This window comes from Celeribacter halophilus, from assembly GCF_018860305.1.
In the GTDB taxonomy this organism is placed as follows: Bacteria; Pseudomonadota; Alphaproteobacteria; order Rhodobacterales; family Rhodobacteraceae; genus Celeribacter; species Celeribacter halophilus_A.
In genome coordinates this window covers 789,559-844,448 of record NZ_JAHKPE010000031.1, presented here as the reverse complement: position 1 = coordinate 844,448, position 54,890 = coordinate 789,559, and the positions used below count along the sequence as shown (strand labels likewise).

At 59.0% G+C, this 54,890-nt stretch carries 55 protein-coding genes and 2 tRNA genes (2 of these 57 only partly in view); 37 read left to right on the top strand and 20 right to left on the bottom strand.

Going from position 1 to position 54,890, the window contains the following annotated elements:
- Both KO492_RS15980 and KO492_RS15975 read left to right on the top strand, forming a co-directional pair.
- A protein-coding gene (locus tag KO492_RS15980) for a DUF6455 family protein (RefSeq protein WP_216045837.1) crosses the window boundary here: on the top strand, positions 1–121 show its 3' portion. The gene continues 158 nt to the left of window position 1, outside the view; the window shows 121 of its 279 coding nt (coding positions 159–279); the start codon falls outside the window, past its left edge; the stop codon is at positions 119–121.
- Between the two features lie 115 nt (positions 122–236).
- Complete coding sequence (locus KO492_RS15975; RefSeq protein WP_216045836.1) at positions 237–587, top strand: YigZ family protein; 351 nt, start codon at positions 237–239, stop codon at positions 585–587.
- Here KO492_RS15975 and KO492_RS15970 read toward each other — a convergent pair.
- Genes KO492_RS15970 through rimO form a run of 4 tightly spaced genes read right to left on the bottom strand, consistent with a single transcriptional unit; the run spans position 584 to position 3,601 of the window.
- Positions 584–973 (bottom strand): thiol-disulfide oxidoreductase DCC family protein, encoded by a 390-nt coding sequence (locus tag KO492_RS15970; protein ID WP_216045835.1) that lies wholly within the window; start codon positions 971–973, stop codon positions 584–586. The genes KO492_RS15975 and KO492_RS15970 overlap by 4 nt on opposite strands.
- Positions 974–982: 9 nt before the next feature.
- Positions 983–1,375 (bottom strand): rhodanese-like domain-containing protein, encoded by a 393-nt coding sequence (locus KO492_RS15965; RefSeq protein ID WP_216045834.1) that lies wholly within the window; start codon positions 1,373–1,375, stop codon positions 983–985.
- A 60-nt stretch (positions 1,376–1,435) separates the two neighbouring features.
- Complete coding sequence (locus tag KO492_RS15960) at positions 1,436–2,176, bottom strand: hypothetical protein (RefSeq protein ID WP_216045833.1); 741 nt, start codon at positions 2,174–2,176, stop codon at positions 1,436–1,438.
- An 18-nt stretch (positions 2,177–2,194) separates the two neighbouring features.
- A complete protein-coding gene (gene rimO / locus KO492_RS15955) occupies positions 2,195–3,601 on the bottom strand; it encodes a 30S ribosomal protein S12 methylthiotransferase RimO (protein WP_216045832.1) in 1,407 nt (468 codons plus the stop codon).
- Between the two features lie 139 nt (positions 3,602–3,740).
- Between rimO and KO492_RS15950 the strand changes: the two genes are divergently transcribed.
- Entirely contained in the window at positions 3,741–4,931 is a 1,191-nt protein-coding gene (locus KO492_RS15950) for a cytochrome b/b6 domain-containing protein (protein WP_216045831.1), read from the top strand.
- A gap of 71 nt (positions 4,932–5,002) precedes the next feature.
- Here KO492_RS15950 and KO492_RS15945 read toward each other — a convergent pair whose 3' ends face one another.
- Positions 5,003–5,575 carry a YceI family protein gene (locus KO492_RS15945; protein WP_216045830.1) on the bottom strand — a complete coding sequence of 191 codons (573 nt, stop codon included), beginning with the start codon at positions 5,573–5,575 and terminating at the stop codon, positions 5,003–5,005.
- A 252-nt stretch (positions 5,576–5,827) separates the two neighbouring features.
- Positions 5,828–6,409 (bottom strand): GcrA family cell cycle regulator, encoded by a 582-nt coding sequence (locus tag KO492_RS15940; protein WP_216045829.1) that lies wholly within the window; start codon positions 6,407–6,409, stop codon positions 5,828–5,830.
- Positions 6,410–6,628: 219 nt separating this feature from the next.
- Here KO492_RS15940 and KO492_RS15935 point away from each other — a divergent pair, with 219 nt between their 5' ends.
- The 6 genes from KO492_RS15935 to argF all read left to right on the top strand — a co-directional run bounded on the left by KO492_RS15935 (position 6,629) and on the right by argF (position 13,313).
- Complete coding sequence (locus KO492_RS15935; protein WP_216045962.1) at positions 6,629–7,435, top strand: ABC transporter permease; 807 nt, start codon at positions 6,629–6,631, stop codon at positions 7,433–7,435.
- 209 nt (positions 7,436–7,644) lie between these two features.
- Entirely contained in the window at positions 7,645–8,607 is a 963-nt protein-coding gene (locus KO492_RS15930; protein WP_216045828.1) for a Hint domain-containing protein, read from the top strand.
- A gap of 108 nt (positions 8,608–8,715) precedes the next feature.
- Complete coding sequence (locus tag KO492_RS15925) at positions 8,716–9,549, top strand: trypsin-like serine peptidase (protein ID WP_216045827.1); 834 nt, start codon at positions 8,716–8,718, stop codon at positions 9,547–9,549.
- A 78-nt stretch (positions 9,550–9,627) separates the two neighbouring features.
- The gene (locus tag KO492_RS15920; RefSeq protein ID WP_216045826.1) at positions 9,628–10,965 is read left to right on the top strand and encodes a mechanosensitive ion channel family protein; all 1,338 of its coding nucleotides are present in this window, start codon (positions 9,628–9,630) and stop codon (positions 10,963–10,965) included.
- Between the two features lie 240 nt (positions 10,966–11,205).
- Positions 11,206–12,378 (top strand): aspartate aminotransferase family protein, encoded by a 1,173-nt coding sequence (locus KO492_RS15915; protein ID WP_216045825.1) that lies wholly within the window; start codon positions 11,206–11,208, stop codon positions 12,376–12,378.
- 11 nt (positions 12,379–12,389) lie between these two features.
- Positions 12,390–13,313 carry an ornithine carbamoyltransferase gene (gene argF / locus KO492_RS15910; RefSeq protein ID WP_216045824.1) on the top strand — a complete coding sequence of 308 codons (924 nt, stop codon included), beginning with the start codon at positions 12,390–12,392 and terminating at the stop codon, positions 13,311–13,313.
- A 103-nt stretch (positions 13,314–13,416) separates the two neighbouring features.
- Here argF and KO492_RS15905 read toward each other — a convergent pair whose 3' ends face one another.
- Positions 13,417–14,898: an inorganic phosphate transporter gene (locus tag KO492_RS15905; protein WP_216045823.1), complete on the bottom strand. Its 1,482-nt coding sequence runs from the start codon at positions 14,896–14,898 to the stop codon at positions 13,417–13,419.
- Between the two features lie 102 nt (positions 14,899–15,000).
- Positions 15,001–15,459: an NUDIX hydrolase gene (locus tag KO492_RS15900; RefSeq protein ID WP_066599488.1), complete on the bottom strand. Its 459-nt coding sequence runs from the start codon at positions 15,457–15,459 to the stop codon at positions 15,001–15,003.
- Positions 15,460–15,658: 199 nt separating this feature from the next.
- On the opposite strand from KO492_RS15900, the gene gndA reads away from it, so the two are divergent.
- A complete protein-coding gene (gndA, locus tag KO492_RS15895; protein WP_216045822.1) occupies positions 15,659–17,086 on the top strand; it encodes an NADP-dependent phosphogluconate dehydrogenase in 1,428 nt (475 codons plus the stop codon).
- 66 nt (positions 17,087–17,152) lie between these two features.
- On the opposite strand, the gene hrpB is transcribed toward gndA, so the two are convergent.
- On the bottom strand, positions 17,153–19,567 hold the full coding sequence (gene hrpB, locus KO492_RS15890) for an ATP-dependent helicase HrpB (protein WP_216045821.1): 2,415 nt from the start codon (positions 19,565–19,567) through the stop codon (positions 17,153–17,155).
- Positions 19,568–19,730: 163 nt separating this feature from the next.
- Here hrpB and meaB point away from each other — a divergent pair, with 163 nt between their 5' ends.
- The 5 genes from meaB to KO492_RS15865 all read left to right on the top strand — a co-directional run bounded on the left by meaB (position 19,731) and on the right by KO492_RS15865 (position 22,972).
- Positions 19,731–20,708: a methylmalonyl Co-A mutase-associated GTPase MeaB gene (meaB, locus tag KO492_RS15885; protein ID WP_216045820.1), complete on the top strand. Its 978-nt coding sequence runs from the start codon at positions 19,731–19,733 to the stop codon at positions 20,706–20,708.
- Positions 20,709–20,951: 243 nt separating this feature from the next.
- On the top strand, positions 20,952–21,239 hold the full coding sequence (gene rpmB / locus KO492_RS15880) for a 50S ribosomal protein L28 (RefSeq protein ID WP_066599481.1): 288 nt from the start codon (positions 20,952–20,954) through the stop codon (positions 21,237–21,239).
- Positions 21,240–21,391: 152 nt separating this feature from the next.
- Positions 21,392–21,739: a DUF2946 family protein gene (locus KO492_RS15875; protein ID WP_216045819.1), complete on the top strand. Its 348-nt coding sequence runs from the start codon at positions 21,392–21,394 to the stop codon at positions 21,737–21,739.
- A gap of 43 nt (positions 21,740–21,782) precedes the next feature.
- Positions 21,783–22,271 carry a copper chaperone PCu(A)C gene (locus KO492_RS15870; protein WP_216045818.1) on the top strand — a complete coding sequence of 163 codons (489 nt, stop codon included), beginning with the start codon at positions 21,783–21,785 and terminating at the stop codon, positions 22,269–22,271.
- A 149-nt stretch (positions 22,272–22,420) separates the two neighbouring features.
- Positions 22,421–22,972 (top strand): 2OG-Fe(II) oxygenase, encoded by a 552-nt coding sequence (locus KO492_RS15865; protein WP_216045817.1) that lies wholly within the window; start codon positions 22,421–22,423, stop codon positions 22,970–22,972.
- Positions 22,973–23,017: 45 nt separating this feature from the next.
- Here KO492_RS15865 and KO492_RS15860 read toward each other — a convergent pair whose 3' ends face one another.
- Both KO492_RS15860 and KO492_RS15855 read right to left on the bottom strand, forming a co-directional pair.
- A complete protein-coding gene (locus tag KO492_RS15860; RefSeq protein WP_216045816.1) occupies positions 23,018–23,716 on the bottom strand; it encodes an NAD-dependent deacylase in 699 nt (232 codons plus the stop codon).
- A 184-nt stretch (positions 23,717–23,900) separates the two neighbouring features.
- Complete coding sequence (locus KO492_RS15855; protein WP_216045815.1) at positions 23,901–24,218, bottom strand: hypothetical protein; 318 nt, start codon at positions 24,216–24,218, stop codon at positions 23,901–23,903.
- Between the two features lie 204 nt (positions 24,219–24,422).
- Between KO492_RS15855 and KO492_RS15850 the strand changes: the two genes are divergently transcribed.
- The 5 genes from KO492_RS15850 (at position 24,423) to KO492_RS15830 (ending at position 28,537) form a co-directional block, all read left to right on the top strand.
- Entirely contained in the window at positions 24,423–25,253 is an 831-nt protein-coding gene (locus KO492_RS15850) for a DUF3800 domain-containing protein (RefSeq protein WP_216045814.1), read from the top strand.
- 93 nt (positions 25,254–25,346) lie between these two features.
- Positions 25,347–27,146 carry a translation elongation factor 4 gene (lepA, locus tag KO492_RS15845; protein WP_216045813.1) on the top strand — a complete coding sequence of 600 codons (1,800 nt, stop codon included), beginning with the start codon at positions 25,347–25,349 and terminating at the stop codon, positions 27,144–27,146.
- 249 nt (positions 27,147–27,395) lie between these two features.
- A tRNA-Asp gene (locus tag KO492_RS15840) sits at positions 27,396–27,472 on the top strand.
- Positions 27,473–27,521: 49 nt separating this feature from the next.
- Positions 27,522–27,598: transfer RNA gene (locus tag KO492_RS15835), tRNA-Asp, on the top strand.
- Between the two features lie 105 nt (positions 27,599–27,703).
- Positions 27,704–28,537 (top strand): DMT family transporter, encoded by an 834-nt coding sequence (locus KO492_RS15830; protein WP_252735551.1) that lies wholly within the window; start codon positions 27,704–27,706, stop codon positions 28,535–28,537.
- A gap of 10 nt (positions 28,538–28,547) precedes the next feature.
- On the opposite strand, the gene KO492_RS15825 is transcribed toward KO492_RS15830, so the two are convergent.
- Together KO492_RS15825 and KO492_RS15820 are read right to left on the bottom strand one after the other, a co-directional pair.
- A complete protein-coding gene (locus KO492_RS15825; RefSeq protein ID WP_216045812.1) occupies positions 28,548–29,945 on the bottom strand; it encodes a helix-turn-helix domain-containing protein in 1,398 nt (465 codons plus the stop codon).
- Positions 29,946–30,059: 114 nt separating this feature from the next.
- On the bottom strand, positions 30,060–31,277 hold the full coding sequence (locus KO492_RS15820; protein WP_216045811.1) for a multidrug effflux MFS transporter: 1,218 nt from the start codon (positions 31,275–31,277) through the stop codon (positions 30,060–30,062).
- A 261-nt stretch (positions 31,278–31,538) separates the two neighbouring features.
- Between KO492_RS15820 and KO492_RS15815 the strand changes: the two genes are divergently transcribed.
- The 7 genes from KO492_RS15815 to KO492_RS15785 all read left to right on the top strand — a co-directional run bounded on the left by KO492_RS15815 (position 31,539) and on the right by KO492_RS15785 (position 37,549).
- Positions 31,539–33,071: an acyl-CoA carboxylase subunit beta gene (locus KO492_RS15815; protein ID WP_066599447.1), complete on the top strand. Its 1,533-nt coding sequence runs from the start codon at positions 31,539–31,541 to the stop codon at positions 33,069–33,071.
- Between the two features lie 20 nt (positions 33,072–33,091).
- Positions 33,092–33,448 (top strand): hypothetical protein, encoded by a 357-nt coding sequence (locus KO492_RS15810; protein ID WP_216045810.1) that lies wholly within the window; start codon positions 33,092–33,094, stop codon positions 33,446–33,448.
- Positions 33,445–33,858, top strand: coding sequence for a DUF6497 family protein (locus KO492_RS15805; RefSeq protein WP_252735550.1), 414 nt, complete (start codon positions 33,445–33,447; stop codon positions 33,856–33,858). The genes KO492_RS15810 and KO492_RS15805 overlap by 4 nt, the downstream gene beginning before the upstream one ends.
- Entirely contained in the window at positions 33,843–34,265 is a 423-nt protein-coding gene (locus KO492_RS15800; RefSeq protein ID WP_252735549.1) for a RidA family protein, read from the top strand. Before KO492_RS15805 ends, KO492_RS15800 begins: the two co-directional genes overlap by 16 nt.
- A 30-nt stretch (positions 34,266–34,295) precedes the next feature.
- On the top strand, positions 34,296–34,703 hold the full coding sequence (locus KO492_RS15795; RefSeq protein WP_216045958.1) for a hypothetical protein: 408 nt from the start codon (positions 34,296–34,298) through the stop codon (positions 34,701–34,703).
- A 355-nt stretch (positions 34,704–35,058) separates the two neighbouring features.
- Complete coding sequence (locus KO492_RS15790; RefSeq protein ID WP_066599437.1) at positions 35,059–35,259, top strand: glycine zipper 2TM domain-containing protein; 201 nt, start codon at positions 35,059–35,061, stop codon at positions 35,257–35,259.
- A gap of 292 nt (positions 35,260–35,551) precedes the next feature.
- Positions 35,552–37,549 carry an acetyl-CoA carboxylase biotin carboxylase subunit gene (locus KO492_RS15785; protein WP_216045809.1) on the top strand — a complete coding sequence of 666 codons (1,998 nt, stop codon included), beginning with the start codon at positions 35,552–35,554 and terminating at the stop codon, positions 37,547–37,549.
- Positions 37,550–37,700: 151 nt separating this feature from the next.
- Here KO492_RS15785 and KO492_RS15780 read toward each other — a convergent pair whose 3' ends face one another.
- A complete protein-coding gene (locus tag KO492_RS15780; RefSeq protein WP_216045808.1) occupies positions 37,701–38,150 on the bottom strand; it encodes a DUF4174 domain-containing protein in 450 nt (149 codons plus the stop codon).
- Positions 38,151–38,253: 103 nt separating this feature from the next.
- On the opposite strand from KO492_RS15780, the gene scpA reads away from it, so the two are divergent.
- The gene (scpA, locus tag KO492_RS15775; protein WP_216045807.1) at positions 38,254–40,377 is read left to right on the top strand and encodes a methylmalonyl-CoA mutase; all 2,124 of its coding nucleotides are present in this window, start codon (positions 38,254–38,256) and stop codon (positions 40,375–40,377) included.
- A 79-nt stretch (positions 40,378–40,456) separates the two neighbouring features.
- Here the strand turns inward: scpA and nhaA are convergent, their stop codons facing one another.
- Entirely contained in the window at positions 40,457–41,683 is a 1,227-nt protein-coding gene (gene nhaA / locus KO492_RS15770; RefSeq protein ID WP_216045806.1) for a Na+/H+ antiporter NhaA, read from the bottom strand.
- Between the two features lie 91 nt (positions 41,684–41,774).
- Here nhaA and KO492_RS15765 point away from each other — a divergent pair, with 91 nt between their 5' ends.
- Genes KO492_RS15765 through KO492_RS15745 form a run of 5 tightly spaced genes read left to right on the top strand, consistent with a single transcriptional unit; the run spans position 41,775 to position 45,053 of the window.
- Positions 41,775–42,407 (top strand): VOC family protein, encoded by a 633-nt coding sequence (locus KO492_RS15765; RefSeq protein WP_216045805.1) that lies wholly within the window; start codon positions 41,775–41,777, stop codon positions 42,405–42,407.
- On the top strand, positions 42,404–42,907 hold the full coding sequence (locus KO492_RS15760; RefSeq protein WP_066599419.1) for a GNAT family N-acetyltransferase: 504 nt from the start codon (positions 42,404–42,406) through the stop codon (positions 42,905–42,907). The genes KO492_RS15765 and KO492_RS15760 overlap by 4 nt, the downstream gene beginning before the upstream one ends.
- Before the next feature lie 52 nt (positions 42,908–42,959).
- On the top strand, positions 42,960–43,643 hold the full coding sequence (locus KO492_RS15755; RefSeq protein ID WP_216045804.1) for a molecular chaperone DjiA: 684 nt from the start codon (positions 42,960–42,962) through the stop codon (positions 43,641–43,643).
- Positions 43,643–44,701 (top strand): endonuclease/exonuclease/phosphatase family protein, encoded by a 1,059-nt coding sequence (locus KO492_RS15750; protein WP_216045957.1) that lies wholly within the window; start codon positions 43,643–43,645, stop codon positions 44,699–44,701. Before KO492_RS15755 ends, KO492_RS15750 begins: the two co-directional genes overlap by 1 nt.
- Positions 44,702–44,732: 31 nt before the next feature.
- Positions 44,733–45,053, top strand: coding sequence for an AAA+ family ATPase (locus tag KO492_RS15745; protein ID WP_216045803.1), 321 nt, complete (start codon positions 44,733–44,735; stop codon positions 45,051–45,053).
- A gap of 3 nt (positions 45,054–45,056) precedes the next feature.
- Here KO492_RS15745 and KO492_RS15740 read toward each other — a convergent pair whose 3' ends face one another.
- The 5 genes from KO492_RS15740 to KO492_RS15720 all read right to left on the bottom strand — a co-directional run bounded on the left by KO492_RS15740 (position 45,057) and on the right by KO492_RS15720 (position 50,718).
- Positions 45,057–46,610, bottom strand: coding sequence for a Ppx/GppA family phosphatase (locus KO492_RS15740; RefSeq protein WP_216045802.1), 1,554 nt, complete (start codon positions 46,608–46,610; stop codon positions 45,057–45,059).
- Between the two features lie 209 nt (positions 46,611–46,819).
- Positions 46,820–47,503, bottom strand: coding sequence for a DnaA ATPase domain-containing protein (locus tag KO492_RS15735; protein ID WP_216045801.1), 684 nt, complete (start codon positions 47,501–47,503; stop codon positions 46,820–46,822).
- 3 nt (positions 47,504–47,506) lie between these two features.
- Positions 47,507–48,595: an AI-2E family transporter gene (locus KO492_RS15730; RefSeq protein ID WP_216045800.1), complete on the bottom strand. Its 1,089-nt coding sequence runs from the start codon at positions 48,593–48,595 to the stop codon at positions 47,507–47,509.
- Between the two features lie 97 nt (positions 48,596–48,692).
- On the bottom strand, positions 48,693–50,426 hold the full coding sequence (locus tag KO492_RS15725; protein ID WP_216045799.1) for a methyl-accepting chemotaxis protein: 1,734 nt from the start codon (positions 50,424–50,426) through the stop codon (positions 48,693–48,695).
- Positions 50,419–50,718, bottom strand: coding sequence for a hypothetical protein (locus KO492_RS15720; RefSeq protein WP_216045798.1), 300 nt, complete (start codon positions 50,716–50,718; stop codon positions 50,419–50,421). Before KO492_RS15720 ends, KO492_RS15725 begins: the two co-directional genes overlap by 8 nt.
- Positions 50,719–50,889: 171 nt before the next feature.
- On the opposite strand from KO492_RS15720, the gene proS reads away from it, so the two are divergent.
- From proS to KO492_RS15700, 4 genes are all read left to right on the top strand, one after another.
- Positions 50,890–52,227, top strand: a complete 1,338-nt coding sequence (proS, locus tag KO492_RS15715; RefSeq protein ID WP_216045797.1) for a proline--tRNA ligase — start codon at positions 50,890–50,892, stop codon at positions 52,225–52,227.
- Positions 52,228–52,365: 138 nt separating this feature from the next.
- Complete coding sequence (locus tag KO492_RS15710; RefSeq protein WP_216045796.1) at positions 52,366–52,872, top strand: DUF2937 family protein; 507 nt, start codon at positions 52,366–52,368, stop codon at positions 52,870–52,872.
- Between the two features lie 101 nt (positions 52,873–52,973).
- Positions 52,974–54,269: a lipoprotein-releasing ABC transporter permease subunit gene (locus tag KO492_RS15705; RefSeq protein ID WP_216045795.1), complete on the top strand. Its 1,296-nt coding sequence runs from the start codon at positions 52,974–52,976 to the stop codon at positions 54,267–54,269.
- Positions 54,262–54,890: the 5' portion of an ABC transporter ATP-binding protein gene (locus KO492_RS15700; RefSeq protein ID WP_216045794.1), read on the top strand. It continues 52 nt past the right edge of the window; the window shows 629 of its 681 coding nt (coding positions 1–629); its start codon is at positions 54,262–54,264; its stop codon lies off the right edge, out of view. The genes KO492_RS15705 and KO492_RS15700 overlap by 8 nt, the downstream gene beginning before the upstream one ends.

The window sequence follows — 54,890 nt, the reverse complement described above, 5'->3', positions numbered from 1 at the left end:
CGCCTGTATCCTCTGGATGCTCGACCATCAGGGGCCTCAGGAGCGGACGCCCGACTATTGCCTGAATACGCAAGAACTCAACTATGTGCGGGCCGTGCAAAACCAGTTGGCGGCGGAGTGACCCCGCGACAGGCATAGCTGAGAGAGCAGCGCGTGAGAGATGAACCGCGCCAGTCTTGTCTTGATGCCTGAGTTTTCGATTTTTCCGCGCCCTGCTTTGGGTCTATACACGGCCCATGCAAACCTATGACGGCATCATATCCGACCGCGGCTCGAAATATGCGGTCTCCGGCGGGCCTTGTAGCTCGGAGGCGGAGGCGAAAGCCTTTCTCAAAGAGCTTTGCCGCAAGAAGAAATTCGCCAAAGCCACCCACAACACATGGGGTGTTCTACTGCCTGACGGGACGCCGCTCAAGAATGACGATGGCGAAAGCGGCGCGGGGATGGTGATCTTGCGCATGCTGGAGCGCGCCTCTGTGACCGGCCAGATCGTTGTGGTGACACGCTGGTATGGGGGCAAACACTTGGGCGGCGACCGCTTCCGCCATGTGCAGGACGCGGTGCGCTATTATCTGGAGCGTTGCTAAGCGCTGACGCCTCGGGCCTGCCGTCGTTTGTGCCAGCGATAGATGAGCGGCGCCAGCACGCGGTCATAGGCAAATTCCGACAGAGGCCGCACAACGGGCCATCCCGCCACACGCGCCAATAAACGATAGCGCGGCATCTCGGTCCAAAGCGCCCGAAACGCGGGCATGCCCGACAAAAGCTGCCCGTCTTTTTCGACGTACAGCCGCCGCGCCGCCACATCCGCATCCATTCCCCAGTGCGCCGCTTCCGTGTTCAGATCGTCAAACCTGATCGGCAATTCGCAGCGTTCCGAATAGCCTTTGTAATGGGTGATCTCGTAGGAACACACCGGACATTGGTCGTTGTAGAGAACTTTGGTGTTTGGGGCGGGGTTTGCGTCGCTCATGACACAGAGTTAGTGCGATTTCACCTCTTCGACAGGTCCGCCGTGCATTTTCCACGCTGTAAACCCGCCCGCCACATGGGCCACATTCGCAAAGCCCATCTGCACACAGGTCTGGGTCGCAAGAGCCGACCGCCACGCCGAGGCGCAATAAAACACGAATTTCTTGTCCTCACCGAACACGGGTTTGTAATACGGGCTTTCAGGATCAATCCAGAACTCCAGCATCCCGCGCGGACAGTGGAACGCACCGGGAATGCGCCCCTCCCGCTCCAACTCGCGCCGGTCCCTGAGATCGACAAAGCGGATGCTGTCGTCTTGAAGTAGGGCAATGGCGCTTTCTGTCGGGATCGTCTCGATCACCTCATGGGCCGCCGCGAGCAGGTCTTTGTAATTTTTGAGCATGGAGTCCTCCCGTTTTGAGGGAGAGTTAACCTGTTTGCGGATTGGAGGGCAATGGGGCCTTTAAATAGACTTGTCTGCGATTTTCCTCTCCAGATCCCGGACTAGAATCTGATTATGTTTCATAATGTCAGCGTACAAAGGAGAGTCGGGCTTGTCGTACATAGGTATGTCCACATGACCTTCTCTTAGATGCTTTTCTGGTTTCGTGCCATTTCGGGCATAATCAAAAAGATGCCCGACTAGGGCATGAAACATGCACCATTCAGAGGCGTGTTGTGCTCTATAGCGATCATTCGCAAGAATGTGCCTGTCAGAAATCAAACTGGTTAGCCTAGCAAAATAGACCTGATGAGATGAGAGGAGACGCGCAAACCAAAGTTGTGTTTCAGGGTCATTTTCATTTTCGATGCAGTCTTTCAGAATGCCCATAACCTCACTAGGGATTAAAAGAGATTTTTCTACTTCACGGGCATTGGACGGATTGTTCAGAAATGCATTGTCGCGCAGAGAATAATCAATGCCACGCTTGGATAAATCAATCAAACTACTCAATGCCATGGGCAAAGAAGCACGAGAGGCAAAGAGGCGCTGTTCTCGTTGCTTTTCTCCATTCCAGACCACTGTCGCGAAAGCCACAGCAGAAGCCAAAAGCGATGCCAATGCGGTTAGAATGTAAGTACCGTATTTGGTGAGATCATCGCTTAAATCGGCCTCAAGAAACCAAAACAATCCCATTGCGGCAATGAAGCCGACAAAAATGCCAAAAGGAAAATTTTTAAGAAACTCAAACCACTTAAGCATATGAAATCTCGATGTTTCCTATTTCTGAATGACCCCCCACAAATCATACTCCCCAGCCTCATCCACTTCCACAGTCACCAGCTCTCCAACGGACAGCCCTTCGGTCCCCTCGTCGATAAACAGGTTCCCATCGATCTCCGGCGCATCCGCCTTGGTGCGGCAGGTGGCGATGCCGTCTTCGTCGATGTCGTCCACGATCACTTGCTGCACCGTGCTGACTTTGGCTTCCAGTTTGGCTTCGGAAATCGCCTGTGCTTTCTCCATGAACCGGTCCCAGCGCTCTTGTTTCAGTTCAGCGGGGACGTGATCGGGCAGGGCGTTCGAGCGCGCGCCGTCCACGTTTTCATATTGGAAGCAGCCGACGCGATCCAGTTGCGCTTCGTCCATCCAGTCGAGAAGATACTGGAATTCCTCTTCCGTTTCGCCGGGGTAGCCGACAATGAAGGTCGAGCGCAGCGTGATGTCGGGGCAGATGTCGCGCCATGCTTTGATCTCGTCGAGCACCTTGGCCGAGGCCGCCGGACGCGCCATGCGTTTGAGCGTGGCGGGGTGGGCGTGCTGGAACGGGATGTCAAGATAGGGCAGCACCGCGTTTGATGTGTCGGCCATGAGCGGGATGAGGTCACGCACATGGGGGTAGGGGTAGACGTAGTGCAGTCGCACCCAGAGATCATCAGCGGGGGCCAGCCGGCCCAACTCGCGCGACAGATCGGTGATGTGGCTGCGGATCTCCTCGCCCTTCCAGTCGTGGGTAGAGTAGCGCCGGTCCAGCCCGTAGGCGGAGGTGTCCTGCGAGATCACCAGCAATTCCTTGACGCCGGCTTGCACGAGTTTCTCGGCCTCGCGCAGCACCGCATGGGCGGGGCGGCTTGCCAGTTTCCCCCGCATGTCAGGGATGATGCAGAATTTGCAGGCGTGGTTGCAGCCCTCGGAAATCTTGAGGTAGCTGAAATGGCGCGGTGTGAGTTTGACGCCGGAGGCGGGCAGGAGGTCCACGAAAGGATCCGGCGCGGGCGGCACGGCCCCGTGCACGGCGTCGAGCACTTGTTCGTATTGATGCGGGCCGGTGACGGCCAGAACCTTGGGGTGGACGCCGGTGATGTAATCCGGCTCCGCGCCCAGACATCCGGTGACGATCACCTTGCCGTTTTCCTGCAAGGCTTCGCCAATGGCCTCAAGGCTCTCGGCCTTGGCTGAGTCCAGAAAGCCGCAGGTGTTCACCACCACCGCATCCGCGCCCGCGTAATCGGCGCTGATCTGGTAGCCCTCGGCGCGCAGGCGCGTCAGGATGCGTTCGCTGTCCACCAGAGCTTTGGGGCATCCGAGCGACACCATGCCGATGGTCGGCTGGTCGTTACGGGGATTGGCGTTGAAAACCGGCTGGGGCGCGAGGTCGGGGCGGAGGTTTGGCGGGTTCTGGCTCATTGGCGCGATATACTCCGAAAGACGGGTTCGGAAAAGACGCTTTCGTGTGGCTGCACAGTCTCTGTGCGTGGCTTTGTGATACGGAATGCGCGAAATTCGGGTAAGTTACAGAAGAATATTGCACAAATCAGGTTGCCCCATGCTCAAGAACACAGCCACCCGCTATGGCGCCATTGCGCGCTTTTTCCACTGGTCCGTCGCGGTTTTGATTCTCTTTAACATCGTATTGGGGTTGGTCGGGGAGAACACCGTCCGCACCGCCGACACGGCGGGATGGTTGCAAACGCTCTATTCCGTTCACAAAACCATCGGCATCACCGTGTTCGCGCTTGCCGTGCTGCGGGTGGTTTGGGCGGTGAGCCAGCCGAAGCCGGTGCCGGTTCATCCGGAGCGCAAGGCGGAGACCTTTCTGGCCGAGATGATCCACTGGATGCTCTACGGCGCGATTCTCGTCATGCCCCTGTCGGGCTGGGTGATGCATGCGGCGGAAAGCGGGTTCGCGCCGATCCTCTGGCCGTTCGGACAGGGGCTGCCCTTTGTGCCGAAGTCGGAGGGCGTGGCGCATATGGCCGGAGCAGTGCATGGTCTTGCGGCTCGGGTGATTTATGTCGCGGTTGCGCTGCATGTGGCGGGGGCGCTGAAACATGCGGTGATCGACAAGGATGGCGTGCTGGCGCGGATGCTCAAAGGCGTAGAGGCGGGCAGGCCGGACGCGGCACATGTCGCCTTGTGGCCTGCTTTGACCGGATTGGTGATCTGGGTCGCTGTCGTGGCGGTGCCTTTTGTTGCCCCTGTCCCCGAGAGGGCTGAGGGGGCCGCAGTGCCAGTTGAACAGGCGCAGCTTGCCTCTGATCTGCCTGTCTGGCGTGTGGAGGATGGCAGTCTCACGATTTCCGTGCAGCAGATGGGCGCGGCGGTCGAAGGGCGGTTTGACAACTGGTCGGCGGCCATCGCCTATGATGAGGTGAGTGGAACAGGCGAGGTGACGGTGACGATCGACACAACCTCTTTGACGCTGGGCGCAGTGACGGATCAGGCCAAGGGGCCGGAGTTCTTCGACACGGAGAATTTCAGCACGGCGCAGTTCAAGGGCGAGATTTCGCGTGTTGAGGACGCGGCGCATGAGTCGGTGGGGATGCTCACGCTGGTGGGACATGAGGTGCCGGTGACCCTCGCCTTTAATCTGGAGATAGAGGGGGAGGGCGCACGAATGACGGGCTCGACCGTTCTGGATCGTCGGGATTTCGACATGGGCGCAGGTTATGAGGATGAAAGCACCGTAGGCTTTGCGGTGGTGGTTGAAACAAGCCTGACCGCGACACGCCAATAATATTGCAAATTGTCAAAAAGAAAGGCCGCCGGAGGTGATCCGGCGGCCCTTTTGTTCGATTTGTGCAGGTTTTATTCGGCCACGGTGGCCTCGATCGAGATCTCGATCTCGACTTCATCGGAGACATAAGGCGCGAATTGCCCCATGTCGAAGTCGGAGCGTAACACTGACAACTCGCCCTCAAACCCGACCCAAGGCTTGTTCATCATCGGATGGTCGCCCTTCTGGTTCAACTCGGCTTCGATCACGACGGATTTGGTGATGCCGTTGATGGTCAGATCGCCGGTGATTTCGCCCTCGTCGTCATCGGTGACTTTGATGGCCGTGGATTTGAACGAGATCGTCGGGTTTTCTTCAGCGCCAAAGAAATCCGCGCCAAGGAAATGCGCGGTGCGCTCGGTCCAGCCTGTGTAGAGGCTGTCGGTCGGGAAGGAGACCTCGACAGAAGAGTTCGCAGGTTCGGCCTCGTCGAACATGATTGTGCCGTCAAAGCCGGAGAACATGCCGGTGGTGGTCGAGTAGCCGAGATGCTCATAGGTGAACACGATCTGGCTATGGGACGGGTCCAGCACATATTTGACCGGCTCGGCACTTGCAGCGGTTGCCCCCAGAACGAGAGCAGTGGAGAGCAGAAGATGTTTCATGATGTCAAAGCCTTCTTTGGCATGAATGTTGAAGATGGAGTGAGGCTAGCGACTGCTGGCGGGTGGGCATAGTCTACAAGGTTAAACAGATTTTGTGCGTGGGCAAACAGAGCCTTGCGGAAAACCGCCGGAACTGTGCGCAATCCTGTCCGTGTCGCGCTTGCTTAGGCCTGTGTCCTCTTGGGACAGAAAAAGCCGCCCATCTGCTTTTGAGGGGCGGCTTTTGTCATTTTGTGGTGCAGTTGTCGCGCCTTAGCGGCGGCGGTCGCGGCGGGACGACATCGGCTGGAAGGCCACGCCGACATGGGCCTCGCAATAGGGTTTGCCCGGTTGCGAGGGTAGACCGCAGAACCAGAAGTCATCGGTCGCAGGATCTCCGACAGGCCATTTGCAGGTCTTCTCGGTGAGTTCCATCACGGACAGTTTCTTCGCCTTTTTCTCGACTTCGCTCACCTTCGCCAGTGCTTCGGCGGGGATTTCATTGAGCGACGGCTGCGGAGGCAGGGGCTGACCGGCCGGAATGATCGCGCGACGGGCGGGGCTCATCGGGCGGGGAGCCGTCGGCACCGAGGCCTCGGCGGGCTTCGGAGCAGACTGGGCTGCGGGCTTGGGCTTGGCCTCGACCTTGGGTTTCGGCGCCGGTTTGGCCTTTGGCTGCGCAGCCGGTTTGGCGGCTCCGCCGGACCCCGCACGGTTCGACAGGCCCAGACGGTGGACCTTGCCGATCACCGCATTGCGCGTCACGCCGCCAAGTTCTTTGGCGATTTGCGAGGCGGATTGACCTTCGCCCCACATTTTCTTCAACAGTTCGACGCGCTCATCGGTCCAGGACATCGTGTTTCCTTCGGTTGTCTGTTGATCCGGGCTGGCCCCGGACCATGATCACCCTCGCACAGGCCATTTGCGGTCTGTTTTGCCAAGGCATGCTTGAGAATTTCCTCTAGCCCCTATTTTAAGCACTACGCTTGCGGTTACAAGCGGTGGTGCGGGAAAACAGAGAAGTTCTCCCACAAGAAGCAGAAGCCTTTATAGCAAGGCGAAGAGGGGATGAAAATGGCTCAATATGAAAACCGGCCCGGAGTGCGGCGCTTCGGTCGCGTCAACTGGCTCGGGCTATACACTCTCGTGATGCGTGAAATCTACCGGTTCCTGACCGTGTGGACACAGACTCTTCTGGCGCCTCTGGTGACGGCAGGTCTGTTCCTGACGATTTTCACCCTGGCCATCGGTCCCTCGCGCGGAGACATCATGGGCGTGCCCTTTGTGCATTTTCTGGCGCCGGGCATCCTGACTATGACGGTGATCCAGAACGCTTTTGCCAATACATCCTCGTCGATCATGATCTCGAAAGTGCAGGGCAATATCGTCGACACGCTGATGCCGCCCTTGTCGCCCGCCGAGCTTGTGATCGGTTATCTCTCAGGCGGTGTTGCGCGCGGGATGGTTGTGGCTGTGGCGATCTGGACCGTGATGGCGGTTTTCGTCGGCTTGCCGCTGCATCATCCGCTCTTTGCGATTGCCTTTGTGCTTCTGGGCGCGCTTTTCATCGGTGGACTTGGAGTTCTGGCCGGTATCGTCAGTCAGAAGTTCGACCATATGGCTGCGATCACGAATTTCATCATCACGCCTTTGTCCTTTCTGTCGGGAACATTCTATTCCGTCGAGACCCTGCCGCAGTGGTTCAAGGTGCTGACGCACATGAACCCCGTGTTCTATCTGATCGACGGTGTGCGCTACGGGGTTATCGGAACCTCGGACAGTTCGCCGTGGTTGGGCCTCGTGGTGATGGGGGCTGTGACCGCCGCTGTGGTTTTTGTCGACTGGGTGTTCTTCAAACGCGGCACGAAGCTGAAGTCCTGAGGCGTGAAACGTACATTTGATCTAGGGTAAGCGCGCGAAATATGTGGGTGTGATCCGGCCTACAATCATAAGTATTGTTGCATGGGGGTATTTTTTCTCTAAAGTTGTCTTATTGGTGGCCTTTGGAGACAGAAATGGTGCAGCGCACACTTGATGCCGTATATCGGTACAATGGCTCACTTCTGAATTCAGAAGGTCTCTTGGATACGATGTTGGTGAGTTCGTTTGCGGGGCCCTCATCTGGCACGCTTGATGTGGATGATAGTGATGGTGACAAGGATTGGGACGCATCCGAAACGGCGACATGGAATGACGAAGAGGCCACGTTAATCGGCAGCGGCGAGGCGAGCGTCAGCGTTTCGATTTTAGGAATACCATTGTCGTTTTCATCCTCTGTCCCGTTCAATGCGTGGGAGGTCAATGGCGCGACCTATATTGAATACACGGATGGAGAGCCGGCTGCGTTGCTGGACGGGCTCTTGTCCGAAGCCCTTGATATTCCTGCGTTGCGCTTTTGGGGAGTGGATCGCCTTGTCTCGATAATTGAGCGGAATGCGATTCTGGATTTCGATCTGACCAACCAAAACGAGATTGATTTGCCTGTCTGTTTTGCCAAAGGCACGAAAATCCGGACGCCCTTTGGGTGGGTGCCGATCGAAGACATCATGGCCGGAGATCTGGTGTCAACGCAAGATCACGGGGCGCAACCGGTGCGCTGGGTCGGTCATGCGAGTGTTGCGGCCGAAGGTGTGTTTGCTCCTGTAGAGATCGCTGCGGGGGTGTTGGGGAATGATCGTAAACTCATACTGTCACAACAGCATCGCGTGTTGCATCGCAGCCCCCAAGCCCAGCTTTTGTTCGGAACGCAAGAAATGCTTGTGGCAGCCAAATTCCTTGTGGATGGGACGTCGGTGTGTTTGAGAGAGGGCGGGTTCGTCACATATTATCACCTGCTGTTCAGTCAGCATGAGTTGGTATTTTCGGAAGGGATTGCAACAGAGAGTTTTCACCCCGGAGATATGGCGGATCGTGCTTTGACACGCGCGGAACGCAATGAAATTTATGCGATTTTTCCGGAACTGAAACAGAGTTTTTCGGGCTATGGGACTATGGCGCGCAGAGCGGTGAAAAGTTTTGAGGCGAAAGTTCTGAAAGAAAGCGCGGTTCTTTAGCGGCGCCCTTGCTGGCGAAAGGGGAGGCTGGTTCCCTGTCTTTTATGAGCCAAACTCTTGCCAGATTTAAGCGTTATACAGTGTGGAACTTTCTTTCATGGGTTTGTCATGCTGTTCAGATTTCTTGCAAATGTTGTGCTCGCGTGCTGTGCGTTTTCCCTGCCATCTCATGCCGCCGACAGCCTGCCGTCCGAACTGGACAGTGCGGATCGTCGCGCCGAGTTGATCGGTTGGGAGGGCGTCGGACGTCTGGATATGGCGGGCAAGGGCACTTGCACCGGCGCGCTTATTGCTTCCGATCTGGTGTTAACCGCGGCGCATTGTGTTGTGGGTGACGACAACACGCCGGTTGCGCCGGAGAATATCCTGTTTCGAGCCGGTCTGCGGCATGGCGACTATGTCGCGGCCTCGCGAGGCATCGCCGTGGCGGTCACGCCGGGATATGACATGACGGCAAAACGCGGGCCTGCGCAGATCCGTCGCGATGTGGCGCTGATCAAGCTGGCCTCGCCCATTGCCCGCGCCCAAGCCGCACCCTTTGCTGTGCATCGAAGCTCGAAACCCAATGGCGAGTTGATGGTGGCCTCTTACGGGAGAGGACGGAATTCCGTTCTGTCGATCCAGCGCACTTGTCATGTTCTGGACTTTGCCCAAGACATCTACACATTTGATTGCGACATCACCTATGGCTCCTCCGGCGCGCCGGTGTTTGCCTATGACGGTGTGCGCCCTGCAATCGTGTCTGTGGTGTCTTCGATTGGACAGCGTGAGGGAAAATCTCTGGGCTTCGGCATGGCTCTGACGGATCGGGTAGAGGCGCTCAAGAGACAAATCGCGCTCGGTGCGCCCCAGACGGTTGTAAAACCGGCGGTGGTCAAGCGCATTACCGTTGGAACATCGCGCGGGACTTCGGCGGGAAATTCCAAGTTTCTGCGTCCCTAGCCGCGCATTCTGCGTCTTCGGCTTTGCCCGGCGTGGTCAAGTTGATATGGGAAAGGCTCCGATAGCAAGTGAGCCGCCATGTTTGAATTTGATACTGCAGACCTCCCCCCCTTTGTGCAAACGCTTCTGGATTATGCCGAACAGGGCAAGGACCTCGCGCTCGGCTGGTTGCTCAGCCCCGCCGCATGGTCGCAATTCGCGCTTTTGGTGGTGGCTTATCTGGCCGCACGTTTCGTTGCCAAACGCTTTGTGCCAAAGCTGGAGGCGTTGTTGCTGCCTCCGAAAGAGGCCGGCGGGATCATTGCCGAGGCGCGGCGTTTTGTAACGATCTTCTTCCCGCTCTCACTGGCTCTTCTGGCCTATCTCTTCACCGGCATCGGGGAAAGCGTGACACGCTCGCTTTTCGGCTCCGGTGCGGTGATTGCCTTGGGCAAGCGGGTGTTCTTGTTGTTGGCGGCGCAGGCCTTGGTGAAAACCATCATCAAGGACAGCTTCCTCAAGCTGCTGGGCAAATATGTGCTTTTGCCTGCTATGGTCCTTTATGTGCTCGGCCTTTTGGGGCCAGTCGAGGCAAAACTTGCGGCGACGGAGATCGGTGCGGGGAATATCCGCTTTTCTCTGATGTCACTGGTGCGCGGGTTGATTGCGGGGGCTGTGCTGTTCTGGCTCGGGCGCTGGTCCACGGGACAGTCGCGCCAGTATATCGGCAAGCAGGAAGAGTTGCGCCCCGCCACCCGTGAACTGGCGATGAAGGCCGCCGAGATATTGATCTTCGGCGCGAGCTTTCTGTTGCTGATGAATATCATGGGGATCAACCTGTCCACCCTTGCGGTGCTCGGAGGGGCCATTGGCGTCGGGCTTGGCTTTGGTCTGCAAAAGATCGCCTCGAACTTTATCTCCGGTGTCATTTTGCTGCTCGAAGGTCAGGCCACCGTGGGCGATTATGTCGAGCTTGACGGAGGTGAGGCGGGGACCATTGTCAAGATGACGGCGCGGGCGGCCATTCTTGAGACTTATGACGGCAAATGGATCGTGGTGCCCAATGAGGATTTCATCACCACCCGCGTGGTGAATTATTCCGACAGCGGCTCCGCCAACCGCTACGAGGCGCCGTTCTCGGTGTCCTATGACACGGACATCAACAAGGTGCCCGAGATCATCGAAGAGGCCGTGGGCAAGCTCGACTTTGTGCTCACCGAGCCGGACGGGCCGGATTGTGAGTTGCGCGGGTTCGGCGACAGTGGCGTGGATTTCTGTGTCGAATTCTGGGTGAACGGCATTGATGACGGTAAGAACAAATTCACACCTCACGTGCTTTTTGCGATCTGGAATGCGCTCAAGGCCCATGACATCGAAATCCCCTATCCGCATCGGGTTATCGAGATCAAAGGGCAGGGGCGTTTGGAAAACCTTTGACATTGCGGGTCGTTTGCCCGTAAAGCGCGGGTATGAACAAGACCCGCGCATATGTCCCCGAGTCCCGACGTCTCCGATAAACCGGTTCCGACGTACGTTCGTCTGTGTCCAAGGCGTGTTGCCTGCGGCACAAAATGCGCCAAACCGGCGCAACCTTTAGAAAAATACCCCCCTAACCGTTGACAGGCCCACTGGCTTTCGCCACCCATGAGGCCTCTCGTTTCCTGAGGAACCAAACCGATGATTTCTTCCGTTCTGCCGACCTATAACCGGGCTCCACTGTCCTTCGTCAAAGGCGAAGGCTCCTGGCTGATCGAGGCGGGAGGTCGACGCTATCTCGATTTGGGCGCGGGCATCGCGGTGAACACGCTGGGACATGCCAATCCCGAACTGGCCGAGGTGTTGAAGGCGCAGGCCGACACGCTCTGGCATGTGTCCAACCTCTACAGGATTCCGGCCCAAGAGGCGCTCGCGGACAAGCTGACCGAACTGACCTTTGCGGACACCTGTTTCTTCACCAATTCCGGCACAGAGGCCGCTGAGCTGGCGATCAAGATGGCGCGTAAATACTGGTATGACAAAGGTCTGCCGGAGAAATACGAGATCATCACCTTCGAGGGCTGTTTCCACGGTCGCTCCACCGCAGCGATTGCGGCATCGGGCGCGGAGAAGATGGTCAAGGGGTTCGGCCCCGCTCTCGAAGGTTTCGTGCATTTGCCCTTTGGCGAATGGGAGGATCTGGCCGCGCATGTGACCGAAAACACTGCTGCGATCATGATCGAGCCGGTGCAGGGCGAGGGCGGTATCCGCGTCGTGCCTGACGAGGTGCTCAAAACCATGCGCCAGATCGCGGATGAAAAGGGCTGCCTGCTGATTTTTGACGAGGTGCAATGTGGCGTTGCGCGCACGGGCAAGCTGTTCGCCCATGAATATGCGGGTGTGACACCGGACATCATGATGATCGCCAAAGGGATAGGTGGGGGCTTCCCTCTCGGGGGTGTATTGGCCACGGAAGAGGCCGCCAGCGGCATGACCGCCGGCACCCACGGCTCCACCTATGGCGGCAACCCTCTGGGCTGTGCGATTGGTTTGAAGGTGCTGGAAATCGTCTCCGACCCTGCTTTCCTCGCCGAGGTGAACCGCAAGGCAGGGATGTTGCGCCAAAAGCTCGAAGGTCTTGTGGCCGATCATCCCGACCTGTTTGAAGGGGTGCGCGGCGAGGGGTTGATGCTTGGGCTGAAGTGCAAGACATCCCCTGCGGACCTCGTGGCCAACGGCTATGAGCAGGGCGTGCTCACCGTGCCGGCCCATGACAACGTGGTGCGGCTTTTGCCCGCGCTGAACATTTCTGACGAAGATATCACCGAAGCGGTTGCACGGATTGACGCCGCCGCAACTGCCCTTGAAAGCTAAGAGCCAGACATATGAAGCATTTTCTCGACATCCATACCACCGACGCCAAAGACCTGCACAGGATCATTGAAACCGCGAAGCTGACCAAGAACGCGCGCCATGACAAGCCGAAGGCCGCGCTGGATGCGGAATTGCCTTTGAAGGACAAGATGGTCGCGCTGATTTTTGAAAAACCGTCGACGCGGACCCGCGTGTCCTTTGATGTTGGCGTGCGCCAGATGGGCGGTCAGACCATGGTGCTTTCGGGCGCGGATATGCAGCTCGGGCACGGCGAGACCATTGCCGACACGGCCCGCGTGCTGTCGCGCTATGTCGATATGATCATGATCCGGACCTTCGAGGAGCAGACGCTTCTGGAGATGGCGGATTACGCCTCCGTGCCTGTGATCAACGGGCTGACCAACCGGACCCATCCCTGTCAGATCATGGCCGACATTCTCACCTTTGAGGAGCATCGCGGCCCGATCAAAGGCAAAAAGGTGGTGTGGCTGGGGGACGGCAACAATGTTTGCGCCTCTTTCATCCACGCCGCTGGCCAGTTCGGTTTTGACCTGACGTTTGCAGGGCCTGCACCTTTGGATCCCGAGATGGAGTTCGTGGAAGAGGCGCGCGCGAAGGGCTCGAATATCGAGATCACGCGTGATGCAGAGGAAGCGGTCAAAGGGGCGGATCTCGTCGTGACCGACACTTGGGTGTCGATGCATGATCCGGCCTCCGCGCGGGAACGTCGCCACAACCAACTGCGCCCTTACCGTGTGGATCGCAAGCTGATGGCGCAAGCCAATCCGGATGCTTTGTTCATGCACTGTCTTCCGGCGCATCGCGGTGACGAGGTGACAAACAATGTCATGGACGGGCCGCAATCGGTCATTTTCGACGAGGCGGAAAACCGTCTGCACGCGCAGAAAGCTATCATGCGCTGGTGTGTCGAGTAACCCATGTTTCGGGGCGCGCCGGTGGTGCGTTCCCATTCATGATTGCAATGAAAAAGGCGCCTTGAGGGGCGCCTTTCCTATATTCCGGAAAACAGGTTGGGCCTTAGCTGACCAAATGTGACAGGACCCAGAACACAGCCGCCGACAAGGTTGCGGCGGCGGGCACCGTGATCACCCAAGCGGCCACAATGGTCATGAAGTGGCTGCGGCGGACCAGTTTGCGGCGGTGGCGTTCTTCGGCGGCGATGCGGACATCCTTCTTTTTGCGCATGGTCTCGTCGAGGCGTTTCTCGTGATACCATTCGCGAAAGAACCCCACGCCAAAGACGCCGCCCACAGCGATATGGGTCGAGGAGACCGGCAGGCCGAGCCAGCTTGCCACGATCACCGTGATGGCGGCAGAGAGCGCCACGCAATAGGCACGCATCGGGTTGAGTTTGGTGATCTGGCTGCCGACCATGCGGATGAGCTTCGGGCCGAACAGGATCAGGCCAAAGGAAATCCCGAATGCGCCGATGATCATGACCCAGTGAGGAATGTTCACCTTGCCCGCGAATTCGCCGAAGGCATTGGCATGAACGATTGCGGCCAGCGGCCCGACCGCATTGGCAACATCATTGGCCCCGTGGGCAAAGGACAAAAGCGCGGCGGAAATCACCAGAGGCAGGCCGAAAAGCGTCTTGAGCGATTTGTTACGGTTCTCCAGCCCTTCGGATTGGCGGCGCACCAGCGGGGCGGAGATGACATAGGACAGCGCCCCGATAATCGTTCCGAGCACGAGCGCCGAGAGAATGTCGATCTGGATGATTTTCTTGAGGCCCTTGATCGCAAGATAGGCGGAGAAGGCCCCCATCATGATGCCGATCAGAACGGGAACCCAGCGGCGGGCGGCTTCGATCTTGTCGGCCTGATAGATGATCTTGGTCTTGATGAACCACAGAAAGCCCGCAGCGACCAGACCACCAAGCAGGGGCGAGATCACCCAGCTTGCGGCAATTGCGCTCATGGAGGCCCAGTTTACAGAGCCAAACCCTGCCGCGGCAATCCCTGCGCCCATAACGCCGCCCACGACTGAATGGGTGGTGGAGACCGGCGCACCGATCCATGTGGCGAGGTTGACCCACAGGGCCGAAGACAAAAGCGCGGCCATCATTGCCCAGATGAAGGTTTGGGTGTCGGCCATGGCTGTGGGGTCGATAATGCCCTTGGAAATGGTCGAAACCACATCCCCGCCTGCCAGAAGCGCACCGGCGCTTTCGCAGAGCGCGGCAATGACAATCGCACCGCCCATGGTCAGGGCGTTGGCACCGACGGCGGGGGCCATGTTGTTGGCCACGTCATTCGCGCCGATATTGATCGCCATATAGGCGCCTAGAGCGGCGGCGGCGATGACAAGGGCGGAACCGGGCTGGCCGCCAAAGATCAGGGCGACGAACAGACCTGTCACGATGATAAAGGCCAGCGCAACGCCAAGTCCGACCATAGGGCGCGCGACGTGGAATGTGGCCAGTTCGACCTGACTGATGCGGTTCAGGTCCTTGTCGAGCGTCTTCCAACGCTTCGTGTGCTCTTCCTTTTCCGACATCGTCGCTCTGGCCCGTCATGAATCTGTTAAAAACGGCGCAGCGCTACCGTGCCCGGCCTTGCAATGCAAGCCTTTCACAGTCGTCGGGTGCCAAGGTGTGGCTCAGAAGTCCAGAAGCAGATCCCGCAACTCCGGTTCGGCAACCAGTGCGGCGGCCTGTTTGGGAGACATCCAGCTCCGTTTGCGTTGGAGTTTTTCGGGGTAGTCGTCTTCGAGATGGTCCACCTCGATCGGGTAGACGGTCGCGGCCACCGGAGCGGGCAAGCCGTTGTCGAGCTTTTTCACATAGTGATACAGACCCAGCGGCTTGTCTTTCACCCGCGCAGGTTTCACGCCCGCCTCTTCCCAGGCTTCCTGAGCGGCTGTGCCCGCGCCATCGAGGCCCTTGATCGGCCAGCCTTTCGGGATGATCCAGCGTCCTGTGTCACGCGAGGTGATGAGTAGGACTTCCTTGCCCTTTTTGCCCAAGCGCCAACACAGCGCAGCCGTCTGAACGCGGTCCGGCCGGCGGAGTAGAGGGTCGAAAACGCCCTCCCAAGCGGATTTGAATAGGGTAACCATGAACCAGATATGTGCCTGTTTTTGTCTATATTGCGTATATACATAAGGCATCAGTGCCGAAATTGCAAGGTGTCGGGTGAAATGCGCCGGTTTGCATTTTTCACCCGCTCTTGCCTTGTGCGGCTTTTGCCATAGGTTTACCGGTAACATCCAATCGTTAAAATCGCGTTACCTTTGAGAGCAAGGAGCTTGTCAGCATATGTCTGGAGTCAATTCACAGGCCCGTATCGGGTTGGTCGGGCTTGGTGTGATGGGGGCCAACCTGTCGCTCAATATCGCGGAAAAGGGTTTTCCTGTTGCAGTGTTCAACCGCACAGGCTCCGTCACCGATGATTTCGTCGCCTCCGCCGGAGCGTTGCGCGACAAGCTCGTGCCTGCGAAAACCTACGAAGACCTCGTGGCTGCGCTCACAACGCCGCGTGCGGTGATTATTATGGTGCAAGCGGGCGGTCCCGTGGATGCGGTGATCGATGCGCTCACGCCTTTGCTGGACGAAGGCGACATGATCATTGACGCGGGCAATGCCGATTTTCACGACACGCGCCGACGGGAATCCGCCTTGCGGGCGAAGGGGCTGAATTTCATCGGCATGGGCGTGTCCGGCGGCGAAGAAGGGGCGCGGCATGGCCCTTCGATCATGGTGGGCGGCAATCCGGCCTCCTATGAGACGATCCGCGATATTATCGAAGCCATTTCCGCCAAACATGACGGAGACCCTTGTGCGGCGCATTTCGGGCCTGACGGGGCGGGGCATTTCGTCAAGACGGTGCACAACGGTATCGAATATGCCGATATGCAGATGATTGCCGAGATTTACGGCCTCTTGCGGGATGGAGCGCACAAGGCTCCTGCGGAGATCGGCGCTTTGTTCGAATGCTGGGACAAAGGACCGCTCAAGTCCTACCTTGTGGAGATTTCCGCAAAGGTGCTTCAGGCGATTGACCCTGGCACGGGCAAGCCGATGGTGGATGTGATCGTGGACAGGGCGGGGCAAAAGGGCACCGGACGCTGGACGGCAATCGAGGCGCTGACCTTGGGCCAGTCGCCTTCGACCATTGAGGCCGCTGTGGCTGCGCGTTCGTGGTCTTCGGCAAAGGATGCGCGTCTGGCCGGTGCCGATATTTTCGGTTCAGAGCCGGTGTCGGGGCTGACCCTGCCGACGGAGCCGGATTTCGAATCCGCGCTGTTGGTGGCAAAGCTGGTGGCTTACGATCAGGGGTTCAAACTGCTGAAAGCCGCGTCGGATCACTACGACTGGGGGCTTGATCTGGCCCGTGCGGCGGAGGTCTGGCGCGAGGGCTGTATCATCCGCTCGGCGCTTCTGGATGATATGGCCTCGGCGATCCGGTCGGGTCTTCCGCAAGAGCAACTGATCTTCAGTGCCGACTTCGTGGCGCTGGTCAAAAACGGGCTTCCGGCGCTTCGGCGTGTTGTCGGCTATGCGTCGGCTTCCGGTCTGCCCGTTCCGGCCCTGTCCAATGCGCTGGCCTATTTCGACACAATGCGGCAGGCGCGCGGCACCACCGATCTCATTCAGGCGCAGCGTGACTTCTTCGGCGCGCACGGGTTCGAGCGCACAGACGGCGGAGCGGGCCATCACGGACCGTGGGGCAGCGGCGCGCTGTAAGGTAAGAAGTGGCGCTCTCTTGGACCTCTTCTGGATCACAGGGAGCGCGGTCAGCCCGCCGACGCGCTACGTCCCCCGCCGTTTTGCGCGGAGTGTCGGATCGGCTTCGGTCGGGTCTTCGGGCCACGGGTGTCTCGGATAGCGGCCGCGCATATCCTTGCGCACATCCGCATAAGAGGTCTTCCAGAAATTCGGCAGGTCCATCGTGACCTGAACGGGGCGCTGGGCGGGAGAAGTCAGAACCACCTTGAGCGGCACATGGTTCGGCCCGACCGTGGGATGGCGTGTGGTGCCGAAAAATTCCTGCAACCGTCCGGTCACTTCGGGATGCTCGCCGGAATAATCAATCGGCAGCTTGCGCCCGACAGGGCTTTCAAACGATCCGGGCACCTCGCGGTCGAGGCGCTGCATCTGGTCCCAGTCGAGCATGGCGCGCAGGGCCTCGGTGATGTCGAGCGCGCGCAACTGGGCTTCGGTCTTCGCGCCCTTGAGATAGGGCAGGAGCCAGTCTTCCAGCGTCTCCAGAAGCGCGTCCTCCGACATATCCGGATAGTCCGCCCCCATCAGGCGCACCCGCGCCGCAAAGCGCTTCGCCGCCGCGCTCCACGGCAGTCCGATCAGGCGCAGCCCGACCAAGGCGCCACGGGCAATTGCCTCTGCAGGCGCGTCTTTCCATTGCCGGTCATCCAGAACCAGCGCACCGAACATTTCCCGTCGCCGCGCTGTGACACGGCGTTCGCGCTTGTCCCAGTCACAGATTTCGACCCAGTGGATCTGGTCGCCATAGAGACCACGCAATTCGCTTTCGCTGATCTGGGCGGCCTGCCGGATCCGTGCATCCCGCGCGGCCCCGTCTGTATCCGTCACCACGATGAGACGCGCGCCTGCCAGATCGTCAGTTTCGGGCATCACCGCCCCTTTGCCTCCGGAGAGAAGGTAGCGGGGCTGGTCGCCCGGACGGCGCAATCCGATGCGGTCGGGATAGGCCAGCGCGGCCATCTCGCCAAGGCTCAGGGGCGGCGCATCCGGCAATCCTTTGCGCAGGCGCTTGGCCTCCTGTTTGATCCGTTCAAGCGTGCCGCGATCGGCATTGCCCGGCGAGGTCAACGCGCGTATCCGCAAGATCAAATCCACGCCCGCGCCGCGCAAGGGGTCGCGTTCGTTCAAGAGTGCGGCCAAATCTGCCGCCTGAGCCCCCGCAGTTTGCAGCATATGTGCAAGTCGTGGGTGAAGCGGTTTTGTGGCGAGCGCCTTGCCATGCGTCGTGATCCGCCCGTCAGCCTCCAGCGCGCCGAGGTTTTCAAGCAGGCTGCGCGCCTCGGACAGCGGACCGGCGGGCGGCGGGGTCAGGAAGGCGAGATCACTCTCCGATGCGCCCCAAAGCGCCAGTTCCAACGCCAGCCCCGTAAGATCGGCGGTCTCGATTTCGGCGGGTGCAAAGGCGGGCAGGGCGCCTTCTTCGCCCTTGGTCCAGAGCCGGTAGCATATCCCTGTTGAGACACGCCCCGCGCGGCCACGCCGCTGTTCGGCTTCGGCTTTCGAGGCCCGCTCCGTGACCAGCCGCGACATGCCGGAGGCCGGATCGAACCGTGCCCGCCGCGCCCGTCCGGCATCCACCACGATGCGGATGTCCTCAATGGTCAGGGAAGTTTCGGCAATCGACGTGGCCAGAACGATCTTGCGTCCGCTCTGTGTCGGCGCAATGGCGGCGCGCTGGTCGGCGAATTTCATGGCGCCGAACAGGGGGCGGATGGCGCAGTCTGCGGGCACGCGCCCTTCAAGAAGGGACTGCACGCGGCGGATTTCGCCTTCGCCGGGCAGGAACACAAGCGCGGAGCCTTCGGCCTCGGACACGGCTTTCACGACGAGATCGGCGGTGGCCTGCTCAAGGCGCTGTTTCTTGGGCACCGGCGCGTCGAGCCAGCGGGTCTCCACGGGAAAGGCTCGGCCCTCCGAGCGAATCACGGGGGCGTTGTCCAGCAAGGCGGCCACGGGGGCGGCGTCCAGCGTGGCGGACATGACCACCAGCGCCAAATCGTCGCGCAGCGCCTGACGGACCTCCCAAGTGAGCGCCAGCCCGAGATCGGCGTTGAGGCTGCGTTCGTGGAATTCGTCAAAGATGACTGCGCCAATGCCGGAAAGCTCGGGATCGGTTTGCAACATGCGGGTCAGAATGCCTTCGGTCACCACTTCGATGCGGGTGGCTTTCGACAGTTTGGCCTCGCCCCGAATGCGGTAGCCCACCGTCTCGCCCGCCTTCTCGCCCAGCGTTTGTGCCATGCGTTCGGCGGCGGTGCGGGCCGCAAGCCGTCGGGGCTCCAGCATGACGATCTTGCCTTTGATGACGGGCAAAAGCGCCAAGGGTACACGGGTGGTTTTCCCCGCGCCGGGAGGGGCCATGAGAACGGCGCGGCCTTCGGCTTGAAGGGCGGTTGTCAGGGCGTCGAGAACGTCATCAATGGGCAGGCGTGGTGTGAACATGGGCCACTTATGGGCCAAACGCCGCGCCGCGAAAAGGGGCGCGTTGAGGCAAAGCGCCACGCAAAACGATGTGCCGAAGGGGTGGACAACGCCGGTCTCTCGGGGGAAACCTGTGTCTCAGGGAAGGGCGGCAATTTTTTTTGAGTGTGCCGGAAGACTGTCAATGGAAATGAAACAACTTGCAGAAGATGTCATCGCCGGAAACCGCCGTGCGCTGGCGCGGGCGATCACCCTTGTGGAAAGTGGTCGGGACGATCACAGGGCGCAGGCGATCGAATTGATGGAGCTGATCGGAAAATCCGGTCGTCAGGCGCTCCGGATCGGGCTGTCAGGCACGCCGGGGGTCGGGAAATCCACCTTTATCGAGAGCTTCGGCATGATGCTCATCAAAGAAGGCCTCAAGGTGGCTGTTCTGGCGGTGGACCCGTCCTCCTCGCGCTCGGGGGGCTCTATTCTGGGTGACAAGACGCGGATGGAGCTGCTCTCGCGGGAGAAAAATGCCTTTATCCGTCCGTCTCCGGCGAAATCCGAACTGGGCGGTGTGGCGCGGCGCACGCGCGAGGCTGTGGGGCTTTGCGAAGCGGCGGGCTATGATCTGATCCTGATCGAGACGGTCGGTGTGGGGCAATCCGAAACCGTGGTCTCCGAGATGTCGGACCTGTTTTTGCTTTTGCTGGCGCCTGCGGGGGGCGACGAGTTGCAGGGGGTGAAGCGTGGCATCATGGAGATGGCCGACCTGATTCTGGTGAACAAGGCAGATGGTGATCTCAAATCGGCCGCCCAACGCACGTGTGCCGATTATGCCGGTGCGCTGCGGCTGATCCGCAAACGTCCGCAAGACCCGAAAGAATTTCCCAAGGCGATGACGGTCTCTGCCATCGAGGACAGGGGCTTGCGTGAGGCATGGGAAGAGATGAACACGCTGACGGACTGGCGCCGCGTCCACGGGTTCTTTGACAAGCGCCGTTCGGAACAGGCGGAATACTGGTTCGGGCAGGACATCCGGCACGGGCTTTTGTCCCAGCTTGAGAAAGAGCCGCTGAAATCCATGATCGCGGAACTGGCCCATCAGGTGGCGCAAGGGGAGATCACGCCGGGACATGCGGCGGCCGATGTGCTCAAGGCGCTTCAACAAGGTTGAGCGTTGTCGCGAGAAGGGCTTGACGATTCTCCCGTGATCGCCTATGCACCGCAAACTGAATTTCGGGCGCGGCTTCAGGGCTGTGTCCTTTTCTGTTGGAAAACGGTCTTTTCCTGTCACTCTTGCTGCTTTTCGGACTTGCGTCCGTGGCGGGGGTGCGTAAAAGAGGGCCGATCAAGACAGAATATGAGTCTTTTAAACTGCGAGAGCCTAGCTTTCGAAAGTAGAAACGAGGATGAACCCATGTCGCGTCGTTGCGAACTGACCGGTAAAGGCCCGATGACTGGCAACAATGTCAGCCACGCCAAAAACAGAACCCGCCGCCGTTTCCTTCCGAACCTCAACGATGTGACGCTGATTTCGGAATCCCTCGGCCGTTCTTTCAAACTGCGGATTTCCGCCGCTGCCCTGCGCTCCGTTGACCACCGTGGTGGTCTGGACGCCTTCCTTGCGAAAGCAAAGGATGATGAGCTGTCGGATAACGCTCTGAAAATCAAGAAAGAGATCGCAAAAGCGCAGGCTGCTGCGTAATCCTTTCGGATTTCTGATTGGGAAGCCCCCGCGAAGTTTCATCTTCGCGGGGGTTTTCTCATGTCTGCGACGGCGTGCGACAGATGTGCCGCAGGTCTCACGGCATTCCCCCTCTTTCTTTTCGCGCGTGCTTCGCTAAACTGCGCTCTGCAATGTCAGTCACCCGCACGATAAACGCCCTTGTGGTCGCACTTTTGCTTGTCGTCACGTCCCAGTCCATGGCCGTGGCGCGGGGCACGATGCGCGATGCCACAGGTGCGGTGGTGATCTGCACTGGCACAGGACCGCTTACCGTTCTGACGGATGCGGATGGTCAACCGGTCGGACCGGCGCATATTTGTCCCGATTGCGCCCTGTCCGTGATCGCGGGGTTGGCGGAGGCATTCGACCTGCTCCCGCCTGCGCAGCGTGTGTTGCAAGTGACCCCGCTGGTTCTGAACCCTCCTGTGCATGACACGGTCCCGCCGCGGCCCCGTGCGCGTGCGCCGCCTTTGGTCTGAGTTCTTCCCCTTCCAAGACACTCAAAGACCACAAGGATATGACATGACTTTCAAGACCACGCTTCTGGCCGGACTGACCGCCTGTGCTTTCGCCCTGCCTGCTTTCGCTGACATCACCATCGAAGACGCCTATGCCCGCTCTTCCGGTATGATGGCCAAGGCCGGTGCTGCCTTCTTCACCATCCATAACAGCGGCGATGAAGACGATCAGCTGATCGACGCCACTTCCGACATTGCGAAAGTGACCGAGCTGCACACCCATAAAGACATGGGCGATGGCGTCATGAAGATGCTGCATGTGCCCGAAGGCTTTACCGTTCCCGCCCACGGGATGCATGCGCTGGCGCGTGGCGGCGATCATGTGATGTTCATGGGGCTTTTGAAGCCGATGAACCAAGGTGATATCGTCACCGTGACCCTGACTTTCGAGAAAGCCGGCGATATCACCGTTGAAATTCCGGTGGATCTGGAACGCAAGGAGATGGACATGCCGATGGAGCATGACCATAGCCAAGAGCATAAACACGACTAATTCTTGCTCTGATCCGGTTTCGAAAGGCATGTGCTCCGGCGCGTGCCTTTTTTCTTGCGCAGATCGCAAAAGCCTTGGAAGATGCTGTGGAGCGAGGCGGGAAATTTTGGCCCGTGTCGCGCTTTTCTTGACAATTGAAGAGACAGATCATGCTGAGCGTTTATACGTTGCCGGAGGCTTTCTCGCCTGCCGAATGTGATGCGATCATTTTGCTGGCCCGTGAGGAAAAGCTGGCGGATGCGGGGCTTGTGAAGAACCGTTCCGACCATAACCTGCGCCGCGCCGATTTGGCGTGGCTCGACGAGCGCGCGGGCGGGGCGTGGATCATGGAACGGATCATGAAACTCGTCGCCGAGGCCAACCGCATTTGTTTCGATTTTGCTCTGACGGAATTTGGAGAAAGTCCGCAAGTCGCCCGCTATGGCGCGGAGCGTGAGGGGCATTTCACATGGCATTCCGACATTGGCGAGGGGGCCTTGGCGTCGCGGCGCAAGCTGACGATGGTGGTGCAACTGTCCGACGGGGGTGATTACGAAGGCGGCGCGCTGGAGCTGCAACCCGATGCGAATATCCGGCAAGCCGACCGCGCCAAAGGCTCTGCGGTGTTGTTCCCGTCCTTCGTGCTGCACCGAGTCACCCCCGTGACTGCCGGTGAGCGCTATTCCCTGTCAACCTGGGTGCATGGTCCGGCGTTTCGATGAGTATTTTTGGCACAAAGGACACAAAGGAAATGGCCCTTCGGGCGCTCAGGCGTTTTGAGATGCGAGAATATCCGTGACCCAAGCAGGCACGATGCGGGTTGCAGGTCCTTCATGCACCTCGTCAAAACGCGCGCCGGAGGCTTCGAGATTGAGCTCCACTGTGCGAATGCCGAGTTGCTGCGCCATTTGGCTGAAACCTGCAGCGGGGTAGACCACGCCGGATGTGCCGATGGCGACAAAGAGATCACTGTCTTCCAGCGCGGTCTGGATCGCGTCCATGTGGTAGGGGATTTCACCGAACCAGACGATATCCGGTCGGGTGGCGGTGGTGCCGCAGGCGGGGCAGGGGTCTGTGACATGCATCTCCATCGGCGCGGGCCAGCGATGGCCGCAGGCGGCGCACATCGCGCCTTTCAAAGCGCCGTGCATATGGATGACCCCCTGTGCGCCCGCGCGTTCCAATAGGTCGTCCACATTCTGCGTGACCAGATAGACCGCCCCGTCATACTCCGCCTGTAAACGCGCAAGCGCCTGATGCGCGGCATTGGGTTCGGCCTCGGCCGCTTGCGCGCGCCGCATGTTGTAGAAACGCTGCACCAGTTCCGGATTGCGGGCAAAGGCTTCGGGCGTGGCCACGTCCTCGACGCGGTGATCTTCCCAAAGCCCGTCCTCGGCGCGAAAGGTTTTCAATCCGCTTTCGGCTGACAGGCCCGCGCCGGAAAGAATGAAAATACCGCCTGACATCTGCGCCTCCTGTGTCTTGGTGTGTTTTGCGCCTGTGTGCATCCTGCGCACGGCAGTTTCACCCTGCCTCGCGTTGCGTGGGCGGGCAAGAGGTTTGGCGGATTTGGGTGGGCATCATGGCAGCATGCCCGCCGTCAGCCGTGTGCCGGCTCTGGCGGGGTGTTTGGGCAGATAGGGGAGGGACTCAGCCGCAATATTGCGCGGCGGTTTCGCCGAAGGTCTTGTAGCGTTTCCAGAAGGCCTCATGGCTGGCATTGTCCGACTGGCGAATATCCTGCGCCTTTTGCGGGTTCTTGAAGAATTTCGCCGCCTGACGCTGATCCTTGTTGGAGAGGGTCAGATCGGCCGCCTGCTGGATGCAGCCGCACAGCGAGCGGTTGTTGGCGGCGCGGTCAGATGATAGACAGGCCCGCTCGATTGCACCGGCCGAGGCGCTCATCGGGGACAGGGTCGCAGTTGCGGTGGCCGCAATGGTGGCGAATGCCATTAGGGATTTCTTCATGTTTCTGCCTCTCGATCCAATGGGTGGCCCCGTCTTTTGTGCTCTCGCACCCGCAGGGTCCACGGTTTTGGTGAATATTGCGCTAAGAATGCCTGAGTCTGGGACGCGAGGCAATTGTGGAGTTTGTAATCGGGTGGGATGGGCGGAGGGTTGCCCAACAGTTAGAGAAATAGCATTTTGTTATTGTATTTTTGAGGTGCTCCAATGGCGAAATATATATTTTTCATTGATGAGAGTGGCGATCAGGATTTGGAGCGCTTTCGCGCAGGAATATCGACCAAAGGGTCTGAGCCCTTCTTGGTGTTTGGCGGTGCGCTTATTGTGGCATCGGAAAGAGAAAGCTTAGAGGAGCAGTTACAAGCCATACAAGAGCGCATTGGTAAAAACACATTGCATTGTTCCGACTTGAATCATTTGCAGCGATCCTTCTATGCGCGTTCGGCCAAAAATATGCACTTTCTCGCTTTTGGTGCGGTGTCAAAAAAAGCAACAGTGGGCGGTTACAAACGCGAGATTGAAGGTCCGCAGCAGGCTGAATGGTATTACAACAAATGTGCTCAATATCTTTTGGAGCGCATTGCAGAATTTGCAAAGGTTAATGAGATCAAGCCTGAAGATATTCGCATCGTATTTGAGAAAAAGGGTAAACATAATTACGAGCAATTGCGCAATTTTATATCAACGATAAGATCTGACCCGGCACCAAAGTATGAAAGCTCAAAAGTCTTGCGGCACATTGATCCTCGAATGATTGAGGCCGTCGCAAAACATGATGACCGTTTGCTATGTCTTGCTGACTTGGTTGCTCACGCAATATTTGTAAGCCTTTCGGAAACGAAAACGAATTTTGGCATACCTGAGCAAAGGTATTTTCGAGAGATAAAGCCAAAGTTTTGGTGTGACCCTCAAACCGGACGGATCGCGAATTGGGGGATTAAGTTTATAAAGGGGCCTGTTGAAATGGAGTTGAGGGGTGAGACAATGCGGATGGTCAATAAGCTCTACAAGCCCAACGAAGCATTAATTAAAAAATAGGGATTGATTGCTACGCTTTCGTTGCTTTCTCTTGCCATTCCCCCCCTTTCCCCGCATAGAACTCAGCCAAACCATCATCTGCTGAGGCCTGTTATGACCGAGCTGAAAAATATCCGCAATTTCTCCATCGTGGCCCATATCGACCACGGCAAGTCGACGCTTGCCGACCGTCTGATCCAGTCCACAAATACCGTGGCGGATCGGGATATGCAGGCGCAGTTGCTTGACAGCATGGACATCGAACGCGAGCGCGGGATCACGATCAAGGCCAACTCCGTGCGCATCGACTACCATGCGCAGGACGGGCAGGATTATGTGCTCAACCTTATTGATACGCCCGGCCATGTCGACTTTGCCTATGAGGTCAGCCGCTCCATGCAGGCGGTTGAAGGCTCGCTTCTGGTGGTGGACGCCACGCAGGGGGTCGAGGCGCAGACGCTGGCCAATGTCTACCAAGCGATTGATGCGGATCACGAAATCGTTCCAGTGCTCAACAAGATCGACCTGCCCGCCGCCGAGCCGGAGCGGGTGTGCGAGCAGATCGAGGATGTGATCGGGATTGATGCCTCCGAGGCGATCGAGATTTCTGCCAAGACCGGCGTCGGCATCCCCGATGTGCTGGAGGCCATTGTGACCCGTCTGCCCGCGCCCAAGGGTGAGCGCGATGCGCCGCTCAAGGCCATGCTGGTCGACAGTTGGTATGACCCCTATCTGGGTGTGGTCGTGATGATCCGCGTTATTGATGGCACCGTCAAAAAAGGCGACCAGATTCGCATGATGCAGACGCGGGCCACCTACAAGATCGACAAGCTCGCCGTGCTCAAGCCGCAGATGGTGGATATTCCCGAACTCGGTCCGGGCGAGATCGGTATTTTTACCGCTTCGATCAAACAGGTGCGCGACACCAAGGTGGGCGATACGATCACCCATGAGAAAAAGCAGTGCGCCGAACCGCTTCCGGGGTTCAAGCCGTCGATTCCCGTGGTGTTCTGTGGCCTGTTTCCGGTCGATGCCAATGATTTCGATGACCTGCGTAGCGCAATCGAGAAGCTGCAACTCAACGATGCGTCCTTCAGTTCCGAAATGGAAACCTCTGCGGCGCTGGGATTCGGTTTCCGTTGCGGCTTCCTCGGGCTTTTGCACCTTGAGGTGATCCGCGACCGTCTGGAACGCGAATACGACCTTGATCTCATCACCACCGCGCCCTCTGTGGTCTACAAGATCTACATGAAGGACGGCACGGTCGAAGACCTGCACAACCCCGCCGACATGCCCGATCTGACCTATGTCGATCACATCGAAGAGCCGCGCATCAAGGCGACGATCATGGTGCCCGATGAGTATCTGGGCGATGTGCTCAAGCTCTGTCAGGACCGCCGCGGCATCCAGTTGGACCTGACCTATGCAGGGACCCGCGCGATGGTTGTCTATGACCTCCCGCTCAACGAAGTTGTGTTCGATTTCTATGATAGGCTCAAATCTATTACCAAAGGGTATGCGTCCTTCGATTACCAGTTCACGGAATATCGTGAGGACAATCTGGTGAAGATGCAGGTGCTTGTGAATGACGAGCCTGTGGATGCGCTGTCCATGATGGTGCACCGCGACCGCGCAGAGAGCCGTGGCCGTGTCATGTGCGAGAAGCTCAAGGAGCTGATTCCGCGCCATATGTTCAAGATCCCGATTCAGGCGGCGATTGGGGGCAAGGTGATCGCGCGTGAGACCCTGTCGGCGCTGCGCAAGGACGTGACGGCCAAATGTTACGGTGGTGACGCGACGCGGAAGAAGAAGCTTCTGGAAAAGCAGAAGGCGGGTAAAAAGAAGATGCGCCAGTTCGGGAAGGTCGAAATTCCGCAGGAAGCCTTTATCAAGGCGCTGAAGATGGACAATTGACGCGTTGCGCGAAAATCCTGTGCGATTGGTTTTCTAAGAGGCCGCCCTTCGGGGCGGTTTTTTCTTGTCTCCTTGTGCATTTTGGGCGTTTGGAAGGGTCGGTTTTGCCATCATTTCCCGCTCTGTGCGTCCGCTTTGAAAAGTTTTTTCGCAGGCCGGATGTTTTTTCGCGATTCCGTGCTTGACGAGGACACGCCCCGGCCATAGAACGCCCCTCACGTTCAGGACACGGTCCTGTTCGGGCAGTGAGCGGTTGTAGCTCAGATGGTTAGAGTGCCGGCCTGTCACGCCGGAGGTCGCGGGTTCGAGCCCCGTCAACCGCGCCACCACTGCCCAAGATTAGCGCCACTTAGGCGCCGCCTGAAAAGGCACAGCGCGGTTGTAGCTCAGCTGGTTAGAGTGCCGGCCTGTCACGCCGGAGGTCGCGGGTTCGAGCCCCGTCAACCGCGCCACTTTTCTTCCTCTCGACTTTCCTCCTCTGTGACATTCGAAAACGTGAACATCGCCAAGGGCGGATCACGCTTGCTATCTTGCGGCGTTTTGACGCAGCTTGCGTCATGACACATTTGACCCTGCGCGTCTTTGCGCTGCTTCTCCTTACGCTTGTCGCCTTTGCGGGCAATTCGGTGCTGACCCGTGCGGCGCTTGTCGATCCGGCCAATGGTGCGACCTCCTTTGCGGCGGTGCGGCTTTTGTCCGGTGCCTTGATGCTGGGTCTGATCGGTGGATTTGCCCGCCACAGCGTCACGCCGAGGCTTCGTGACCTCCCGGCTGTTCTGGCGCTCTTCCTCTATGTGCTGGGCTTCTCTCTGGCCTATCGCGCCATGTCGGCGGCGACCGGTGCACTCATTCTCTTTGCCTTTGTGCAGATCACCATGCTTGCCGTTGCATTGCTGCGCGGGGTGCGGCTGTCCGGCTTTGGCTGGCTCGGTCTGGCGCTGGCCTTGGGCGGGCTGGTGTGGCTCCTGTCACCGGGCCTGTCGTCGCCCCCGTTGACTGCGGCCCTGCTGATGTCCGGTGCGGGCGTGGCTTGGGGGGCTTACAGCATCTTGGGGCAGGGCGGCGGCGATCCTGTCGGGCGCAGCATTCGCAATTTCATCGGAGCCGTGCCCTTGGCGCTTGTCTTGCTGCTTGTCGTGCCTGTGAGCCTCACAGCCTCCGGCTGGGCGCTCTCCGTCGCTTCGGGAGCCTTGGCCTCTGCCTTGGGCTATGTGCTGTGGTATCGCGTGTTGCCGTTGATCCCCGTGCCCTTGGCTGCCAGCGCGCAGCTTTCTGTGCCGGTGATTACGGCGCTGGGCGGGGCGCTGCTGTTGTCAGAGCCGATCTCCCTGCAACTGGTCGGGGCTTGCGCGCTCGTCCTGACGGGGATTGCCCTCTCGGCACGCAAATAGAGCACCTGCGTCAGTCGATTCGATAGGGCAGGGTGCCGCGGCTGTTCGGGTCGATGGTCAGGCGGCGTTCCAGCGGCGGGATCGAGCGCTGATGACAGTCGCGACGTTCGCAAATCCGGCAGGAAATCCCGATCGGCTCGAAAGCGGCAGGTTTGGTCACGTCGAGATCGTCGGCATAGACCATCTCCGAGGCATGTGTGACCTCGCAGCCCAGTCCGATGGCGTAGCGGCGCACGGGCGCGTGGAAGGATCCGCCGGGTTTGGACACATCGCGGGCAATCGAGAGGTAGCGCACCCCGTCCGGCGTCTCGGCCAGTTGGCGCAGGAAATGTCCGGGGCGCTCGAAAGCCTGATGCACATTCCAGAGCGGACAGGCCCCGCCATAGCGGGCGAATTGCAGCCGCGTGGCAGAGTGGCGTTTGGTGATCGTGCCGGCCTGATCGACTCGGACGAAATAGAACGGAATTCCCTTCGCACCGGGACGCTGGAGGGTGGACAGACGGTGCGCGACCTGTTCGACCGACGCGCCGAAGCGTTCGGCCAGCATTTCCAGATCATGACGGGTCTCCTGCGCGGCTTCCAGAAACGCGCCGTAGGGCATTAGCGCGGCACCGGCGAAATAGTTCGCCATGCCGATCCGTGCAATCTCGCGGGCCTCTTCGCTCTGGAACCGCGCCAGATCAAGCGTGGCGTCCAGAAGTTTGCTTTGTGTGGTCAGGGCCAGCTGGTGCAAAATCTGGAAACGGCGCGTGGCGCTGGAGGCGCGTGAGGAGATGGTCAGCTCGCCCGCTCTGGCGTCGAAGCGGCGCAATTCCTTGTCGCCGGCGCGCAGGGTGATGCCCTTTTGCTCCAGTGTCTCGATGGCGGCACGCACGACATCGCGGGCCTCGCCGTGGGGACGGGCGAAATTCTCGGCGGCGCGGTCCACGGCGTCGATGTAATTGTCGCAATAGTGGAAGAAATCGCGCACCTCTTCCCAAGGGCTGGGACGTGCCGGACTGTTTTCGCGGTCCAGTGCCTCATCCATCGAGGCCAGGCGCTCCGTGGTCTGGCGATAGGCGCGGTGCAGTTCGAGGAAGGCGCGGGCCAGTGCAGGGGCGTTGGAGGCGGCGAGTCGCAGATCGGCCAGCGGCGGCGCGCCATCGGCAAAGACCGGATCGGCCAGCGCCTCGCGCATATCCGTCACCATGCGCTCGGCGTCACCCGAGCTCAACTCCGTGACATCAAAGCCGAATTCCTGAGCCAGTGCGAGCACAACGCCGGTGGAGACCGGACGGTTGTTGTTCTCCATCTGGTTGAGATAGGGCAGTGACACCCCGAGCTTTTCCGCGAACATACGCTGTGTCAGGCCGAGCCGCGTGCGGGTCTCGCGCAATTTTGCTCCGGCATAGAGTTTTTGCTGGGCCATTTGTCCTCGCTTTTGCGGATATTCGGGCAGGTTTCGCCCTTTGCAAAGTGGAATTTGCCACTGCAAACCCTGTCTTGCAAGGGGGGTGTTGCCGCTTAATCCTGTGAAAGCGGCCTAGCCGATGCCCAGAGCGCGTTCGCGGCGGACAACCCAAAGCGCCGCAAGGATGGAGGAGAACGAAGCGCAGAGCATGATCACCATAAGCGGCATGGCCCCACCGTCTTCGGTCAGCACGGAGCCAGCAAAAGCCGACAGAACTGCGCCGCCGCCGATATACATCGCGCCGCCCAGACCGGCGGCTGTGCCCGCGAGATGAGGGCGCACGGAGAGGGAGCCTGCGATGGAGTTGGGAAGCTGCATCCCGTTGCCAAGGCCCAGCAGTGTGATGAAGGCGAAAAAGCTTTCGGCTGTGGCGCGTTCGAGCAGGAACAGGCACAGCGAAGCCAGCACGCCCGCCGAGCAGACCGCAGCGCCAATGAGGATCATGGCGTTCATACCCAGCCGCGCCGAGAATTTCCCTGCCAGAAAATTGCCGAAGAAATAGCCGACGGCGGGGGCGGCCATATAGAGGCCCAAGCGGTCTTCGGTCAGGCCAAAGACATGGGAGCCCAAAAACGGCGCGCCGCCGAGAAAGGCGAAATAGGCGCCGGAGGCGGTGGCGGCGGAAATGGCATAGCCCAGAAACCGCTGCGAGCGCATGAGTTCGGGAAATCCGCGCAGGGCGTCGCGCATGGAGCCTTGCGATTTGGGTGCGGTTTCTCCGGCGTCGAAATAGACGGTGACGAGCAGGACAAGGCCCACGGCGAACAAAAGCCAGAAGCTGCTCTGCCAGCCGAACAGCGTGGTGAGATAGCCGCCGACCGTGGGGGCCGCCATCGGAACCAGAGACATGCCCATGGTGACATAGGCGATCATCTGTGCTGCTTCCTCGCCCGGCACCATGTCGCGCACGATGGCGCGGGACAGGACCATTGCGGTGACGATCCCCGCCTGAGCGGCGCGCATCAACAGGAAAATCTGCGCTGAAGGCGCAAAGATCGCGCCAAGGGTTGCGGCAAGGAAGATCAGGATGCCGCAGATCAGGACGGGGCGGCGCCCGAACCGGTCGGAGAGCGGCCCGATGGCCAGTTGCATCGTGGCATTGACCGCCAGAAAAATCGCAATCGAAAGCTGCATCACGCTATACTTGGTGCCGAAATATTCGGTCATCTCCGGCAGCGCGGGCAGGAACACGTTCATGCTCATGGCTGAGGTGCCCGCCATAAGCACGAGTGTCGCGATATGCGGCGGGGTGGTTCTGTCGAGGAAGCGTGAGATCGGTTTTTGAGCCATTACGCCAAGATACGCAGCCGCGCGGGTCTGTCCATGCGCAATCTGGCAGAGCGCGGCCTTGTTTTTGCACAGCCTGCCGGAAGGGCGGGTGCGTGGGTGGCGCAAGGACATGATTTCGGGGTGGTGAACGGCGGCGATTTGTTTGCAGTTTTGCGTTATTCAGCGTTTTGGGTTTGCATCTTTTGCAAATCTGCCAGACTCCGCTATGAAATATTATTGCGAGCACCTATGGTGCCAGAGAAATGACGAGGAGGCCTATCCGTGAAAGACATCATCCAAGAACTTCACGATCGCCGCGATGACGCCCGTTTGGGAGGCGGTCAACGTCGCATCGACAGCCAGCATGCCAAGGGCAAGCTGACCGCGCGCGAACGGATCGAACTGTTGCTGGACGAAGACAGCTTTGAAGAGTTCGACATGTTCAAAACCCATCGCTGCACCGACTTCGGTATGGAGCAGAGCAAACCCTATGGCGATGGTGTCATCACCGGTTGGGGGACGATCAACGGGCGGATGGTCTATGTCTTTTCGCAGGACTTTACAGTCTTCGGCGGATCTCTGTCGGAAACCCACGCCGAGAAAATCTGCAAGATCATGGATATGGCGGTGCAAAACGGCGCGCCTGTGATCGGGCTCAATGACTCGGGCGGTGCACGGATTCAGGAAGGGGTGGCCTCGCTCGCTGGCTATGCCGAAGTGTTCCAGCGCAATATCATGGCCTCTGGCGTCGTGCCGCAGATCTCCGTGATCATGGGGCCATGTGCGGGTGGTGCTGTGTATTCTCCGGCAATGACCGACTTTATCTTCATGGTTAAAGACACCTCCTACATGTTCGTGACCGGCCCTGACGTGGTGAAAACCGTCACCAACGAGGTTGTCACTGCCGAAGAACTGGGCGGGGCGTCGACCCATACGAAAAAATCTTCTGTCGCGGACGGGGCGTTTGAGAACGATGTGGAGGCGCTCACCGAAGTGCGTCGTCTGGTCGATTTCCTGCCGCTCAACAACCGCGAAAAGGCGCCTGTGCGTCCATTCTTTGACGAGCCGAACCGGATCGAGCCCTCTTTAGACACGATCATTCCGGACAACGCGCACACGCCTTATGATATGAAGGAAGTGATCCACAAGATCGCGGATGAGGGCGATTTCTACGAAATTCAGGAAGAGCACGCCAAAAACATCATCACCGGTTTTATCCGCCTCGAAGGCCAGACGGTCGGCGTTGTGGCGAACCAGCCGATGGTGCTGGCGGGCTGTCTCGACATTGACAGTTCGAAAAAAGCTGCGCGGTTTGTGCGCTTCTGCGATGCCTTTGAAATTCCGGTTCTGACGCTGGTCGATGTGCCGGGCTTCTTGCCGGGGACATCGCAAGAATACGGCGGTGTGATCAAACACGGGGCGAAACTCCTGTTTGCCTATGGCGAAGCTACCGTGCCGAAAGTGACCGTGATCACCCGCAAAGCCTATGGCGGGGCCTATGACGTGATGGCGTCCAAGCACCTGCGCGGGGATTTCAACTACGCATGGCCGACCGCAGAGATCGCGGTGATGGGGGCCAAAGGGGCAACCGAGATCATCCACCGTGCCGACCTTGGCGATGCGGAGAAGATTGCAGCGCATACGCAGAACTACGAAGACCGGTTCGCCAATCCCTTCGTGGCTGCCGAACGGGGCTTTATCGATGAGGTGATCCAGCCGCGCTCGACCCGCAAGCGGGTGGCACGGGCCTTTGCGAGCTTGCGCAACAAGAAGCTCGAAAACCCCTGGAAAAAACACGACAATATCCCGCTGTAAGGCGGGGTGTCGGATCCCCTATGGGCCAAACTCGCTGGCATATTTTCACGGAAGACGGTGCGCTTACATTGGCGCGCCGGATGCCCGCGCGGTTCGATGTTGCGGCGACGACCGTGATCGAAGGCGGGGCTGGCTTGCGCAAGGCCCGTGTGGCGCATCAGGTGCGTCAGGACATGTGGCGTGCGCTTCAGAACCTGCGCGGCTTTGCGCCCGTGGTGCGGGTGCGCAGTTCGGGGGACGACCTTGAGATCACCGCTGGCGGCTCGGTCGCCGGACGGTTCCCGAAAGCCGAGACAGAGGCGCGCATCCGTGCTGTGCTCGACAATGAACACCACCGTGCCCGTTGGGGCCGATATGCAAAGGAGGCCAAGAGATGATTGCACGACTGTCCGCGTTGACCATGCTGGCCTCGGTTTTGGCTGTTTCAGCAGTCGCAGACCTGTCGCCTGTTGAACCGCAGGTTTTGACCCCGCCCTCGGGGCAGCCGGTGGAGTTTTATGAGACGATCATGGATCAGCCTGCGATGGGGCTGACCGCGCGGTTCCGGTTCCTTGCGCCGCAATTGTCACACTATATCGACAGTTTGAGCTATGAGGAACTGGAGGCCGATCTGTCCTATCTGTGCGACAGCTATGCCCTGCCGCGTCTGAGCACGCCCGAGCCTGCGATGATCGTGATTTCCCTGACCGAAGCCCCCGTGGAATTCGGCGCACCCGCGCCAGATATGGCGCAGGTTTTCGAGGCCTATCACCCTGAGGACGGGTCTTGTGAATGGGAGGCGTTCTGATCATGGCTCCGAAGTTCCATATGTTCTCCAGCGGCCCGCGTCCCGTTGCTCCGTTTTCCCATGCGGTCGAGGATGACGGCTGGGTGATCCTGACCGGCCAGATGCCGACCGATCCCGAGGCACCGGACGCTCCTCTGCCGGAGGGGATCGAGGCGCAAACCCGTCGCGTGATGGACAATCTTTTACTGATTTTGGGCGAATTGGGCCTCGGCGCAGAGCATATTATGCAGTGCCGGTGCTTTTTGACCGCGTTTGAACGCGACTATGCCCTGTTCAACGAGACCTACAAAAGCTACTTCCCCGCAGACAGGCTACCGGCACGCACCACAGTGGGCGTGACCGCTTTGGCCGTTGGCGCTCTGGTCGAGATCGACCTGATCGCCCGTAGACCTGACCCAGAGACGTGAGAGGGAAGACAGCTGATGGCACGCGATTACATGCTCAAACACAAGGGGTTTCCGGGACGTTTGCCCGGCTCCGACTATCAATTCACCATCCGGCGCGCGAACCCCAAAGGGGTGACGCCGATCAAGGCGCTGGAACGCTACAAGGATCGCAAGGCAGCGGACAAACGCGCCGATGCGGGGTTCATGAAGGCCTTGTGGGAGTATTTCGGCGAAGAAGAATTCGAACGCGGCAATCTGGACGCTGGGCGGTTGTCCTGGCTGTTCGGACGCGAGGTTGTGCCGGCCGATCCGGACGATTTTGATCCGGCCTCCTATGAGGCCCGCCTGAAGATCGACGCGCGCCGCGCGATGGCCTCTTTCCCCGAAATTTTCGCGGAAGATGCCCCTGAGGACATGCCCGATTGGGACGAAATGTGGAACGGAGAGAGCGACGAGTGATGCGCGGGTTTTTGCTTGGCATAACGGCATTTGCGCGAACTGCTGCCAGTTTTGGCGGGCAGGGCGGCTGCGCTCTTGTGAAGATGCAGGCAAAATCCCATCCTCAAATCATGGCAAAGACGTCCAGCAACGTCGGAGCCTGTTCTGAAAACCGTTACCCTTCCCCTCTGGCGAGGTCTGTGCTTCCCCCGCACGGCCCTCGCCACTCTTTCTCCGGTCGGGGCGGTTTGCTGTTTCCGGCCTCCGGTGCTGGGCGTTGTTTCGCCGAGGCACTCCGTGTTTGCGAAATGTTCTTTGCTCAGGCGGTTGACTGGGCTAGAATCCACTCAGTCATAACCACATCAAGAGCAGAAAAATGCGCAAATCCATTCTTATTCTCGGCCTCGTCTCTTCCGCTGTCCTCGCGGGCTGCATGTCTACCGACGGTGAACGTGCCCTCGCAGGTGCCGCAGCAGGTGCAGTTGTCGCCGATGCGACCGACAACAACGCGCTCACAGGCGCGGCTATCGGCGCGCTCGCGGGCACCTATTGCGACGACGCAGGCATTTGTAACTGATCACTATGCTTTGACCGGCGCGCAGGCGCGTCGGTTTGAGACCATACAAAAACGCTTCCCGGGCCAGCCCGTCCGGGGGGGCTTTTTTTATGCTTGAAACGTTTTCGAAAGCCGCTGGCAGACAGCGGGCTGTGAAAGCGTCCACGACGATTGAGCGTTGTATGCGTTTCCGGTTCAAGTCGTGTTTCAACATGGACTGGAAACGCTTTGAAACCACTGGCCTGATCCGGGGATGGCCCGCCAAGACGCGGTCCCGGATGTGGCAGCTTTAGGAAAGGGAGAGGGACGGGAGATGTTCGACAAGATTTTGATTGCGAACCGTGGCGAGATTGCCTGCCGGGTGATGAAAACCGCCAAGAAAATGGGGATCAAGACGGTCGCCATTTATTCCGACGCGGACAAGAACGCGCTGCATGTTGAGATGGCGGACGAAGCCGTGCATATCGGTCCGTCGCCGGCCAACCAGTCCTATATTGTCATCGACAAGGTGATGGACGCGATCCGGCAGACCGGCGCGCAGGCGGTGCATCCGGGCTACGGGTTCCTGTCCGAGAACTCCAAATTCGCCGAGGCGCTCGCCGCCGAAGGTGTTGCTTTCGTCGGCCCGCCCACGGGTGCGATCGAGGCGATGGGCGACAAGATCACCTCCAAGAAACTGGCCCAAGAGGCCGGTGTCTCCACCGTTCCGGGGTATATGGGCCTGATCGAGGACGCGGATGAGGCGGTGAAGATTTCTAATGAAATCGGCTATCCGGTGATGATCAAGGCCTCCGCCGGTGGTGGCGGTAAGGGTATGCGGATTGCATGGAATGACGAAGAGGCCCGCGAGGGGTTCCAGTCGTCCAAGAACGAGGCCGCAAGCTCCTTTGGCGACGACCGGATTTTCATCGAGAAATTCGTGACCCAGCCGCGCCACATCGAAATTCAGGTTCTGTGCGACTCTCACGGTAACGGCATCTATCTCAACGAGCGGGAATGTTCGATCCAGCGCCGCAACCAGAAGGTCATCGAAGAGGCGCCGAGCCCCTTCCTTGACGAAGCTACCCGCAAGGCGATGGGGGAGCAGGCCGTGGCACTGGCCAAGGCCGTGGATTACAGCTCTGCGGGCACGGTGGAATTCATCGTGGACGGAGATCGCAACTTTTACTTCCTGGAGATGAACACCCGTCTTCAGGTGGAACACCCTGTCACAGAGATGATCACCGGTATTGATCTGGTCGAACAGATGATCCGTATCGCCGATGGCGAGCCGCTCACGATCACGCAGGACGATGTGAAAATCAACGGCTGGGCGATGGAAAGCCGCCTCTATGCCGAAGACCCCTATCGCAATTTCCTGCCGTCGATCGGCCGGTTGAGCAAATATCGCCCGCCTGCGGAGATTGTCACCAAAACCAACATGGTGCGCAATGATACCGGCGTGTTCGAGGGTGGCGAAATCTCGATGTATTACGACCCGATGATTGCCAAGCTTTGCACATGGGGACCGGATCGGGCGACCGCGATTGAAAACATGCGCAATGCGCTCGACGCCTTCGAGGTGGAAGGCATCGGTCACAACCTGCCGTTCCTCTCGGCGGTCTATGACCACCCGAAATTCGTTTCGGGGAACATGACCACCGCCTTTATCGAAGAGGAATATCCCGACGGGTTCCAAGGGGCCACGCTGCCCTATGAGGAACTGGAACGGATCGCGGCTGCGGCTGCGGCCATGTATCGGGTGACGGAAATCCGGCGCGCGCGTATTTCGGGCCGCATGGACAACCACGAACGCATGGTGGGGGCGGATTGGGTCGTCCAGATCGGGGAGTATGATTTCCCGCTGACCATCGAAGCCGACAAGAACGGCTCCACCGTGCTGATCAACGACAAGAAACATCGTTGCGAAAGCACTTGGGTGCCGGGGCAGACTTTGGCGCTGATCGACATGGAACACGGGACGCTGACGCTCAAGGTTGGCAAAATCCCCGGTGGTTTCCGCATCCGCAACCGTGGCGCGGACCTCAAGGTTTTTGTGCGCACACCGCGCGCGGCGGAACTGTCGAAACACATGATCGAGAAACTGCCGCCGGACACGTCGAAAATGTTGCTCTGCCCGATGCCGGGCCTGATCGTGAAAGTCGATGTGGAAGAGGGCGACGAGGTGCAGGAAGGTCAGGCGCTTTGCACCGTCGAGGCGATGAAAATGGAAAACATCCTGCGCGCAGAACGCAAGGGCGTGGTGTCCAAGATCAACGCCGGAGCGGGCGACAGCCTTGCGGTTGATGAAGTGATTATGGAGTTTGAATAACTCTCATGCAGGCGCGGTGCGCATATCAGACAGGGGCGGGACGCGCCCTTGTCTCGGGCGGTGAGGTCATAGCCTCGTCGCCTTGCCGCGCCTGTGTGTCGCTTTTGGCTTTGGTCCGTGTCGGGCACGCAGGGCTGCGCGGGGGGCGGGCTTACCTGTCCGCCAGCTCCTGCTGTCTGAGCGGGGTCTTGTCAATCGCACGGGTGATCTCGCGCACGTCCCACGGCACAGGTTTGCGGAACATCACGCTCCCGTCCTTGTCCACGATGACAAGGGCAAAGCCGCGAGGCCGCAGGGCCGTGCGGATCGGAGAGCGTGCATCCGGATCCGTGTCGGTGAGCACCACGACGTCGCGTTCAAGCAACGGGTCGGGGCGATCCTCCAGAAGGGCAATCTGGTCACTGAAAGACGGGTCCAGAGGGCTGTCGGCAAAGATCACCAGCACGCGCGCGGCCCATTTGAACTCCGACAATTCGGTCTCGCCCGCAGGCTGGATCAGCGGCACCGGCTCTTGTGGCGCTTCGGTGGCCTCCTGCGCAGAGGCAAAGGGTGCGGGCATGAGAAAAAGCGCAGTAAGTGCTGTGGCATAGAGATGTTTCATCGGTCCTCCCGGGGTGTACCCTATATAGGGCGGCGGGACGGCCAAACCAAGGATGATCGCACCCTTTAGGGAGATGCGAGTGAATGACGGAGAGGAGCCGGAGATGACGGACAGGAAAAAGTGGGAAGAACTGGCCACGAAAGAACTCAGGGGCAAGCCGCTTGAGTCATTGCAGTGGGAGACTTTGGAGGGGATCAAGGTCAAGCCGCTCTATGCCGAAGACGACCTGCAGGACATGGCCCATCTCGGCAATACGCCCGGCACGGCGCCCTTCACCCGTGGCGTGAAAGCGACCATGTATGCGGGCCGCCCGTGGACCATTCGCCAATATGCGGGCTTCTCCACAGCCGAAGAATCCAATGCGTTTTATCGCAAGGCGCTGGATGCGGGGCAGCAGGGGGTCTCTGTGGCCTTCGATCTGGCAACGCACCGTGGCTATGACTCGGATCATCCGCGCGTTGTGGGCGATGTGGGTAAGGCCGGTGTGGCGATTGACTCGGTCGAGGATATGAAAATCCTCTTTGACGGCATCCCGCTCGACAAGGTGTCCGTGTCGATGACCATGAACGGCGCGGTGATCCCGATCCTCGCCAGTTTCATTGTGACCGGTGAGGAACAGGGCCATGATAAATCCGTGCTCGCAGGGACCATTCAGAATGACATTCTGAAAGAGTTCATGGTGCGCAACACCTATATCTATCCGCCCGAACCCTCGATGAAGATCATTGCCGATATCATCGAGTTCACCGCCAACGAGATGCCGAAATTCAACTCTATCTCGATTTCCGGCTACCACATGCAGGAAGCGGGCGCGAACCTTGTGCAGGAGCTGGCCTTCACGCTGGCCGACGGGCGTGAATATGTGCGCACCGCGATCAACGCCGGCATGGATGTCGATAAATTCGCCGGCCGCCTGTCGTTCTTCTTCGCCATCGGCATGAATTTCTTCATGGAGGCGGCAAAGCTGCGGGCGGCGCGGTATCTGTGGACCCGCGTGATGGAGGAGTTCGAACCCAAGCTCGAAAAATCCAAAATGCTGCGGACCCACTGTCAGACCTCGGGCGTGTCCCTGCAAGAGCAAGACCCCTATAACAACGTGATCCGCACGGCCTACGAGGCCATGTCGGCGGCGCTTGGCGGCACGCAAAGTCTGCACACCAACGCACTCGACGAGGCCATCGCGCTGCCCACAGAGTTCTCCGCACGCATTGCCCGTAACACCCAGTTGATCTTGCAAGAAGAGACCGGCATCACCAATGTCGTCGATCCGCTGGCGGGGTCCTACTATGTCGAAAGCCTGACCAAGGAACTGGCGGACAAGGCTTGGGCCCTGATGGAAGAGATCGAGGACATGGGCGGCATGACCAAAGCGGTCAATTCCGGCATGCCGAAGCTGCGCATCGAGGAAACCGCGGCCAAGCGTCAGGCGCAGATCGACCGTGGCGAAGAGGTGATCGTCGGCGTCAACAAATACCGCAAGGACAATGAAGACCCGATCGACATTCTCGACGTGGACAACGTGGCCGTGCGCAAGAGCCAGATTGCCCGTCTGGAGAAAATCAAAGCCACCCGCGACGCCGCGAAGGTCGAAGAGACCCTTGGTGCGTTGGAAGCAGCGGCGAAATCCGGCGAGGGCAACCTCCTCGCACTGGCGGTCGAAGCCGCCCGTGCCCGTGCAACCGTGGGAGAGATTTCAATGGCGATGGAGAAAGCATTCGGGCGGCACCGCGCCGAAGTGAAAACCCTCGCGGGCGTCTATGGGGCGGCCTATGAGGGGGACGAGGGCTTTGCCCAGATCCAGAAGGATGTTGAAACCTTCGCAGAGAAAGAGGGTCGTCGCCCGCGGATGCTTGTGGTCAAGATGGGCCAAGACGGGCACGATCGCGGCGCGAAAGTCATCGCCACGGCCTTTGCCGATATCGGCTTCGACGTCGATGTTGGCCCGCTGTTCCAGACGCCGGAAGAGGCCGCACAGGACGCCATCGACAACGATGTGCATATTGTCGGCATCTCGTCTCAGGCCGCCGGTCACAAGACGCTCGCGCCGAAACTGATCGAGGCGCTGAAAGAGCAGGGGGCCGAGGACATCATCGTGATCTGTGGCGGCGTGATCCCGCAGCAGGACTACGAATTCCTCTACAACGCAGGGGTGAAGGCGATCTTCGGGCCGGGAACCAATATTCCGGCAGCGGCGCGTCAGATTCTTGATCTGATCTCGACCGAGTAAGTTTCGTAGCTCACAATACGCAATGAAAAAGGGCCGGGGGAATGATCCTCCGGCCCTTTTGCTGTGTCTCTGGCAGATGTTACTGCGCAGGCTCTTGCACCTCTGCGGCGGTGATCTCTGCGTCTTCCACCTTGTCCTCCTTGTTGTCTTCTTCGGAGGGGGCCAGTCGCAGCACGGTGAAGCCGATGATCGCGGAGATCACGGAACCCGACAGCACGCCGATCCGCACTTCGTTCATGTAGAAGGCATCCTCAAAGGACAGCCCGCCGATAAAGAGCGACATGGTGAACCCGATCCCTGCAAGGGCTGCGACGCCATAGATGTGCAGCCATGTGGCCCCGAAAGGCTTTCTGGCGATGCCGAGTTTGACGAGCGCCCATGTCATGCCGAAGACACCGATCTGCTTACCCAAGATCAGACCCAAAGCGATGCCCAGAGGCAGCGGGGAGAAGACATCGGCCAGCGTCACGCCGGAGAGCACGACGCCCGCATTAGCGAAGGCGAAGATCGGCACGATCAGGAAGAATACATAGGGCGAGAGGGCATGTTCCAGCGAGTGCAGCGGCGACTTGCCCCATTTATCCTTGATCGGGATGAAGAAGGCTGTAATCACCCCCGCGAGCGTCGCATGGACGCCGGATTTCAACACCAGAACCCAGAGCACCGCACCCAGAAGAATGATCGGCGCGATCCGGTGGATGCCGGAGCGGTTGAGGTAGAACATGATCGCCAGCGGGATGAGCGCGAGGAAAAGATAATCCAGATGCAGCTCTGCCGTGTAGAAAAACGCGATGATCAGAATGGCGCCCAAGTCGTCAAGGATCGCCAGTGTCAGCAAAAAGACCTTGAGCGATGAGGGTACGCGATCTCCCACCAGCGCCAGAATACCAAGCGCAAAGGCAATGTCGGTGGCCGCAGGAATGGCCCAGCCGCTATGGGTTTCGGGCGAGGAAATGTTGAGCGCGAAATAGATGAGGGCAGGCATCAACATCCCGCCGACGGCCGCCATACCCGGCAAGACCACGTCCCGCGGGTTCTTGAGCTTGCCCTCCATCAATTCGTGTTTGAGTTCCAGCCCCACCAGCAGGAAAAACACCGCCATCAATCCGTCATTGATCCAGAGAATCAAAGGTTTGGAGAGGCCGTTTTCACCAAGCTGCACGGTGAAATAGGATGATAGGGCACCGTCATAATAGGGGTGAAGCGAGGAGTTGGCCACGATCATGGCCGCGACAGCTGCGACCATGAGCACGATGCCGCCGGAAATCTCACTGTCGAAAAACTGTTCCAATTTGCGGAGGAGCATTGTCTTTTTCTGTTCTTTCCTGAAAGTTCATTTAAAAGTGCGCCGTATAAAGATGGGGTCGATCTCCAAGGTTTCAATAAGGACACGATGAATGACCTATCAGATTGATCATTTGGTGATTTCCGCCGGTGATCTCGAACAGGGACGTGACTGGGCGGAAACGCTTTTGGGCGTCGAATTCGGCCCGCGCGGGGAGCATCAGGACATGGGGACGGAAAACCGTCTCGTGGCGATGACGCGGCCGGACGGGGAAAAAGCCTATCTCGAAGTGATCGCCCCTGACCCGAAGGCACAACGACCGGATTTTCCAAGATGGTTCGATCTGGACAACTTTGGTGGCCCGCCGAAACTGACAAACTGGGTCGTCTCCTGTCCAGATCTTGAGGAGGCATGGGAACTGGCTCCCGCCAATGTTGGTCGGATCATGTCGTTTCAGAGGGGCGATTATGCGTGGCGGATGATTGTGCCGGAAACAGGAATTCTGCCTTTTGACAACTGTTTTCCCGCGTTGATCGAGTGGCACTCGGCGCATCCTGTGCCCAAGCTGCCCGATCCGGGGCTGAGGTTCCGCAGGCTCAAGATTGCCCACCCTGATGCCGAAGGGCTGCGTGCGGTGCTTGCACCTTTTGTCTCGGCCATGGAAAATGTTCGAATCGTACAAGCTCAGACACCGGCATTGACCGCAGAAATCGGAACTGACTCCGGGGAGATATGGATCGCATGACAGAGAAACCTTTCCTACGCGAAGCCGTGGCCACAGATGCCGCTGCGCTCAAAGCCATAATGGCCCCTGTGATCGCAGGCTCGACAGCCTCGTTTTCCTCAGAAGAGCGCGATGAGACCGCATGGGCGGCGATGGTCGAGGACCGTCTGGCGCGAGGCCGCGCGTTCTATGTCGCCGAGCTTGCCGGCGAGGTGGTGGGATATGCCACCTATGACCAGTTCCGCCCCGGCAACAACGGCTACCGGTTCACCATGGAACATTCCGTCTATCTCAAGGACACGGCCCAAGGCTACGGGCTTGGCCGGACGTTGATGCTTACGGTCGAACAACATGCGCGCGAGGCGGGGCATCATTCAATGATCGCTGCGGTGGATGCCGACAATGCGGGCTCCATCGCCTTTCACAAGGCTCTAGGCTATGAGGAGGCGGGGCGCATTCCGCAGGCGGGTTTCAAATTCGACCGCTGGCTGGACGTGTTGTTTTTGCAGAAATTCCTGTGAGTTCACAGATTTGTCGCGGGACTTGAGCGGGCGCAAAGTGTAAGCTCGCCTCATGTCGATTTGGTCTAAAATATTAGAAGCGCTCAAGGCGCTCAGAGCAGGGGAAAGCCTGTCAAAAGTGTTCGAGCAGTTTCGCTCGGACCCTGAACGGCGCGTGGGCTTTGCCATCGCTGTGATTGCGTTGGGGGCGAAAATGGCCAAAGCCGACGGGCTTGTGACCCGCGCAGAGGTCACGGCCTTTCGCGAGGTGTTCCACATCGCGCCCGAGGACGAGGTCGCCGCCGCTCGCGTTTTCAACCTTGCACGTCAAGACGTTGCGGGTTTTGAGGATTACGCCAAAAGCGTGAAAAAGATGTATGGCACGGATTGTCAGCCGCTTATGGATATCATGGACGGGTTGTTCCATATCGCGATGGCCGACGGGACGTATCACCCCGGAGAGGATGCGTTCCTGACCCGTGTGGCCGAGATTTTCGATGTGAACGAACGCGCTTTTCGGGCGATGCGGGCGCGCTATGTGCCCGATGCGCAGCGTGATCCCTATGATATTCTGGGCGTTGATCCCACCGCGCCCTTGGCGGAGATCAAATCGGCCTATCATGCTTTGGTGCGCGAAACCCATCCCGACCGGATGATCGCCCGCGGCGTGCCGGAAGAGGCGATCCGGCTTGCGTCCGACCGGATGGTGGAGATCAACGCGGCGTGGGAAGAAATCACCGGAGACCGCGCGGCGTGATCCGGATTGCGACCTATAACGTCGAGTGGTTCGACAGTCTGTTTGACACCCAAGGCCGCCCGATGGCCGATGACCGATGGTCCGCCCGCCACAATATCACCCGCGAGATGCAGCTTGATGCGCTCGGCATCGTGTTCAACGCGCTGGATGCCGATGCGATCATGGTGATCGAGGCGCCGGACACCAGCCGAAAGCGCGACACCGTGCGCGCGTTGGAGCAATTTGCGGATTGGGCCGGATTGCGGGCGATGGCTGTGGAGATGGGATATGTCAACGAGACGCAACAGGAAATTGCGTTCATGTATGACCCGCTCGTGTTACGTGCGCAGCATGATCCGATGGGGACGGCTGCCGGTTTGGCAGAAGAGGGCGAGCCGCCCGCGTTCAACTCCGTGTATCGGCTGGACCTCGACACGGATCGCGACCGCGAGAAAGTCCGGTTTTCCAAGCCGCCTCTGGAACTGGCGATGGAGCTTCGCGAGACGGGCTTTGCCTTTCGCATGATCGGGGTGCATGTGAAGTCGAAAGCGCCTCACGGGGCGCGCAATCGCGATGATGTGATCCGCATTTCTATCGAAAACAGGCGAAAGCAACTGGCGCAATGTATCTGGTTGCGCGAGCGGGTGGAGCAGCATTTGCACGCGGGTGAACCGTTGATCGTGCTGGGCGATTTCAACGACGGGCCGGGACTGGACGAATATGAAAAGCTGTTCGGGCGGTCTGGCGTCGAGATCGTCATGGGGCGCGAAGATCCGGATGTGCCGCCCGAAATGCGGCTCTGTGATCCCCATGCGACCGAAGCCTTGTCGCGGCGCGGCAATCAGGGGCTCACCTCGGCGCGGTTTTATATCGAACAGGAAAATCGCTATCTCTCGGCGCTTTTGGACTATGTGATGGTGTCACAGAGCCTGACGCCAAACGCCAAATGGCGCATCTGGCATCCGTTTGATGATCCGGTCTGTTTCAACACTCCGGAATTGCAACGCGCGCTTATTGCGGCCTCGGACCACTTTCCGGTGACGGTCGATCTGGATCTGCCTGCGAAAGGGAAGGGGTGAAATTTCCGGCCACAGCGCGTATATGTGGGGCATGAAACATCTTGCTCTGATCCCTGTGCTGTTCTGTGCGCCCCCTCTTTGGGCGGAGGCCGCGCCGGAAATCTCACCTGATACCGCACCGCCGGAGGCGGAAGACGGCTGGTCCTTGTTGCGCGAGGGATCAAGGCTGTTGCTGGAGCAGTTGTTCGATGAGATGGCCCCCGCGCTCGAAGACCTTGAGGGGTTTGTGGGCGACCTGAATGCTTATGAGGCGCCGGTGATCCTGCCTAATGGCGACATCCTGATCCGTCGCAAGCCCGAGCCGCCGCAAGAGGCCACGCCCGATGCACCGGACGGGGCGATTGATTTGTAGCGATTAACCTTTGAGGTGGCGCACTTCGGTTTTCGCGCCGAGACTGTTGGCCAAGGACTGAAACCGCGCCTTCGTAACCTCGCCAAACAGGTCTTCGGCTTCGGGGCGTAGTGTCAGAACGAGTTCTTTTTTCTTCGGATAATAGGTCAGTTTCGCCATATTCGTCGGCACATCCACGGCAAACATCGCGCCGAACCGCATGGCCTTGCCCAGAACTTCGGCGTCGCGGATTTCTTTGTCCGACAGCATGTCGATCAGGTCGGCAAAGGGCGTGTTGTCACGGGAATTCTTGTACCGGTGCAAAAGCGCAAGGCCGAGGAAGATCCGCTCTTTATGGTTTAGTCCGCCCAGATTGGCCCGCGTGGCATTGTCGAAACAGACCTCGGCGCGGTAGTCGGGATGGGCCCGCCATGTCACGTCATGTAGGAGACAGGCCGCACGGATGAGCCGCATTTTCTCATATTGGCGCGCGCGGAACATCGGCTCGATAAAGGCATGCAACTGTTTGCCAAAGCCCGGAATGCGCGCGTCTTTCATTTCCGAGAATCGGCAGGCCTCGATCAACGGGTCTCTCTCGCGCACCGTTTGCGGCATTTGCTCATACAAAAGCCCCTCGCGGATGCCATAGGAAGAGACGCAAATCTCTTTCGGATGAAAGGTGCGCACCAGTTGGCGCAGCACTTCGGAGGCAATCGGGACCAGCGCCATGCGTGTCGAGGATGTCCCCGTTTTTGCCCGCAGTTTCCCCATGTCGCTATTGCGAATGAACTTGATCGTGTCGGTCACGGACCGGCTCGACATCCGGTATTCATGCAGCACATGCAGGGGATAGTTGCGCCGCTCCATATCGATCCGCGCAATCGCCCGCCATGAGCCGCCGACAAGGTAAATGCGCGGGTGATCCGTGCCCATGGTCTCGGCGAGGTCTTTCATGATTGGCGCGATATGGTCCTTGAGCCCCTTGCGCCCGCCTTTCAGCCCCTGAAGTTTCAGAGGCCCCAAGGGGGAGGTGACGCGTTTGCCAACTTCGCCGTGCGACACGACCGCGAGTTCCATTGAAGACCCGCCAATATCGCAGACAAGCCCGTTCGCCTCCGGCCAGCCAAGCAACACCCCCTGTGCCGAAAGCCGCGCTTCCTCTTCGCCGTCAATCACCCAAAGGCTGAGGCCTGTTTCCCGTTCGATTTCTTCGCGAAACGCTGGTCCGTCCTGAGCTTCGCGCACCGCCGCAGTTGCCACAGCGGTCAGGGGTGGGATACCCATGCCCTGTGCCAGTTTCTGAAACCTCCGGATCGCAGACAGGGCACGTTTTTTGCCCTCGGGGTTGAGCCGTCCGGTTTCCCGCAGCCCTGCGCCCAGCCCGCACATGATCTTTTCGTTGTAGAAATAAGCCGGGCTGCGTGCCGCGCCATCAAAGACGACAAGCCGGACAGAGTTCGATCCCACATCGACCACACCCACACGCGACAGGGCGCGGGCCTCCTCGTCGAGAAACAGCGGGCGGCCGAACACGCCCCAATCCGGTTGTCCCGTCGCGGTTTGCGCAAGTTCGGTCATGTCGATGTTCTTCCCTTAGAGCGTTCGCTGATGAAGCTGTTTCGGATTTGACAAAAACCCACTCCAAACTGCATGGCTGTCGCTGTCTTTCTCACAAGTGAGCGCCTCACAGATTAGAGAAACGCTTCGGGTTCGGGGCGACAGTGCCAAATGGCTCTGGCTTCGTCAATTGCATGGAACGCTATGTGTCAGAATGGGGTTTCTTTGCCTCAGTCTTCCGGCGGGAACAGGCTTTGGGCAAGGCTGCGGGAAATCGGTTTGCCCGCGCGCAGGGCTTCGCGGTCAAGTGCTTCGACGAGATCGCGCGCGGAGGCGGCGGAGCGCTCCATACGTTTGACAAGCCACGGAATAAGGGCGACGGGGACTTTGATCTGGCGATCTTCGAATTGTTTGACGAGCATGGCGGTGAGCAGCATATCGTCAGGCGGGTCGATGCGGGTCACGGTCGTGCCTTGCATGCGGGAGGCCAGATCGGGCAGGGTCAGGGACCAGTGATTGGGCGGTGTTTCGGCGGTGATCAGAAGACGGCCGCCCTCGGCTAGGGTGAGGTTGTGCAAATGGAACAATGCGTTCTCCGCCTCGCGGGAATTGGCGAGCTCAGGCAGGTCGTCGACATCTTCGACGACGACAAACCGACGCGCGGCCAGTTCCGGAATATTTGCCGATGTGAGGTCTGCTGCGGGCAGGATTGCTGCGTCGTGTTCGGCGGCAAACACATGCGCCATATGCGTTTTCCCCGACCCAGAAGGGCCGACAAGCACCAGCTTTCCGGAGGGCCATGTGTCGACTGCATCAAGCGTTGCCAGCGCTACGGCATTTGAGGGCGAGACGAAAAAAGCGTCACGCCCCAGCACTTGGCGGGTGGGAAGGTCAAGGATGAGCTGTTCGGACATAGGTCAGCTTTCAGGGGTGTCCTGCGGATGGGACGTATCAGCGCTCTGTCCGCGATAGAGGAGGCTGTCGCGATATTGTTCAAGGCCGAACCGGACGAGGACACCGAGGGCTGCGGTGATCGGGACGGCGACGAGCATGCCGACAAAGCCGAACGTGGAGCCGAAGGCCGATAGCGCAAAGATCAGCCAGACCGGATGCAGCCCGATGGAGGAGCCGACAAGATTCGGGGTCAGGATGTTGCCCTCGAAAAACTGGCCGATGGCAAAGATGCCGACGACGGCTGCGATCCACTGCCATTCGCCCCAGAACTGGAAAAGCGCCAGCCCGATTGACAGGGTGCCGCCAACTATGGCGCCCACATAAGGAATGAAGGTTAACGCACCGGCGATGGCACCTGCCACGAGGCCGAATTTGAGGCCGACGAGCATGAGACCGGCGGCATAAAACGTGCCGAGGATGAGACAGACCGTCCCTTGACCGCGGATGAAGGACGCCAGTGTTCGGTCAATGTCCGAAGACAGGCGGCGAATGACTGGCGCGTGGTCACGCGGCAGCAATGCGTCAATGCGGGCCACCATGCGGTCCCAATCCATCAACAGGTAGAAGGTGATGACAGGGACGAGCACCAGAAGCATCACGACGTTGAACAGGCTCATGGCGGAGGCTATGGCACCAGAGAGCAATTCGCCGCCTTTGGACTGAATGGTCTCGCCGATTTGTGCGAGTGTCTGGCGAAGCTGGCTGCCTTCATCAAGTAGGACCGGAAACTTTGCCATCAGGAAGGTTTGCAGGTTGTCGATCAACTCCGGTGCAATATTGACCAGTTCGGTGGCTTGTTTGACCAGTGTCGGAAGGACGAGCAAGGCAATCACAACGAAAAGAATGGCCGCAACAATCGTGATCACAACGGTTGCCGCGATACGGTTCAGGCCCCAGCTCTCAAGCTTGTCTGCCACAGGGTCGAGCATATATGCGACAGCCATGCTGAGGACAAAGGGCAGAATGATATCGCCCAAAAACCACAAAAGCGCAAAGAAGACCGCCGCAGCGATCCCCCAGTATTTCATCTGATCGCGGACCGGTAATGCCATATCGCCCTTTCGCCTTTGTCCCCATATCGCCTGTCACGATATGGGTTTCAAGGGGAAGTGTCGTCTTCTGTGCCAGAAGGGCGGTTTCTCTGTGCCGTTACCCTGCTGCTGAAAAACTTTGGTCGTATCCGTCCTGTTCCTCAGAGGTTTCATGCGGGGTTGTGACAAAGGTCTGAACCATCTCGCTTAATGCGCGCGCGCCTTCGGACAGAAGCTTGTTGGCGGCGGTGGTCTGTTCGAACATGGCCGCATTTTGTTGGGTGACGCTTTCGAGTTCCGAGATGGAGTGGTTCACATTGGAGAGGTTCTGCGACTGGTCGCGTGTGGCTTCTGCGGAGGATTGCAGGCGACGCGTAATTTTGTCGACAGAGGCCTTAATGCCACTCAAAGCGTCTCCGGTCCGTTTGACGAGATCGACACCGTCCTGAACCTGTTGGTTGGAGCGGGCGATAAGCTGATTGATTTCCCGAGCGGCATCCGAGGAGCGTTGCGCCAGAGCGCGCACCTCGGAAGCAACGACAGCGAAACCACGTCCGGCATCTCCCGCACGGGCGGCCTCGACGCCGGCATTGAGGGCTAGAAGGTTGGTCTGGAACGCGATGTCATCAATCACGGAGGTGATTTTGTTGATCTCATGCGAGCTGTTTTCCAGACCACTCATGGCATCAACAGCCTGCTCCATGATAACAGAGCTGTCCGCGGCTTCTTTGGAGGTGGCCTCCGCAAGCGTTTGCGCGTCGGAGGATTCGGAGGCGACGGAATGAAGCGCCTTTGTCAGATCCTCTACGGCATGGGCAATTTCAGTCAATGTGGCGGCCTGACGTTCTGTTCGGGCGGAAAGGTCATTCGCGGAAGTGGAGATTTCGCGCGACTGGGTTTGAATATCGCAGGAATGTTCGCGCACGTCATGGATGGCCGCCGCCAACTTTTCTGTGGCGCTGTTGAAACTGTCCTTGAGGCCGACATAGGCAGGGTCGAGGGCCTCGGTGATCCGTGTGCTCAAATCCCCCGATGACAATTGGTCGAGATGAAGCTCGAAGACCGTGAGGAGGTGTTGCAACGCCTGATCGTGCTTTTCCCGGGCCTGATCGTTTTGTGCCTGAAGCTTTTCGCGCTCCTGTCGGGCAAGTTCGTTTTCATGTAGGGCCTCTTCTGCAGCGCGACCGGCAGCTTCGGCTTGTGCGGAGGATTCGCGGGCCTGTGCCAAAGCTTCTTCGGCGCGTTGTTTTTCCTGCTGCGCGGAGGCCATGGCGGCTTTGGCCTCGTCGGCGGCTTGCAGGGCTTCTTCCGTCTTGCGGGCGGTCAACTCGCTGCCTTGCCAGCGCTTCAGGATCATATAGAAAAGAGCGATGGATTCGAGCACGACGATGACAGCATGGAATGTGGTGCGCTCGATGTTGAACCAGAGATCGGTCGAAGGATAAACGAGCGCTGGCATGGCAAATGTCAGAACAAGGTGATGCACGGCAATGGTGCCCGCCGAGATGATAAGGGCGCGTAGGCTTGTCATCAGGCTGATCATGGCGAGCACGGCAAAATACAACATGTGACTGTCGATTTGCAGCGGATTGCCGATCAAGGCCGCATTGCATGTAATGGCGGTTCCGACCATGGCTTGAGCGGTCAGAATATGTGCGGCACTTGGTTTCAGCCGTGATGCGATGAGGCCAAGTGCGGCGAAGATGCCGCCCCCGATCACCGCGGTGGTGAGGTCACCTTGCGCGATGGCAATCATGGCAATCATGGCAAGGCTGAAGCCAACATTTGCTTTTGACAGAATGCCTGTGGCTTCGTTTTGAATGGTGGAAAGTTCTTGAGAAGGGTTAGACATTTTCAATTCCGCAAAGCTGAGCAATTTTTGAACCATCAAGGACGAACCATACGCCCGCGTGGGAGAGTGCGATAAGGTCGGCCTCCGATCGTGTGTCGACCAAAGTGCCGAAGGGGGCACGAAGCGGGCCGATCCGCGTGAGGCCGACCCGCGCCAGCATTTGATCCGCATCTTCCCATGGTGGAATGATTGCGAGTGTCGGGGTTTCGCCACGGACAGGGCCGCTGAGCACTGTGACGAGTGTCAGACCAAAGGCGAGGACCGTCGCTATGACAGAAAATATATGCTGCATTCGGGTGTCGACCTTGCGTTGGTGTGGCTTGTGATGGCTCCTTCCTAGCGATAATTCCTTTAAGTTCGCTTAATCGGTCGAAGAAGTTGCAGATCAGGGGCGGGTTCTCTTGTCTGACCCACAGGGATCGCTTAGACCGATGCAAACACTGATCATTCGAGGGCTTCCCGCATGCGTTTGTCGCGTTATTTTCTTCCGGTTTTGAAAGAGACCCCGTCCGAGGCACAGATCGCGTCGCACCGTCTGATGCTGCGGGCCGGTATGATCCGTCAGCAGGCTGCGGGGATCTACTCGTGGTTGCCGCTGGGCTATAAAGTTCTCAAGAATATCGAGAATATCGTTCACGAGGAACAGCAGCGCGCGGGGCATATCCCGCTTTTGATGCCGACGCTGCAATCGGCCGATCTCTGGCGCGAAAGCGGGCGGTATGACGATTATGGCGAAGAGATGTTGCGCATCACGGATCGTCACGGGCGCGATATGCTCTATGGTCCGACAAACGAGGAGATGATCACCGATATCTTCCGCTCTTATGTCAAATCTTACAAAGATTTGCCCCTGACGCTCTATCATATCCAGTGGAAGTTCCGCGACGAGATCCGCCCCCGTTTCGGTGTGATGCGTGGCCGTGAATTCTATATGAAGGACGGCTACAACTTCGATCTGACGAAAGAAGACGCGTTGCACGCCTATAATCGCCACCTTGTCTCCTATCTGCGCACCTATGAGCGGATGGGGCTTCAGGCGATCCCGATGCGCGCGGATGGCGGTCCGATTGGTGGGGATTATACCCATGAATTCCTTGTGCTGGCCGATACGGGCGAATCCGAAGTCTTCTACGACAGCGAGATCACCGATCTGAAATTCGGCGACCGCGAGATCGATTACGATAATGTGGAGCAATGTCAGGCGGTGCTCGAAGAGTTCACCTCGCGCTATGCTCGCACGGATGAAACCCATGACGAGGCGGTTTTCGCCGAAGTTCCCGAGGAACGCCGCCGTAGCGCGCGCGGGATCGAGGTGGGCCAGATCTTCTACTTTGGCACGAAATATTCTGAAGCCATGGGGGCAACCGTGCAAGGGCCGGATGGCAAGTCGACGCCTGTGCATATGGGCTCGCACGGCATCGGTGTCTCGCGTCTTCTGGGGGCGATCATCGAGGCTTCGCATGATGATAAAGGCATCATCTGGCCGGAAGGTGTGACGCCGTTCCACGTGGGAATCGTCAACCTGAAACAAGGGGACGAGGAAGCCGATGCCGCCTGTGAAGCGCTCTATAAATCCTTTGAGGCACTTGGGCTTGAGCCGCTTTATGACGACCGCAAAGAACGCGCAGGCGGCAAATTTGCGACGATGGACCTGATCGGTCTGCCGTGGCGCATCACCGTTGGTCCGCGCGGGCTCAAAAACGGTGTGGTCGAAGTCACATCGCGCCGCACAGGCGAGAGCGAAGAAATGACGCCGGAACTGGCCGTCGAGAAAATCGCGAAAATCTACGCGGATTTGTAACTCCGGCTGTTGCGACTTGCCTGATCGGCAAGAAGTCGCGACAATTCAAATTTGTGGGGGCGGGGTGTTTGTATCCCGCCCCCGAATCCTTTTAGCCTCTGGCCAAAGAAATCCGCACAAGACGGAAAAGAGGCAGATATGTTGAGAGCACTTGCCCTTACAGGCGGCCTGTTGGGGGCTGCCGTTGTTTCCCAGTTTCCAGAGTTTACCCAGCAATACACACAACGCCTCGGCGGTCAGGTTGAAGCGCTGGAAACCGTGCTGGCCGATTTCGATGCGTCCGCGCAAAAGGCGGAGATGACCCGTGAAGAGGCGCTGGCCTCTATGGGCGGATCGGTGTTTCTGGAGAACCGCAGGCGCGACATGCGCGACACCATCGAACGCCATGCGCGGCTTTCTGACGATCTGTCTGCCTTGCAGGATGCCTCGCCTCTGGAGCGTCTGACCATGCCTCATCGTGTCACGGATACTACTTTGGCGCGGGCAACTTACGAGGAGTTCCGTCCCGCCCTTCCACTGTCGGTTGAGGGCGCGATTTCGGCGCTGGTGGGCTATCTCGGCGGATGGCTGGCGGTCTCCGCACTTCTGGCGCTTCTGGCGTGGCCCTTCAAACGGCGCAAGTCCAAGTCGGGCCTCACGTTTTAATCCGCAATCCTCACGCCGCTTTCAACAGGGGAGACCGGTGGCGGTGCTTGACCTTTCGTGCGGCAAAGGGTTTTGTCTGGCAAACCTGTGAGGAGTTCCCCGTGGACGCGGCCAAAACGACCAAGCCCTTTTCCCGCTTCGAGTGGAAAATCGCCTTTGCCTATCTGCGCGCGCGCCGCGAAGAGGGCGGCGTGTCTGTCATGACATGGATTTCCCTGATCGGGATTACGCTGGCTGTTGCGGCGCTGATTATCACGCTGGCCGTGCGCACAGGGTTTCGTAGCGAATTTGTCGATACAATCCTCGGGTCCAATGCGCATGTGACGGTGTATTCCTCGATCTATGTCACCGAGGAGGGCACCACTTCGCGCAAAATTGCGGACTATGAGGGCTGGGCCGAGAAACTGCGGGCCGTGCCCGGAGTGACTCGGGCGGCGCCCTTGGTGCGCGGACAGGTGATGGCAAGCTCACGGGGTACCAATGCGGGGATCGAAGTCTATGGTATCGCGCCGGAAGACCTGATGACCATTCCGCGTGTGGCGATCACGCCCGATCAGCACTGGGGCGACGTGACACGGTTTTCCGAAGGCATCGCCATTGGCTCCGGCGTGGCGCGGGACTTGGGTGTGACCGTGGGGGACAAGATCAAAATCATCTCCCCCGACGGCGCCAAAACCGCATTCGGCACAAGCCCGCGCGTGTCGTCTTTCGAAGTTGTCTATGTCTTTTCCGCCGGCCGTTATGACATCGATAAAACAAGGGCTTATCTGCCATTTTCAGAGGCGCAGACCTTTTTCAACCGCGCGGGAACGGCTGATGAAATCGAGGTCATGGTCGAGCATCCCGAAGCAGTCGATGATATGGCCATCACGCTTTTGCAAGCGGTGGGTGAGCGCGGCATGATCTGGACATGGCGGGATGCGTCCGGTTCGTTCCTTCGGGCTCTCGACATCGAGGATAATGTGATGTTTGTCATCCTGTCGGTGCTGGTTCTGATCGCCGCGATGAACATCGTTTCCGGCCTTATTATGTTGGTTAAAAACAAGGGCCGAGACATCGGCATCCTGCGCACCATCGGCCTCACCGAAGGCTCCATTCTGCGGGTGTTTTTCATCTGCGGCGCGATTACCGGCGTGTTGGGCACGCTCTTTGGCGTGATCCTCGGAGCCTTGTTCGCGACCTATATCGATCAGGTGCTGAGCTTTGTGAACTGGCTCAACGGTGGCGGGGCGTGGGATCCGTCGATCCGCGGCATCTATGAACTGCCTGCCGAGCTGCGCGGGGTCGATATTCTCAAGGCTGTGTCGCTCTCGCTGGGGCTCTCTTTTGTTGTGACGATTTTTCCGGCGCGGCGTGCGGCGCGGATGAACCCTGTGGAGGCGCTGCGCTATGAGTGAGATGTTGTCCCTGTCGGGCGTCACTAAAACCTATAACGCCGGAAAACCCAACGAGGTCGAAGTGCTTCGCGGCGTCGATCTGACTGTTTCAAAAGGCGAAATCGTCGGGCTGATCGCACCTTCGGGAGCGGGGAAGTCCACGCTTTTGCACATCGCGGGTTTGCTGGACTTGCCCGATGGCGGGACCGTGCAAATCGCGGGGCAGGATATGACGGGTCTCGGTGACAGGCCGCGCACGGCGATGCGGCGTGCGGGGGTCGGTTTTATCTATCAATTCCACCATCTTCTGCCGGAATTCACCGCGCTCGATAACGTGGTTCTACCCCAGCTTGCCAATGCCGTGCCTGAAGCGGAGGCCGCCGATAGGGCTTTGAAATTGCTCGACAAAGTCGGCGTTGGAAAACGCGCACAGCACCGGCCTTCGGCGCTGTCGGGGGGCGAACAGCAGCGGGTGGCGTTTTGTCGGGCTTTGGCGAATCGTCCGGGGCTTTTGCTGGCGGATGAACCAACGGGGAACCTTGATCCGGAAACCTCGGCGCTGGTGTTCGACGTGCTGATGGGGCTGGTGCGTGACGAGGGGCTGTCGGCGCTGATTGCCACGCATAACCTTGAACTTGCTGC

What these genes read in the sequence shown, in the direction of transcription:
- KO492_RS15975 (WP_216045836.1), top strand. Translation starts at nt 237, where the DNA reads ATGCAAACCTATGACGGCATCATATCCGACCGCGGCTCGAAATATGCG.
- KO492_RS15970 (WP_216045835.1), bottom strand. Translation starts at nt 973, where the DNA reads ATGAGCGACGCAAACCCCGCCCCAAACACCAAAGTTCTCTACAACGAC.
- KO492_RS15965 (WP_216045834.1), bottom strand. Translation starts at nt 1,375, where the DNA reads ATGCTCAAAAATTACAAAGACCTGCTCGCGGCGGCCCATGAGGTGATC.
- KO492_RS15960 (WP_216045833.1), bottom strand. Translation starts at nt 2,176, where the DNA reads ATGCTTAAGTGGTTTGAGTTTCTTAAAAATTTTCCTTTTGGCATTTTT.
- rimO (WP_216045832.1), bottom strand. Translation starts at nt 3,601, where the DNA reads ATGAGCCAGAACCCGCCAAACCTCCGCCCCGACCTCGCGCCCCAGCCG.
- KO492_RS15950 (WP_216045831.1), top strand. Translation starts at nt 3,741, where the DNA reads ATGCTCAAGAACACAGCCACCCGCTATGGCGCCATTGCGCGCTTTTTC.
- KO492_RS15945 (WP_216045830.1), bottom strand. Translation starts at nt 5,575, where the DNA reads ATGAAACATCTTCTGCTCTCCACTGCTCTCGTTCTGGGGGCAACCGCT.
- KO492_RS15940 (WP_216045829.1), bottom strand. Translation starts at nt 6,409, where the DNA reads ATGTCCTGGACCGATGAGCGCGTCGAACTGTTGAAGAAAATGTGGGGC.
- KO492_RS15935 (WP_216045962.1), top strand. Translation starts at nt 6,629, where the DNA reads ATGGCTCAATATGAAAACCGGCCCGGAGTGCGGCGCTTCGGTCGCGTC.
- KO492_RS15930 (WP_216045828.1), top strand. Translation starts at nt 7,645, where the DNA reads ATGTTGGTGAGTTCGTTTGCGGGGCCCTCATCTGGCACGCTTGATGTG.
- KO492_RS15925 (WP_216045827.1), top strand. Translation starts at nt 8,716, where the DNA reads ATGCTGTTCAGATTTCTTGCAAATGTTGTGCTCGCGTGCTGTGCGTTT.
- KO492_RS15920 (WP_216045826.1), top strand. Translation starts at nt 9,628, where the DNA reads ATGTTTGAATTTGATACTGCAGACCTCCCCCCCTTTGTGCAAACGCTT.
- KO492_RS15915 (WP_216045825.1), top strand. Translation starts at nt 11,206, where the DNA reads ATGATTTCTTCCGTTCTGCCGACCTATAACCGGGCTCCACTGTCCTTC.
- argF (WP_216045824.1), top strand. Translation starts at nt 12,390, where the DNA reads ATGAAGCATTTTCTCGACATCCATACCACCGACGCCAAAGACCTGCAC.
- KO492_RS15905 (WP_216045823.1), bottom strand. Translation starts at nt 14,898, where the DNA reads ATGTCGGAAAAGGAAGAGCACACGAAGCGTTGGAAGACGCTCGACAAG.
- KO492_RS15900 (WP_066599488.1), bottom strand. Translation starts at nt 15,459, where the DNA reads ATGGTTACCCTATTCAAATCCGCTTGGGAGGGCGTTTTCGACCCTCTA.
- gndA (WP_216045822.1), top strand. Translation starts at nt 15,659, where the DNA reads ATGTCTGGAGTCAATTCACAGGCCCGTATCGGGTTGGTCGGGCTTGGT.
- hrpB (WP_216045821.1), bottom strand. Translation starts at nt 19,567, where the DNA reads ATGTTCACACCACGCCTGCCCATTGATGACGTTCTCGACGCCCTGACA.
- meaB (WP_216045820.1), top strand. Translation starts at nt 19,731, where the DNA reads ATGGAAATGAAACAACTTGCAGAAGATGTCATCGCCGGAAACCGCCGT.
- rpmB (WP_066599481.1), top strand. Translation starts at nt 20,952, where the DNA reads ATGTCGCGTCGTTGCGAACTGACCGGTAAAGGCCCGATGACTGGCAAC.
- KO492_RS15875 (WP_216045819.1), top strand. Translation starts at nt 21,392, where the DNA reads ATGTCAGTCACCCGCACGATAAACGCCCTTGTGGTCGCACTTTTGCTT.
- KO492_RS15870 (WP_216045818.1), top strand. Translation starts at nt 21,783, where the DNA reads ATGACTTTCAAGACCACGCTTCTGGCCGGACTGACCGCCTGTGCTTTC.
- KO492_RS15865 (WP_216045817.1), top strand. Translation starts at nt 22,421, where the DNA reads ATGCTGAGCGTTTATACGTTGCCGGAGGCTTTCTCGCCTGCCGAATGT.
- KO492_RS15860 (WP_216045816.1), bottom strand. Translation starts at nt 23,716, where the DNA reads ATGTCAGGCGGTATTTTCATTCTTTCCGGCGCGGGCCTGTCAGCCGAA.
- KO492_RS15855 (WP_216045815.1), bottom strand. Translation starts at nt 24,218, where the DNA reads ATGAAGAAATCCCTAATGGCATTCGCCACCATTGCGGCCACCGCAACT.
- KO492_RS15850 (WP_216045814.1), top strand. Translation starts at nt 24,423, where the DNA reads ATGGCGAAATATATATTTTTCATTGATGAGAGTGGCGATCAGGATTTG.
- lepA (WP_216045813.1), top strand. Translation starts at nt 25,347, where the DNA reads ATGACCGAGCTGAAAAATATCCGCAATTTCTCCATCGTGGCCCATATC.
- KO492_RS15830 (WP_252735551.1), top strand. Translation starts at nt 27,704, where the DNA reads ATGACACATTTGACCCTGCGCGTCTTTGCGCTGCTTCTCCTTACGCTT.
- KO492_RS15825 (WP_216045812.1), bottom strand. Translation starts at nt 29,945, where the DNA reads ATGGCCCAGCAAAAACTCTATGCCGGAGCAAAATTGCGCGAGACCCGC.
- KO492_RS15820 (WP_216045811.1), bottom strand. Translation starts at nt 31,277, where the DNA reads ATGGCTCAAAAACCGATCTCACGCTTCCTCGACAGAACCACCCCGCCG.
- KO492_RS15810 (WP_216045810.1), top strand. Translation starts at nt 33,092, where the DNA reads ATGGGCCAAACTCGCTGGCATATTTTCACGGAAGACGGTGCGCTTACA.
- KO492_RS15805 (WP_252735550.1), top strand. Translation starts at nt 33,445, where the DNA reads ATGATTGCACGACTGTCCGCGTTGACCATGCTGGCCTCGGTTTTGGCT.
- KO492_RS15800 (WP_252735549.1), top strand. Translation starts at nt 33,843, where the DNA reads ATGGGAGGCGTTCTGATCATGGCTCCGAAGTTCCATATGTTCTCCAGC.
- KO492_RS15795 (WP_216045958.1), top strand. Translation starts at nt 34,296, where the DNA reads ATGCTCAAACACAAGGGGTTTCCGGGACGTTTGCCCGGCTCCGACTAT.
- KO492_RS15790 (WP_066599437.1), top strand. Translation starts at nt 35,059, where the DNA reads ATGCGCAAATCCATTCTTATTCTCGGCCTCGTCTCTTCCGCTGTCCTC.
- KO492_RS15785 (WP_216045809.1), top strand. Translation starts at nt 35,552, where the DNA reads ATGTTCGACAAGATTTTGATTGCGAACCGTGGCGAGATTGCCTGCCGG.
- KO492_RS15780 (WP_216045808.1), bottom strand. Translation starts at nt 38,150, where the DNA reads ATGAAACATCTCTATGCCACAGCACTTACTGCGCTTTTTCTCATGCCC.
- scpA (WP_216045807.1), top strand. Translation starts at nt 38,254, where the DNA reads ATGACGGACAGGAAAAAGTGGGAAGAACTGGCCACGAAAGAACTCAGG.
- nhaA (WP_216045806.1), bottom strand. Translation starts at nt 41,683, where the DNA reads ATGCTCCTCCGCAAATTGGAACAGTTTTTCGACAGTGAGATTTCCGGC.
- KO492_RS15765 (WP_216045805.1), top strand. Translation starts at nt 41,775, where the DNA reads ATGACCTATCAGATTGATCATTTGGTGATTTCCGCCGGTGATCTCGAA.
- KO492_RS15760 (WP_066599419.1), top strand. Translation starts at nt 42,404, where the DNA reads ATGACAGAGAAACCTTTCCTACGCGAAGCCGTGGCCACAGATGCCGCT.
- KO492_RS15755 (WP_216045804.1), top strand. Translation starts at nt 42,960, where the DNA reads ATGTCGATTTGGTCTAAAATATTAGAAGCGCTCAAGGCGCTCAGAGCA.
- KO492_RS15745 (WP_216045803.1), top strand. Translation starts at nt 44,733, where the DNA reads ATGAAACATCTTGCTCTGATCCCTGTGCTGTTCTGTGCGCCCCCTCTT.
- KO492_RS15740 (WP_216045802.1), bottom strand. Translation starts at nt 46,610, where the DNA reads ATGACCGAACTTGCGCAAACCGCGACGGGACAACCGGATTGGGGCGTG.
- KO492_RS15735 (WP_216045801.1), bottom strand. Translation starts at nt 47,503, where the DNA reads ATGTCCGAACAGCTCATCCTTGACCTTCCCACCCGCCAAGTGCTGGGG.
- KO492_RS15730 (WP_216045800.1), bottom strand. Translation starts at nt 48,595, where the DNA reads ATGGCATTACCGGTCCGCGATCAGATGAAATACTGGGGGATCGCTGCG.
- KO492_RS15725 (WP_216045799.1), bottom strand. Translation starts at nt 50,426, where the DNA reads ATGTCTAACCCTTCTCAAGAACTTTCCACCATTCAAAACGAAGCCACA.
- KO492_RS15720 (WP_216045798.1), bottom strand. Translation starts at nt 50,718, where the DNA reads ATGCAGCATATATTTTCTGTCATAGCGACGGTCCTCGCCTTTGGTCTG.
- proS (WP_216045797.1), top strand. Translation starts at nt 50,890, where the DNA reads ATGCGTTTGTCGCGTTATTTTCTTCCGGTTTTGAAAGAGACCCCGTCC.
- KO492_RS15710 (WP_216045796.1), top strand. Translation starts at nt 52,366, where the DNA reads ATGTTGAGAGCACTTGCCCTTACAGGCGGCCTGTTGGGGGCTGCCGTT.